Below are 54842 nucleotides of genomic sequence, written 5' to 3' on the forward strand. Positions count from 1 at the left end.
GCCGGGCTGCGGAGCCGTCTGCTCTCCGAGCACGGACCGGCCCGCCTGCGGGTGGACCCTACGGCGCGGAACGCGGCGGTCATGCGCGTACTGCGGGCAGAGCTCGGCATCGGCCTGGCCGAGGTCAGGTCCGTACTGAGTGAGGTCGTGGCCGGAAGCCACTCGGGCACGCTGCCCGAGATGGAGCTTCTGGCCCGCAGGCTGCGGGCGTCGGGCATCGATGCCGTCGCCGGGCGGGTGGAGAGGCCCTGACCGGCTGCTCGGGCCGCTCTCTCCCCCATTTCCGCCGAAGCGCGTCCGGCACGCCGATCAGGTGGGCGGGCCGGACTCCACCGGGTCGCGACCCTCCACCGTGAACCCGGCGCGTCCGAGCGCTTCGGCTCCGAGCTCGCTCGCCATGACGAACACCAGCCGCTCCGAGGCCACCTGCACGGGAACGGCCTCGGTCGTCTCCGCCGCGGCGGTCAGCTCGGACACGTCCCGCCCGTCCGGCAGCCCGGCCCGCGCGAAGAACACGGCGCGGTTCTCCAGCGCGGCGAGGGCGAACACCGGATGCGGAGCCGTACGCATGCCCGCCTGCCGCGCGAACGCCCTCTCCTGGGCGTCCTCCCCCACGAACACGCACGCGTCGGCCGGTGCGCCTCCCGTACTCGCGACGGCCAGGTCGAAGATCCCGCGGCTGTCCTTCGCGCCCCAGTGCACCAGACCCGCGTCCGTGAAACGGCCGGGGAACGCCTCCTCGAGGGCCGCCGCGGCGCGTTCGGCCGCGCCGTCGCCCGGACCGGGGTTCGAGATGATCCCCTTGCGCACGTCATCGAGGGCATCGAGGACGGCGTCCACCCGGGGCCTGACCCTGAGCGTCAGCGTGCCGCCGGGTTCCAGGCGGGCATCGGCCAGAGTGGCCCCGATGTCGAAGAAGAGCACGGACATGTGGCGTACCTCCGGAAGGTGGGGGTTCTCTCCTGCGCGCTCTGCCCGCGGCGCCCTGCGTCCACTCCGCGGTGCCTTCGCCTGTACCCGATCGGCGTCCGTCGCCCGTGTCGTTCCTCAGTTGAAGACGTCCAGGAGGTCCGACCAGGAGCCTTCGTCGGCGGCGGAACGGGAACGCAGGGGCACCGGATCCGGGTAGGTCTCCGCCGCGGCCCTCGCGCGGACGATGTCCGGCCCGCCGCACGCCGCGACCGCGAAGGCGCCGAAGACCTTGGCGAACGCGGCCGGGTCGCGGAACTCCACGCCGAACGCCCTGCCGTCGCACAGCGGCACCCACACCACCCGGACGGACCGCGTCCATTCCGCCACCGGCCGGTCGTCCGCGGTCGACCGCCCCTCCAGCCACAGCCGCGCCACGTGCAGCAGGTTCACCTTCTCCATCGGCATTCGCCTGCGGCGCACCCGTAGTTCACGGGTCGTCAGGGCGACCTTCTGGTCCTTCTTCGGGTACCAGACGACGCCGATGCCGAACGGCGCCCACAGCACGATCCCGATCATCGGCCAGACCACGGCGTAGCTCCACGACCGGATCACCGCGCCGTCCAGCAGGGACACGGCCCCGAAGAACAGAGCCCACTTCGCCGTCATCCGCCAGAACCCGCTGCTTCCCCGTCATCGCCATGCCAGCACGCTATCCGCCTGCCCGGAACCCACCGTGGGCGCCCCCTTCGGCAGCCGCGTCAGGCGATGCCGATGGTGTACGCGGCACGGAATCCGGGGCCGTCCGCAAGGGGAGCGAGCGTGAGCGCGGCACCGGACTCGCGGTAGCGGTCGTCACGCTCGTTGGGGTGCTGGGGCACCTCGCGCTGCGCGTAGGGCGGGCGCGTGTACAGCTCCTTCAGGAAGTCCTCCGGGAAGAACAGCTGTGAGGTGGCTTCCGAGCGGTTGTCCGTGCGTACCTTGAAGTGGACGTGGGGGGCGAGTCCGGCGTACCAGCCGGGCACGATGGTCCGGAAGGTGCACCGCCCGGCGCTGTCGGTGAACTGGGTGCCGCGCAGCCAGGTGGCGCCGTCCGCGGAGTAGTCACCGGCGGCGTCCGCCTGCCAGACGTCGACGGCGGCTCCCTCGAGCGGCCGGCAGCCGTCGGAGGTGCGGACGACGGTCAGGTCGATCCGGAACGGAACGCCTTCGCGTCCTCCCGTGATGTCGGAACGGACCAGGTCGAGGTCGAGGTAGTACGGGCCGGCTCCCCACTCGGTGGTCAGTACGCAGCGGGGTGCCGCGCCGCTTCGCCGGGAATCCGGCTGCGGGCGGGGCTCGCCGTCCGTGCTCGCGGCGGCCGATGCGGCCAGGGTGGAGGCGAGTGCGGCCACACCGGCCGTGCCGGCGGCCAGCAGGACCGCGCGACGGGGGGTGGGGTCGGCGTCGTTCCGGGTCATGGGGGCTCCCTCGGGGTAGGTCTGCCTTCGCGCTTCGGCGGCGGGCGGGCAACACTGTGCCCGTCGGGCCCGGGCGGTGGGGTGACCGACACGGGCCGGGGCCCCGAGTTCGCACCATTTCGCCAATGCCAATCTCAAAGTCCAGAGAAACGTTCTTCATACGAAGATTTCTCGTAACTCGTCGATAACTGCGGGGTGGGTTGTGAAAGACGATTCCGATATCGACCCTTCAAATAAGGTCACGGAGCGGGACCTCGCGCGCCTGATGCGGCGCGGCATGGACGAAATGGCCGAGGACCCGGCCGCGACGGAGGTGTGTGAACGCATACGGCGCAGGCAGGATCTGGCGGAGGACCGGGCCCACAGAGAGCGTTCTGAAAGGTCTGCGGCCATCGGATTCCTGGCCGGACTGACGCTTCTGGTGATTCTCGTCGTCTATTCCATCGCGACCTTCGAGCCGTAATGCGAGGAAAGCAGGGGCGAGGCCCAGGTTGTGGCACAGAGGTCACTGATCGTGTTCGAGTGCGCCGGGGCCGCCCCCCGTCACCAGCGCACGGCGGTGAGGTCGACCGGCCGGGGCCGCAGCAGCCGGGTCCGCTCCGCGAGGTCGCTCAACCGCAGGGACATCTCGTCGGCGGACAGCCGGCGGCGATCGCCGTGGCCCGGCAGGACCCACTCGAAGCGGATCCGTCCGGCCGTTCTGGCCAGTGAGGTGGCCAGCACCTCGATGGAGTACCAGGTGACGCTTTCCGCGACCTCCAGGTCACCGGTGGTGCGTGACCAGTAGAAGCTGTCCCCGCTGAAGCAGTACCGGTCGTCCGCGAGGTAGAGCACGCTGCCCCGGGTGTGGCCGGGGAGCGGATGGGCGGTGACTCCCTCACCGATCTCCCTGGGTTCGAAACCCCGGATCACCTGGTCCGCGTCCGGAGCCGCGTCGAGGTCTCCCTCGTGGATCCACAGCCGGGCGCCGAAATGGTCGGCGTAGCGGCGGCCGTGGGCAGCGTGGTCGCGGTGGGTGAGGAGTACGTCGGTGACCTGGCCGGATTCGGCGTAGCGCTCGGCGAGTCCGCGGCTCCAGCGCGGTGTGTCGATCATCATCACCGTGCCGGAGGGCCGCAGGAGCAAGTAGGAGTTGGCCCCAGCGGTGCGCTGTGAGTTGTGGCCGCACAGCAGCACGCCGTCGTCCAGTGCCATGGGAAAGGGATCGAGCCGCCGGTCCGGCTGCCCGGAGGCGGAGCGGATCGAGCGGGTGGGGCAGGCGAAGACGGCCGCGTGCAAGCGCCGCGTCTCCGCTTCGTCGCGTGGCGGGCGCAGGACATGGGACTTCCCGCCGGCCTCGCCGATCAGCCCGGGCGCGAGCTGTCGTGCGACATCGCAGTTGAAGCAACGGTCGTCCACGTACCAGTCGTCCACGACGGGTTCCTTCCTGGAGGGGCGACGGACCCGGTCAGGTCCTTCCTCCAGGGATACCCCGCCCGCGGCCGGAACCGGTAGGCCCGGGCGATCTTGTGCTTCCGGGCCCGACCCGATCCGACGCGGTCGGGGCGGGGTGTGCTGGGCGGCCGCCGGCCGGGGCGTGCGCGAGGGCCCCTTCGCCGTTCGGCGCAGGGGCCCTCGCTCGGTGACCGCCGCGATGCCCGGCCGGTCAGGAGCGCGGTGTCACCTTGACGATGGCCTCGATCTCCACGAGCTGCTCGGGGACCGACATGTCGCTGACACCCACGATGGTGTCGGTCGTGCGGTGGTTGCCGACGTACTCCTTGTGCAGCCGGGCCGCCGTGTCGAAGTTCTGGCGGAGGTCCTTCGTGAAGATCTTCATGCTGATGATCTGGCTGCGCGGGACCTTGTAGTGCGCGAGGACCTTGTCCAGGTTGTCGAACGACGTGCGCACCTGCTTCTCGAAGTCGCCGGCGCCCACGAAGTTCCCGGCCGCGTCGTGGGACACCTGCCCCGAGATGTAGATCGTGTCGCCGGCTCTGATGCCCTGCGAGTACCCGTAGGACTCCTCCCACGGCACCCCGAACCCGAAGTGGTCCCAGCCGCGGCGTCCCTGGTCCTGCGCGGTGGCGCCCTGCAGTCCCGTGAAGGTGATCATCGCGGCCACGATCGCGGCCACCACGGCGCCGATGCCGAACCTACGCCTTGACTTGGTCATTCCTCTTGTCCTTTCGTCCCCGGTGGAGTCCGGAGCCCCGACGCTGTCACGGCGAAAGGGAGAACTCCTCGCATGGGAATCGAGTGGACGTCACATGGCACCGCCCCGGGGGCGGTGCCCGTGGACCCGCGGTGCTACGACGGCACTGGGGCCGCGGGAAGCGCCTCGTCGGCCTCCGGCTCGTGCGGTGGTTCGCTGAGCTGCTCGCGCAGGTAGTTCCAGACGACGGCCAGGAGCGCGGCCGCCGGTACGGCCAGCAGGCTGCCGACGACGCCGGCGAGATTGCCCCCCAGCGTGACCGCCAGCAGGACCACCGCCGCGTGGAGACCGAGACCGCGGCTCTGGATCATGGGCTGGAACACGTTGCCCTCGAGCTGCTGCACCACGACGATGATCGCCAGCACGATCAGCGCGTCCGTCAGGCCGTTCGACACCAGTGCGATGAGCACCGCCACCAGACCGGCGAAGAGTGCTCCGACGATCGGCACGAACGCGGAGACGAACGTCAGCACCGCCAGCGGCAGGACCAGCGGTACGCCCACGATCCACAGGCCCAGCCCGATGAACACGGCGTCGAGGAGACCGACGAAGGCCTGGGAGCGGACGAACGAGCCCAGGGTCAGCCAGCCGCGCTCGGCCACCACCGGAATGCCGGTGGCCAGCCGGCCGGGGAGCTGACGGGTGAGCCACGGCAGGAAGCGGGGGCCGTCCTTGAGGAAGAAGAACATCAGGAAGACCGCGAGGACGGCCGTGACCAGGCCGTTGAAGACGGTGCTCACTCCCGTGACGACGGTGGAGACCGCACTGCCGACGCTGTTCTGGAGGCGGGCCATCGCGGCGTCGACGGCGCCGGTGATCTGGTCGTTGCCGATGTTCAGCGGCGGCCCGGCCGCCCACTCGCGCAACTGCCGGATGCCCTCGGAGACGCCTTCGACCAGCTCGCCGGACTGGGACGCCACGGGTACGGCGATCAGCGCCCCGATGCCGGCGGCCACCAGGAGGAACAGCACGGTCACCACGGAGGCGGCCAGAGCCGGAGGCCACCCGCGCCGGCGCAGGAACGCGGCCAGGGGCCAGGTCAGGGTGGTGAGGAGGAGAGCGACTATGAGCGGCCAGACCACCGACCACATGCGGCCCACGACCCACAGGGTCACCGCCACCATGACCAGGACCACCAGCGACTCGGCGGAGACCCGTGCCGTCGTGCGGAGGGCGGCGGCGGCTCTTGCGGAGCTGAGTGTGACAGACATGGGGTCACCCTATTCACACGCCGTTCGCGGCCGGGTACCACCGCCGCCGGTCAGGTGGGCGGTGCGGCTCCGGGCCGGGCCGGCCGGCGTCGCCCGGAGCGCACCGTCGCCGGCGGCGTCACCCGGCGGGCGATGCGGGACCCGGCGCGCCGTGGACCGGGACGGGTCCGGCCGAGGACCCGGTGGTGGAGAGAACGAAGCCGGTGTATCCGTTCCGGGCGGCGGCGTCGCATTCCGCCCGGTAGCGGTCCAGCCCGCCCGCGTACGCCAGGAACACCCGCGGCTTGCCCGGGATGTTCGCTCCCGTGTACCAGGAGGCCACGGCCGGGTAGAGCGTCCTGGCGGCGATCTCCGCCACTTGGGTGCCCCAGGCCGCTTCGGCCTCCGGAGTGGCGTCGATCTCCGTGAGGCCGTGCCGGCGCAGATGGGCGATGCAGTCGGTGATCCACTCCACCTGCTGTTCCAGGGACACCGCGATGTTGGAGAGCACGGACGGGCTGAGGGGGCCGAGGACGGTGAAGAGGTTGGGGAAGCCGGCCGACATCAGCCCCAGGTGGTTCCGCGGGCCGTCCGCCCACTTCTCCCGGAGCGTCGCCCCGGCCTTGCCCACGATGTCGATGGCGAGTTGAGAGCCGGTCAAGGCGTCGAAGCCGGTCGCGAAGACGATGACGTCGAAGGCGTGTTCCCCGTCCGAGGTCAGGATGCCCTGCGGTGTGATCCTTTCGATCGGGTTGGTGCGCAGGTCCACCAGCGTCACGTGCGGCTGGTTGTAGGTGGCGTAGTAGCCGGTGCCCAGGCAGGGGCGTTTGGTTGCGAACGGGAAGCGCGGGGAGAGCAGTTCGGCCGTCGCCGGGTCGGTGACGATCGACCGGATCTTGGACCGGACGAACTCGGCCACGGTCTCGTTGGCCTTCTCGTCGGTCAGGATGTCGGTGTACGTGCGGAGCAGCCCGCTGAGCAGGCCCGAGCTCCAGGCGGCCTCGTAGGCGGCGGTGCGCTCCGCCTCGTCCGCCTCCAGGGCCGACCCGGTCGGCGGCTCGAAGACGGTCCCGCCCCGGGACAGTCGCTGGGCCTGGCGGAACTCCGGGTAGCGGGCCTTCAGTTCGGCGACCTCCGCGCTGTGCAGCGGGCGGTTGTGGGCCGGCAGTACGTAGGCCGGGGTGCGCTGGAAGACGGTGAGGGCGGCCGCTTCCTCGGCGATGACCGGTATGGCCTGCACACCGGAGCATCCGGTTCCTATGACGGCGACCCTCTTGCCGGCGAAGGACACCTCCTCGCGCGGCCAGCGGGCGGTGTGGTGGAGGTCACCGGTGAAGGTCTCCGCTCCTGGGATCCCCGGGTCGTTGGGGACGGACATGCAGCCCGAGGCCAGTACGAGGAACCGGGCGGAGACGGTGCGTCCGGTGTCCGTGGAGACCTGCCAGGCGTGACAGCCCTCGTCGTACGCGGCGCGGGTGACGCGGGTGCGCAGGCTGATGTGTCCGCGCAGGTCGAAGCGGTCGGCGACGTGGTGGATGTAGCGCAGGATCTCCGGCTGGGACGCGTAGCGCTCGCTCCACTCCCACTCCTGGTCCAGTTCCGGGGAGAAGGAGTAGGAGTACGACATGCTTTCGACGTCACAGCGGGCGCCGGGGTACTGGTTCCAGTACCAGGTCCCGCCGATGTCGTCACCCGCCTCGAAGACCACCGCCGTCAGGCCGAGTTGACGCAGCCGGTACAGCTGGAAGAGGCCGGAGAGGCCCGCCCCGACGACGACCGCGTCGATGGGGTGGGCGGCGGAAGGGGCGGTGGTGGTGTCCATCGGGTTCTCCATCTCCCCGCGCGCGGCGCGGCCCTGCGCCGTGACGGGGCGGGTACGGTCGTCGAGCGTGGGGCCGGCGAAGACGTAGTGCACGGGAGCGCCATCCTGGTGCACTCCAGGCGTCACGGGAAGTGACCGTACCCCACGGTCCGATCGCCACGGTTTCCCTCCGGCCCCCGGTTATCGGCTCAACAACCCCTCGCGGTGGGGAAGGGAGCTCCATCCGCCCGTTCTCCTGCCGTTCGCCCCGTCTTCGGGGGCGCACTCTCCACTCGTCCTCCACCAGGAGTACGCCTTAGTGCGCCACCGTGGGGAATGCGCCATTTTCCGCACGGAGAACGCCACTTGGCCATATTTTGGCCATGACTTGACCCTCTACGGTGAGGTAATCTTCAGGCAAAGAGGTGTTCGTGCGGCAGTCAAGCCGACTAGCTGACGCTCCTGGTTGGTCATGGGCTGGTGTGCTCCGGCCCATGACTGTCTTACCGAGGGAGGAGAGGTACTGATGCATCAGCGACGGAGTTCATACGATTCCGGCCACGGGTCGACATGGCCGCTCCCCGAGCGCAGACGTTCCCGCTCCTGCCTCCAGGCGGCGGAAAGCTCTTCCGCACGGTAGGCGAGAGCTTCTTCCCGTTTCGAACACCTCATCGCGTCGACGATGACGCACAAGCCGGCGGCGCGCCCTTTCGGGCGCGTCCGCATACCCATCGACTGATGACCTGAACACACCGCGCCCGCACACCCTCGTGGTAATGGGCGCAGGAGAAAGGCCACCATGAAGTCCCTGGTTGACAACGCACGATCCTTCTCGACGCATGTGGCGGAGCGCGCCGAGGAGTTCAACGCCCTCGAGGCCGGGCAGAGCCCCGAGGTCCTGTTCATCACCTGCTCCGACTCCCGCGTGGTCCCCTCCCTGATCACCGGCGCACGCCCGGGTGAACTGTTCGAGCTCCGTACGGCGGGCAACATCGTGCCCGAGTACAGCAGTGACCACCCCGCCGCCGAGACGGCCACCATCGAGTACGCGGTACGGGTGCTGGGTGTCCGCGACATCATCGTGTGCGGGCACTCCCACTGCGGGGCGGTCAACGCCCTGGTGAGTGGGGGCGATCTCTCCGAACTGCCCGCTGTGCGAGGGTGGTTGGAGCACGCCGCCGTCCAGCCCGAGACGGCGATGCCCCTCTCCCCCGACCTCGCCGAGGCCGTCCAGCGTCACGCGGTCGCGCAGCTGGAACGGCTGTACACCCACCCGTGCATCGCGGAACGGGTCGAGGCCGGAACTTTGACGGTGCACGCCTGGTACTACGAGGTCCACACCGGATCCGTCAAGGAGTACGGGCCGGACGACGACTCCTTCCGGCCGCTGTGACCCCCATCCGCCCGCCCCACGGGCCACCCAGTAACCCTCCCCTTCCGCCACGGCCTCGCAAGGATTCCCGCTGATGACCCTCACCCTCAAAAAGCCCGCCCATCTGCGGCGTGACGCCTTGGCGTCCCTCGTCGTCTTCCTGGTGGCCCTCCCCTTGTGCGTGGGAGTCGCCGTCGCCTCCGGAGTACCCGCGGAACTCGGCCTGATCACCGGCATCGTCGGCGGACTGGTCGTCGGCTTCCTGCCCGGCAGTTCCCTCCAGGTCAGCGGCCCGGCCGCCGGCCTCACCGTACTGGTCTTCGAGGCCGTCCAGGAGTTCGGCCTCGGCACCCTGGGCGTCATCGTCCTGATCGCCGGTCTGGCCCAAATCGTCCTGGGTGCCTTGCGGTTCGGACGATTCTTCCGTGCCATCACGGTCTCGGTCGTCCAGGGGATGCTCGCCGGAATCGGGCTGGTCCTGATCTTCGGGCAGCTCTACACCATGGCCGATGTCAAGCAGCCCCGCTCCGGACTCGACAAGATCCTGGGTCTGCCGCGTCTGGCCGCCGAGATCGCCACCTCCGGCCACGCCCTGACCGCGTTCGGCATCGGTGCGGGCACCATCGCCGTCCTCGTCCTGTGGCCGAAGCTCCCGGCCAAGGCCCGGACGGTTCCCGCGCCGCTGGCCGCGGTCGCGCTGGCCACGGCCGTCACCGCGGCGGCCGGCTGGTCGGTTCCGCGCGTCGAGGTACAAGGACTGCTCTCCGCCATCCAGCCGCCGGGGATGTCCGACTTCGCCGCACTGGGCAGCCTCGCCGCCGTCGGCACGGTCATCGCCTTCGCCCTGATCGCGTCGGCCGAGAGCCTCTTCAGCGCCGCCGCCGTCGACCGCATGCACGACGGTCCGCGGACCGACTTCGACAAGGAACTGATGGCGCAGGGCGTCGGCAACGCCATCTGCGGCGTGCTCGGCGCCCTGCCCCTGACCGCCGTCATCGTCCGCAGCTCCGCCAACGTCCAGGCCGGAGCCAAGACGAAGCTCTCCCGCATCCTGCACGGGCTGTGGCTGGTGCTCTTCGCCGCCCTCCTTCCGGCCGCGATCGGCATCATCCCGCTGGCCGCGCTCGCCGGCGTCCTCGTGCACGCGGGCTGCAAGCTCATCCCCGTCAAGGACCTGCTGCCCCTGTGGCGCTCGCACCGGGGCGAAGTCCTCGTCCTGGCCGTCACCGCCATCGCCATCATCACCACCAGCATGTTCGAAGGCGTCCTCCTCGGCATCGCCCTGGCGGTGGTCAAGAGCGCCTGGGAGACCTCTCACGTCCGCCTCGACGTCCACGAGACGACCGACGGCCGGTTCCTGGTCACCCTGACCGGCTCCGCCACCTTCCTGCGCCTGCCGCACATGCTCGAAACGCTCGAAGCACTCCCGGCGGGCCACCCCGTGGAACTCGACCTCTCCGAGCTGCGTCACCTCGACCACGCCTGCCGCACCACTCTGGAGAACTGGGCCCAGCAGCGCGGGGCCACCATCGGGGAGCTCGCGAGAACCTGACCGACCGGTCACTCCGGGGCCGGTGCCGCTCCGTACGGCCCGGCCCTCGGCGTACCAGACCAGTCGCTCCCCGTTCCGGGCGACCAGGGTCACGTCGTGGGCCGCGGGCCTCATCCCCGCCGCCCGCTTCGAGCCCCAGGCACATCTTCCGTCACAGGAGTAGCCATCTGTTTCGGCCTCCTTCTGCCGGATACACGCCAACTCTTGGTTTCTCGTTGACCATTCCTTGCCGTCTTTTTTAATTTTGTACGGCGGCACAAAACACTGGATGCCGCTTTTTTCCACTATCTCTGGAGGTACTCCCATGGAGCAGCTCATCCGCAAGATGACCCAGGACGACGTGTGGCGCCGCTGGGTCGAGGCCAACTCCGTGCAGGGCGCGAAGGACGGGTGCATCAGCGCCTCTCCCAAGGCCGGCTGCATCAGCGTGACCGGCAAGAGCGGCTGCATCTCCTAACGCGTCCGATCAAGCCGGTCAGCCAGAGGTGACGGTCCGTCGGGCCGGGGTGGAGGGCGGTGGCACCGTCTCCGCCCGCCCCGGTCCGGCGGCCCGCACCCTGGGGGACCTGCCCCCGCACGCCCCACAACCGAAAGTGGCCATGGACGGCACAACCAACCCGACCGGCATCCCGCACTCGGAGGGACTCCCGGTTTCCGACGTCATCGACTGCGTCCGGGACATCCCGGTCTACCGCCCCGCTCTGGACCGGGGCGCCTTCCCCATCCTGGAGAAGCCGGAGATCGCCCGGGGCTTCCCGGACAACTGGATGACCCCGCGCCTGGCCGCCGCCCTCGAGGCCGGCGAGGCCGAGTACGTCTGGTCGACCGGCACCCATCACGCCCGGATGCAGCTCATCCGGCCCCCGTACTTCCTGCTGCGTTCCTACTACCGGCTGTGGAGCGAGCACCCGGACCTGGCGAAGACCTGGGAGAGCGGCTGCCAGCGGGTTTCGCTGACCACCGTGCTCGCCACCGAGCACGTGGCGCGCGTCAACGCCCGTCGCAACGGCACCGAGCCGGCCGCGCTGCCGACCCTGGAGGACCGCAGGCTCGACGAGCGCACCCTCTACCTCAACACCCGTCTGGACCCCGCGCAGTGGGACCGGGCCGATGTCGAGCGAATACTGGCCGAGATACGCGAGGTCTGTTCCGCGCATCCGGACGGCGCCTACCACCTCGACTGCTCCGGATACCACCTCGCGCACCTGGTGCACCGCGCCTCGGCGTTCGGCCTGTGGAACCCGGAGGCGTTCCCGCAGCCGGCAAGCATCGTCACCGCGTACGAGTACACCCCGGCCAATGTCCGCCGGTACCTCACGCAGCGGTTCGGCATACCGGTGATCGACCTCTTCGGCAGCACCGAGCTGGGCTACCTCTACTACAGCGACCGGCACGGCCGCTACCACCCCTATCTGGACCGGATGGGCATCGAGCTCGTCCCAGTGGCCCCCGGCAGCGGGATCCACAGCCTGATCGTCACCAGCATCCGCAACCCGTACATGCCGCTGGTGCGCTACCGCTCCGGTGACTGCGTCCGCACCTCGGACGGCAGTGCCGACCCCGAGAAGGTGGTCGCCTTCTGCGGACGCGAGAAGGAACTGCTGGAGACCCCCCACGGCCCCGTCGCCCAGGCCGACCTGGACGACCGCGTGGCCGCCACCGCACCGGAGATCTTCCTCTACCGCCTCGAAGCGGACGGCGCCAGCCCCGGCGCCCCGGCCCGGCTGCGCTACACCACCTTCGACGGGCAGCCGCTGGCCGCCGGACCGGCCGCCGCGCTCGCCGCCGAACTCACCGCCCTCACGGGACGCCCCTGCAGCACGGGGCACACCACCCACCTGCCGATCGGCGCGTCCGGCAAGTACGCCTGGCTGGCGCCCGCCACCGACCCGGACCTGCCGGACGCGGACCCCCGAGGAGAAACCGCATGAGCCCCCGTGTGACGCCCGAAACCCTGCGCGCGCTGCTCGGCGAGCCGCTGCACGAGGAGGCGGTGCGCTACGCCGAACGCCGCACCGGCGTCGCGCGGCCGTACGCCGAGCGGCAGGTGCTGGAATGCCTGCGCTACCTCTACCTCGTCTCCGCCCACCCGGACCGGCTCGGCGGACTGTTCCTCCCGGTCGAGCAGGACATCGACGAGATCTGGCACTACCTCATCCTCCAGACCCGCGAGTACCGCGCGCTGTGCGAGGAACGGCTTCCGGGGGGCTTCTTCATCCACCACCGCAGCATCGGGTACGAGGACTACCAGGCGGAGCCCGGGCGCGAGCAGGCCGTTGAGGAAGCGCTGCGCTGGATCCCGCTGTACTGCGCGGAGTTCGGCCCCATGGACGAGGGGATCCTGCCGCACTGGACGATCGTCCGCTTCCTGCACGAGGGGATGAACCTGTCCCTCGCCGAGATCTCGGCCCTCGAACCGGCACCGGAGCCGGCCGCGCCCTGACGCTCCTCGCGGCCGACCGCACGGCCCTGTTCGCGGCACAGCGCCTCGGCCGCCGCGGGTGGAGCCGCCCAACGGGCCCCCGTCGGCTGGACGGGGGCCCGCTTGTGTGCCGATCATGCGCGACGACATGGTGGTGCCGAGCGCCACGGCGAAGCTTCCGCGGTCACCGCGGCCGAGCAGCCGGAGGGTTTTCCCTACGCCCGCGATACCCGGGAGGGGGCAGCGGTGGGCGGGTCAGAAGCCGTCGACCTCGGCGACCGTGAAGGGCAGGGGTGTTCCGGCGCCGAAGGGGCCGCCCTTGTCGTACTGGGAGCGGGTGACGAGCAGGTGGTCGCCGGAGCGGATGACGGACGTCGGGATCTCCAGCGCGGGGCTGCTGAAGACGGCGTCCTGGGTGACGGACCGGGCGGCGGCCGACACGGTCAGGCGTACCAGGGTGTTCGTGCGGTTGAGGGCCGCCCAGAGCTTGCCGTCCCGGTAGTGGAGGCCGTCGGCGTTGGGCAGGGAGACTCCGGGGAACGCGGTGACGGCTCCGGTGTCGGTGGCGATCCGGTAGAGGGCGCCGGTGGTGGTGTTGGCGGTCAGCAGGGCTCCGCCGTCGACGTACGCGATGCCGTTGAGGTTGATGCCGGAGTGCTGGGTGTAGTCGGCGGGGGTGCCGGTGAGGTCGCGCCAGATACCGAGGGCGGTGTCGGTGCCCCGGGTGCGCGCGTCGGTCAGCTGCTGGGGGGTGACCCGGTAGACGGCGGGGTTGAACGAGTCCGTGAGGTACGCGGTGCCGTCGGGGCCGAAGGTGAGGTCGTTCACGCCTCCGGAGGCGAAGGGGATGTGGAACCGGGCGACGCGGACGCCGGTGGTGGCGTCGTAGACGGTGACGGAGCGGTCCGTGCCGCCGGAGACCCAGAGCCGGCCGGACCCGTCGGCCTTGACTCCGGCCGCGTGGGCTCTGCCGTCGGCGCCGGCCGGAAGGAACACGGACGCCTGCGTCCCGCCGGCCGGGAGGCGCAGGACGGAGCCGTCGCCGTAGGCGGAGACGAACAGGTCGCCGGTGGCCGGGTCCTGGGTGAGGCTCTCCGGGTAGAGCCCGTACCCGGGCAGGGAGGCGGCGGTCCCCACGGTGGGTGCGGCGAGGGCGGGTGCGGCGGCGAGGACCGTGGCGCACAGGGCTGCCGCCCCGCCGACGGCGAGGCGGTTCAGGCGTGTGCGCAGGCGGTTCGGGGTGCTGGGTGACATGGCGGGTCGGACCTTTCCTGGTGGGTGGCGGGGATCGGTGGTCATGCCGCGGAGGGCTGTGGGGCGGCTCGTACGGAGCACAGGGCGAGGAGGTCCGTGGCGCTGCCGCCTTCGGGCAGGGCGCGTACCGCTGCCAGGACGGCGTCCACGCGCCGTGGTGGCAGGGCGGTACCGGCCGACAGGCGGAACTTGCGTTCCTTCTCCGCGTCGGTCAGGGGCATGTCGGGGCCGCCCTTGCTGGTCGCGACGCTGATCTCGTGCCGCCGGCCGTCGCGGGTGGTGACCCGCAGCAGGGCCGGCAGCCGGGTGGGGAACAGGGGGTCGAGGCCGGGGTCGGGCACGCAGCGGATCACGCCGGCGAGGGCTCGCCGGGCCGGGTCGTGGGCGGCGGCGTCGGTGAAGTCGTCGAACCAGACACCGAGTCCTCCGCCGCCGAGGAGGGCGGTGGCCACGGTGAAGGGGCCGGAGAAGGCGGCGGCGTAGCCGGTGGCGGGGGTGGCCTTGGCGGCCGCCGGCTCGCCGATGGTGCGGTGCATGGCCGTGGGAACGCGCAGCTCGCCGTGGACGACGTCGGCGCCTCGGACGCCTCCGGCGCGCAGGTGCAGCGCGGCGTCGATGCCGGGGTGCGTGAAGTGGTTGCACGGGTACGGCTTGACGATGATCTCGCTGGTCTCCCAGCGTTCGCCCAGGCCGTCGAGGACCGTCTCGGGGCGGGCCCGGTCGCCGCACCACGCCTGGAAGAAGCCGAACCTGCCCTCCAGGACGGTCGGCGGCCCGGTGATGCCGGCCCGGGCCAGCTGGGCGGCGGCGACGCCGGCGTGGGCCGCCCAGCCGCAGTGCATCCGCTTGACGGTGCCGCCGGTGCGGTTGGCCTCCAGGAGGCCGGCGCCGGTGCTCGCGGCGATTCCGAGGGCGGCGGCGATGGTGTCCTCGTCCGCGCCGAGGAGCATGGCGGCGGCGACGGCCGCCCCGAGGGTGCCACAGATGGAGGTGGCGTGCTGGCCGCGCTCGAAGAACAGGGAGTTGCCGAGGTCCGGGTCGTAGCCGGCGATGCCGAGGCGGATGCACACCTCGGTGCCGACGGTGACGGCGTCGAGCAGCTGCGGCCCGGAGGCTCCGGTGGCTTCGGCGGCGGCGAGCGCGGCGGGGATCACGGAGGCGCTGGGGTGCAGGACGGAGAGCATGTGGGAGTCGTCGAAGTCCATGGCGTGCGCCAGGGTGCCGTTGACGAGGGCGGCCACGGGCGCGGCCAGTGACCGGTCCGTTCCGATGACGTGGGCGGGGCCGGTGCTGCCCCAGTCCCGGGCGACGGCCAAAACGGCCCGGGAGGCGGGTTCGTCGCGTGCCAGGAGGCTGTTGCCGAGGCAGTCGAGGACGCGCTCTGCGGCCTCGGCGCGCAGCTCCGGGGACAGGCCCCGGTCACGGGCCGCGACGGCGAAGGCGGCGAGGCGGCGGACCAGGGGGGTGGCGGCGGGGCCGGGGGGTGTCGTGGTCATCGCGACTCCTCCCGGGCGGGGGCGGGGGTGCTGAGGACGGCGAGCGGCCGGACCGGGGAGCCCGTACCGCCGGTGATCTTCAACGGGCTCAGGACGAAAAGGAATTCGGCCGCTCCGGCGGCGGACAGCGTCTCCAGGTTCATGTGCTCGATGAGGTGGACGCCCCGGTCGACGAGCAGGGTGCGGTGGACGGGCAGCACCGCGTGCCCCTGGCCGGCGGGGATCCTTTCGACGGCGGTGGTGTCGGCGCCGACGGCGCGCACGCCGCAGTCGGCGAGCCAGACGGCGGCCGACTCGGTGAGGCCGGGTACGCCGGTCTCCTGGCCGATGTACGCCTGGGCGTCGCTCCACCGCCGCGCCCAGCCGGTGCGTACGAGGCACACGTCCTGTGCGGCGGGCAGGACGCCCGCGACGGCGGCGGCGTGTGCCAGGTCGTCGGCGGTGATGCCGTAGCCGGCGTCGAGGACGTCGGTGCCGTGCGCGGCGGCCACGTCGAGGAGGACGCCGCGGCAGACCATGGGCGGCACGGTGTCGATGCCGTGGACGGAGAAGCGTCCGCCCCGCTGGGCCTCGGCGGCGTCGTGGCCGCCGAAGAGCCGTCCGTGGTGGGAGGCGTGGGACAGTGCGTCGATGTGCGTGCCGACGTGGCCGCCGGTGACGATGAGTTCGTTGGCCGCGGAGCTTCCGTCCGGCCGGGTCCCGTCGCCGTGGCGGCGCAGGAGTGCCATGCGGAAGCCCGGGTGGTTCGGGGAGCACGGCATGCCGTTCTCCAGGGGCTGGGCGAGGTCGTGGACGGTCGTCCCGGCGGCGATGGCCCTGAGGAGGGTGTCGGCGGCGGTGGCCGGGAGGGGCGGGGCGTCGGTCATCGGTTGCCTTTCACTGGCGGTCACGGGGTGGGGGCGGTGGCCGACAGCGCGTCGGCCATGGTCAGGACGGCGCGGGCGTGGGCGACCAGGGGCGGCGCGACGGTGCGGCCGTCCGCGGTGACGAACACGGACGATCCCGAGTCCGGCCGGGAGGCGGCGGCCGCCAGTACGGCGCGGGCGTCGGCGGCCTCCTCCGCGGAGGGGGTGAACACCTCGTTGATGACCGGCAGTTGGGAAGGGTGGACGGCGAATCGTCCGAGGTAGCCCATGGCGTGCCCGGCCAGGCAGGAGCGGCGCAGCCCGTCCGGGTCGTCCAGGCGCGGGTAGACGCTCATGGCCGGGCTGACGAGCCCGGCGGCGCGGGAGACGAAGACGCAGCGCACCCGGGCGGCGTCCATGGTGGGCCCGTCGAAGTCGGTCCGGAGGTCGGCGCGCAGGTCGTTCTCGCCGAGGCCGATGCGCTCCAGGCGGGGCGTGGCGCGGGCGAGCTCGCCCAGGACTTCGACGCCGAGGGCGGATTCGACGAGGATCTGCACGCCCGCGTCGCTGCCGGCCTCCTCGAGCCACCGGGCCGCTTCGCGGATCTGCTGCGGATGCTCGACCTTGGGGAGCCGGATCGCGGCGAGGCCGGGCAAGGCGACGGCCCGTACGTCGTCGCGGGCGAGGCCGCCGGCGACGGGGTTGACCCGTACGTACGTGGGTTTGGGCGGGGTGGTGGTCAGGATGGCGGCGGCGGCGCGCCGGGCGTCGTCCTTGCTGTCCGGCGGGACGGCGTCCTCCAGGTCGAGGACGACGGCGTCGGCCTGACTCGCGTACGCCTTCTCCACCACGCGCCCCTTGTGGGCGGGAACGTACAGGTAGCTGCGGTGCACCGCGGCGGTCATATGACTCCCCTGTCTGCGAGTGCGGACAGCTGCTCGTGTCCGATGCCGATCTCGGCGAGGACCTCGGCGGTGTGCTCGCCCAGGCGCGGACCGGCCGAGCGCACGGATCCGGGGGTGTCCGAGAGCCTGAAGGCGGCGCCCGGCATGCGGATCGTGCCGAGCTCCGGGTCGGGTACGGAGACGATGGAGCCGCGTGCGGCGATGTGCGGGTCCTGGAGGACGTCGGCGAAGTCGTAGACGGGGCCGATGGCGGCCTGGGCGTGCTCGAAGGCGTCCACGACCTCGTCGCGGGTGCGTTCGGCGATCCAGCCGCCGACGGCCGCGTCGAGTTCGTCGGCGTGCAGCGCACGGCCGGCTCCGGTGCCGAACCAGGGCTCTTCGGCCAGTTCGGGGCGGCCGACCAGGCGCACCACGCGCTCGGCGATGGAGACGGTCGTGGCGGCGACGGCGACCCAGTGGTCGTCCTTGGTGCGGTACACGTTGCGCGGTGCGTTGTTGGACGAGCGGTTGCCCTGCCGGGTGGGCATGATGCCGGTGAGGTCGTGGGTGGCGAGGGGGCCCGCGAGCACACCGAGCATCGATTCGACGATGGAGAGGTCGACGACCTGTCCGCGGCCGGTCAGCTCGCGGGCGCGCAGTGCGGTGAGCGCGGCGAAGGCCGCGGTGAGGCCGGCGACGGCGTCGGCAAGGGGGAAGGAGGGCAGGGTGGGCGGTCCGTCGGGGCTGCCGGTGAGGTGGGCGAGCCCGCTCATGGCCTCGCCGACCGTGCCGAAGCCGGGCCGGTGGGCGTACGGGCCGGTCTGGCCGAAGCCGGTCATGCGCAGGAGCACCAGGCGGGGGTTGCCGGCGCTGAGGGTGGCGTAGTCCAGACCCCAGCGTTCCAGGGTGCCGGGGCGGAAGTTCTCCACGACGAGGTCGGCGTCGGCCGCGAGGCGGCGGAAGAACAGCCGGCCCTCGTCGGTGTGCAGGTCCAGGGTGGCGGAGCGCTTGTTGCGCGCCACGACCTTCCACCAGACGGGGACGCCGTCGGCTTGTGCGCCGTAGCGGCGGGCCGGGTCGCCGTCGGGGTGTTCGATCTTCAGGACGTCCGCGCCGTAGTCCCCGAGCAGGGTGGCGGCGAAGGGACCGGCGAAGAGGGTGGCGGTGTCGATGACCTTCAGGCCGGCGAGTGGGAGCGGGGAGCCGGAGGGCCCTGGGTTCTGATGGGGATCGGGGCCGGATCGGTTGATCATGCTCTTCAGAAAACATGGTCAGTACAGCGAAGTAAATGCGAGCAGCGTCACACCTGCGATCCGAGGCCTCCTTTTCGGCCACGCTTTGCCTTTCCTTGCAGATTTCATGGTAATTACCGGGTTCATGACCCGTACGGAAGAGACAGAGCACCCGGCACGTGACACCCCCGGGTTGACGAAATACCAAGCCATGCTTATAAGCTAGGCTTCGTTCGTGGATGACAATCAAGACACCATCGACCTGGCCAGACAGACCCGCGACAGCGTGTCCGCGCTCAGCCGGCGCATGCGTCAGGAACGCCCCGCACACGGCCTCGGGCTCACCAGCGCCTCGGTGCTGAGCCGGCTGGACCGCGTCGGCGCCCTCAGCCCCAAGGAACTCGCCACCCATGAGGGCGTCCAGCCGCAGTCCCTCACCCGCCAGCTCTCCGCCCTGGAGGAGCGCGGCCTGATCACCCGTCGGCCGCACGCCCGTGACGGCCGTCAAGTCCTGATGGAGATCACCGACGCGGGCCGCAGCCTGGTGGCGGCGGACCGGCGGTCACGCGACGCGTGGCTCGCCCAGGCCATCGCCACCCGGCTGACGGAGGTCGAGCGGGAAGTCCTCAGCGCCGCGAACAAGCTCCTCGACCTCTTGTCCGAAACCTAGAGACCCCCAAGGGGGAACCGTGGCATTACCCACCACGCGGACCGCGGAAGAACCGGTTCCCTCCGCCCCCTCCCGCACACCGCTCGGCTTCCTCACCCCGATCGTCCTGGGCACCATGCTCAACGCCCTCAACTCCTCGATGCTCGCGGTGGCCCTGCTCTCCATACAGCGGGCCTTCGACGCCGGGGCCGCGGTCGTCTGGCTGGTCTCCGGCCTCTACCTGGCGACCGCGGTCGCCCAGCCCACGATGGGCCGGCTGGCCGACGCGTTCGGCCCCCGCCGGATCTTCGGCATCGGCCTGTCGCTGGTCCTGGGCTCGGCCGCCGCGGCCCCCTTCGCGCCCACCCTCGGCTGGCTGATCGCCGCACGCGTGGCGCTGGGCATCGGCACCTCGGCCGCGTACCCGGCCGGCATGTCGATGATCCGGCTCCGGGCGGACGCCCAGGCGGCGGGCCGGGGCGCCGCTCCCACCGGCGGGCTCGGCGCCATCTCCGCCGCCTCCCAGGCCGCCGTCGCCCTCGGCCCGCCGCTCGGCGGCGTCCTCGTCCAGCTCGTGGACTGGCGCGCCATCTTCTGGGTCAACGTCCCGCTCGCCCTGGCCGCCATGATCACGGCCCTGGTGTGGCTGCCCGCCGACGACCCCGCCAAGCGCGCCTCCGTCACCCTGGGCGAACTCGACCTGCCGGGCATGGCCCTGTTCACCGGCGAGCTGACCGGGCTGATGCTCTTCCTGCTCTCCCTCCCCGACCATCCGCGGTGGTGGGCGCTGGCCGTCTTCGTCGTCCTGACCGCCGCGCTCGTGTGGCGCGAACTGCGCGCGCACCGGCCCTTCGTGGACCTGCGCATGGTCGCCCGCAACCGTCCGCTCGCCGCGACCTACGTACGCTGCATGGCGACGTACGTCGTCTTCTACTCCATCACCTACGCGCTGCCCCAGTGGCTCCAGCAAGGGCGCGGCCTGTCCGAAGCCCAGTCGGGCCTGGTCATGCTGCCCGTGGCGGTGCTCGGCATCGTCACCACCATGTGGGCAACCCGGCTCGTGCGGCGCGGCCTGCGCACCGTCCTGGTCGCCGGCTCCGCCGCCCTGTGTCTGGGCAGCGCCGCACTGGCCCTGTTCGGATCGAACGTCCCGATTTGGCAGATCCTGGTCATCGCCGCGGTGCTCGGCCTGCCCAACGGCTTCAACAGCCTGGGCAACCAGACCCTGATGTACCGCAGCGCGCCGGCCGCGCAGATCGGCACCGCCTCCGGACTCCTGCGCACCTCCCAGTACATCGGCGCCAACCTCGCCTCGGCCCTGGTCGGCATCGCCGTCGGCCTCCGGGCCGACGACTCCGGGCTGCACCTGCTGGCCGCCGTCATCACGGGGATCAGCCTCGTCCTCCTGCTCAACGCCGCCACCACCCGGCACCTGCGCGTTCCGGGCGACGACCACCGCTGACGGACCTCGCCCACCGCACGTGCACGTACCGGTGCCGACCGCTCCCGGGTGTACTTCGTCGCGCCCGGCGCCCCGCGTCCCGCCTCTCGCATCCATCGGAAAGGAACCACCATGCCCGTCGTGGAACTCAGCCCCAAGGCAGCCCTCGTCGTGCTCGACGTGCAGCAGGGCGTCCTCGGACTCCCGCTGCAGCCCCACCCGGCCGCCCAGGTCGTCGGCAACAGTGCCCGCCTGGCCCACGCCTTCCGCGCGGCCCGCATGCCCGTCGTCCTGGTCAACGTCGCCCACGGGCCCGACGGCGGCGCCGCCCTCCAGCCGCGCGCCGACGTGCCGCACAACCCGCCGGCCCTGCACCCCGAGTTCTCGCGGCTCTCGCCCGAGCTCGCGGCGCACCCCGACGACCTGCTCATCACCAAGCGCCAGTGGGGCGCCTTCACCGGCACCGAACTGGACATCCAGATGCGCCGCCGCGGCATCGACGAGCTCGTCCTCACCGGTGTCGCCACCAACCTCGCCGTCGAGTCCACCGCCCGGTTCGCCTACGAGCACGGCTACCACGTGATCGTCGCCGAGGACGCGACCAGCACGTTCTCCGCCGAGCACCAGGAGTTCGCGACCAAGAAGATCCTGCCGATGATCGCCCGCGTCGACTCGACCGACGCCGTGCTCGCGGCGCTGAAGGCCGCACAGCGCTGAGGCGGTCCGCGCCCGCCGGCCGCCCCGTGCGGCACGCCGCGGGGCCGGCGCAGACCCCCGGCACTCCCGAACCCTCCCCACACCCGATGGAGATCCCCATGAGTACGCCCCTCGCAGACGCCGTCATCGCAGGACGCGGCGGTGAAGAGCTGCTGAACCTGCCGCTGCCCAGCCACATGAAGGCGGTGACGATCCACAAGGACCAGACCGGGATGTTCGACGGCGTCACGGACAAGGACGTGCGCAAGTCGATGCACGTCGAAGAGGTCCCCCTGCCCGAACTCGCGCCCGACGAGGTGCTGGTCGCGGTGATGGCCGGCGCCATCAACTTCAACACCGTGTGGTCGGCCACCTTCGAACCGGTCCCCACCTTCCGTTTCCTGGAGCAGATGGGCCGGCGCGGCGGCTGGGACGCGCGCCACGACCTGCCGTACCACGTCCTCGGTTCCGACGCCTCGGGCGTGGTGGTGCGCACCGGCTCGGCCGTGCGCCGCTGGAACGCGGGCGACCACGTCGTCATCGGCACGGCCTACGTCGACGAGCAGGACCCGGCCACCCACCGCGACGGCATGCTCGGCGAGGACCAGCGCGCCTGGGGGTTCGAGACCAACTTCGGGGGTCTGGCGGAGTACACCGTCGTACGGGCCAGCCAGCTGCTCCCCAAGCCCGCCCTGCTCACCTGGGAGGAGGCCGCCTCCAACCCGCTGTGCGCGGGCACGGCGTACCGGATGCTCGTCAGCGACCGCGGTGCCCGCATGAAGCAGGGCGACGTGGTCCTGATCTGGGGCGCGACCGGCGGACTGGGCGCGTACGCCGTGCAGTTGGTGCGCAACGGCGGCGGCATCCCCGTCGGTGTCGTCAGCTCGGCGGAGAAGGCGGAGGTCCTGCGCAAGCTCGGCTGCGAGGCGGTCATCGACCGCTCCGCGATCGAGCGGGGCGACCGCACGATGCTCCAGCGGCCCGAGGGGTGGAAGAAACTGGGCAAGGCGATCCGCGACGCGGTCGGCGAGGATCCGCACATCGTCTTCGAGCACGTCGGCAAGGCGACCTTCGCCGCCTCCGTCTTCCTGGCGCGCCGCGGCGGCACCGTGGTCACCTGCGGGTCCAGCACCGGCTACGACCACCAGTACGACAACCGCTACCTGTGGATGAAGCTGAAGAACATCATCGGCAGTCACGGCGCCAACCTGGACGAGCAGTGGGAGACCAACCGGCTCATCGGGATGGGCAAGGTCCTCCCGGCGCTGTCCGCCACCTACGCCCTGGACGACGCCGGGGAGGCGGCGCGCAGCGTGCAGGTGAACGAGCACCTCGGCAAGGTCGGTGTGCTCGGCATCGCGCCCCGGCCCGGACTCGGCGTGACCGACGCGCGGGCGCGCGCCCGCGTGGGCGAGGAGCGGTTCCAGCTGTTCCGGAGCTGATGCCGCGCGGCGCGTGCGGGGCTGTCGGGCCCCGGGGCGCCGCGCCGTCCTGGCCGCCTCCGGCGGCGAGGGCGCCGGCCCGCCCTGAGCCGCGCGCCCTCGTCGTCGGATCCGGGTGCCGCGGGGCACGCCGGTGGCCGGCCGGAGGCGGCTCAGGCATGATCATCGTCATGGTTTCGGTAGTGCAGAACGTGGCGATCGACTGTGCGGATGCCTATGAGCTGGCCCGGTTCTGGAGCGGGGTGACCGGCCACCCGTTGCATCCCGAGGACAAGCCGGGAGACGGGGAGACGCAGGTGATGCTGCCGGCAGGGCCGGTGCTGTACTTCAACCAGGTGCCCGAGCCGAAGAGGGCCAAGAACAGGCTCCACCTGTGCCTGCGTCCGGAGACCTCGCGGGAGGAGGAGGTCGAACGGCTGCTGGGTCTGGGCGCGACCCTGGTCGACGACCTCCGCAACCCCGACGGCTCGGGGTGGGCCGTCCTCGCGGACCCCGAAGGCAACGAGTTCTGCGTCCTGCGCGGTGAATCCGACCGGGGCGCGGAGCCGTCCTGATCCCCACGGGCCGCCGCTACGCGTGACCGGCGGCGACAGCCGGGACGCCCCCGCGCCGCGCGCCGCGGGAGCGTCATCGGCCGTCGCGGCGCCGCGCGTAGCGGCGGGCCTCGTCGAGGGAGTACTCCTCGTCGAGGGCGTCGGGGCCGGGCCGCGGCGGGCCCAGGCGGCGGGCCGCCGCCACGCACCGTTCGTCCTCGTGCCGGGCCAGGCCGTACACGGCGGCGACCTGGACCCGGCGGTCCGCGTCGTCCAGCCGAGCAGCCATGGCATCGGCCAGGACGGGATCGCGGCCCCCGTCCCGGCCGGCCGTGAGGCAGGCGCCCTGGCGTACCCGAGCGTCCGGGTCCGTCATCAGCACCAGCAGTGCCTCACGGACTTCGTCGGAGAAGCCGGGCGGCTCGGTCCAGGTTCCGAACCCGTTCGCCACCTCGCCCCGTACGCCGGCATCGCGATGGCCGGCGTGGGCGAGGAGGACGGCGTCGGCCCGCGGGTCGCTGTGCGCCCCGAGCGCCTTGAGCACCTCGGTGAGCACGGCCGTGTCCGTCTCCCGGGCCGGCCAATCGGTGAGGACGTCCAGAGAGGGGCCCGCGAACGCGTCCTCGTCGCTCTCGTCGAAGAGACGGGTCAGCCGGAGCACCTCGGCGCCGAACAGCCGGTGGGCGGGGTCCGGGCGCGTGCTCAGGGCCTCCGCCGCCGTCCAGGTCTCCCGGTCGCGCCGGTGGGCCAGCAGGATGGTGGCCGTGCCCCATGCGCTGTGGTCCCGGCCGTGGAGCAACGCGCGCCGCATCAGCTCCTCGAACGGCGTGCGGGCACCGAGCAGTTCCTCCAGCTTCGTGAGTATCGCCGCGTGTCCGTCCCGTACGGTCATCCCGCCGAGGGTGAGCTCGTCGACCCCGTGGTACTCGTCGTCCTGGACCCGGGTACGGACGACGGCGTCCCGGGAACCCGTACGGCGCCGCAGCTCGCTCTCGGCGCCCGCCTCGTACCAGTGGCGCGCGCGATCGCGCATCTCCAGGAGTTCCGAGCGGCCGTACCGACCGAGGACACCGGGGCCCAGGAGCTCCTCGACCAGCGCCGGTGAGCCCGAATCGACGGCCTCGCGCAGCGGCAGCGGCTCGTCGGCGCCCACGATCGTGCTCCCCCCTGCCGTCCCCGCGGCTCAGTGTAGGTCTGCCGTACGACCGCCGGTCGTGAGGGCGGCAGGCCGTCACGGGGCTGCCAGTGCCAGCACCACGATCGCCGTCGCGCCCGCCGCGTCGACGACACCGCACCACTCCGACCAGGCCCGTGGTACCACGGCCCCCGAGCGGTGGTGGGCGAGGTCCCAGGCCGCGTGCGCGAACCAGCCGCCGGCCAGGACCCACAGGGCGTACCGGTCGCCGACGGCCAGGACCGCGAGGGCCAGGGCGCCGAAGCCCGCCAGGCCGGCCAGCTGGATGCCCAGTGTCCGGCGGCCGCGGAACTCGTGACGGGCCGCGCCGAACGCCAGGTAGCACAGGGGCATGACCACCAGGAGCGCCGCCAGGAAGCCGGTCGGCGGGAGACCGTCCACGAAGGTGACCACCACCAGGGCGAGCGCCAGCACGGTGGGCCATCGGTGTGCGAGAGAACTGAGCGTCATGGCACCCACTCTCCCGGCCGGCACCGGATCAGGGGGCGCGCGGGAGCCGTCGGGTCCGTTCTGTTGGGGTGCGCGTCCGTCTGGCATAAGGTCGCGCCCATGGGGGAACGTGCGGTCGTCGTGGTCGCGTACGAGGCGGCCGAGCTGCTGGACATCGCGTGCGTGACGACCGGGCTGGCGATGGCCAACGAACTCGGTGCTCCGGAGACGCCCTACGCGGTACGGGTGGTCGCCCCGGGCGGTGGCCCCGTCCGGTGCGGTACCGGTCTCGCGCTCGGCAGCGACGCCGCGCTGGAGCGTACGAAGGGGCCGCTCGACACGCTGATCGTCTCCGGTGGCACGGGGGTCGAGCGAGCCGCCGCCGATCCCCGGCTCGTGGGCCACGTCAGGAGGCTGGCCCGGGAGTGCCGCCGGGTGGCGTCGGTGTGCACGGGTGCGGGCATCCTGGCGGCCGCCGGGATCCTGGCGGGCAGGCGGGCCACCACGCACTGGCGGTTCGCGCCCCACCTGGCCGCCCTGCACCCGGAGGTCTCGGTCGACCCGGCGCCGCTGTGGATCCGGGACGGGAACGTGTACACGGCGGCCGGCATCACCAGCGCGCTGGACCTGACCCTGGCCTTCATCGAGGAGGACCACGGCGCCGAGCTGGCCCGGCAGGTGGCCCGCCATCTGGTCGTCTACTTGCAACGGCCGGGCAACCAGGCGCAGATGAGCCTCTTCACCGCGACGCCGGCACCGCGCGACGACACGGTCCGGGCGCTGGTCGAGTACGTCGCCGCCCACCCCGCCGGCGACCTCGGTACGGAGGCCCTCGCCGCGCGGGCGGGCATGACGGCGCGGCACCTCGCGCGGCTGTTCACCCAGCACCTGGGCCGGTCCCCGGGCCGCTACGTACGCATGGTCCGGGTCGAGACCGCCGCGCAGCTCCTCGCCTCGACGACCCTGCCGGTCGCTTCCGTGGCAGCGCGCTGCGGCCTGGGGACGCCGGAAGCCCTGCGCAAGGCCTTCGCCGCGCACTACGGCATCACCCCTTCCGCCTACCGCGCCGTGATGCGCCCCGCCTCCCCCTGACCGGCGGGCTCCGCCCGGCCTCGTAGCGTCGCGCCGGGCGCGTCCGCAGCGGGCTGTCGCCGGGCCCGCTGCGGACCGCCCTCAGGCGTTGTCCCCGCCGGAGCGTGCCCGGGGGAGGAGGGCGCCGATGACGTCGACGGCGCTGCCGTCCTGGTCACTTCCGGCGCTGCCGCTTCCGCTCTGGATGTTGGCGGCCCGGTCGACCTCGACGACGGAATCGGCGTGGGAGTTGTCGATGACGGTGATCAGGCTGCCGCCGGCGACGGCGGGTGTGGTGCTGCCCCAGGCCATGGTCACGGCCAGGTAGGCGGCGGCCCGTACGCGTGCGCCGTTCACGCGTGGGCGCTCTCGCGTGCGGCCGGTACCGGCTGGTGCCGGCTGATGTTCTTGGCCAGGAGCCTCGTGGATTCGGGAACGCCGATCGCGGCGGATTCTCCCGCGTCGGGCAGCCGCCCGTCGGCGAGCCGCAGTTGCGTCAGCGCGGCGTCCATCGCCTGGTGCGCGGCGAAGAGGCAGGGGGTGCTGTAGATGGCCACGTCGATGCCGAGGTCGGTCAGCTCGCCGAGGGAGAGCCGCGGGGACTTGCCGCCGGCGATCTGGTTGAACAGCAGCGGCTTGGAGCCGACCACCTCGCGGATCCTGCGGATCCACTCGACGCTGCGTACCCCGTCGACCAGGACGACATCGGCGTCCGTGGCGGCCAGGGCCTCGGCGCGGTGGAGGATGTCGCTCTCCTCGGTGGCGTCCGTGCGGGCGACGACGACCATGTCCTTCCGGGTCTCGAGGACGGCCCGCAGTTTCTCCAGGTACTCGGTGAGCGGCAGGACCTGCTTGCCGTCCGCGTGCCCGCACCTGCGCGGACGCTTCTGGTCCTCCAGGATCACCCCGGAGGCGCCGATGCGTTCCAGCCCTTCCACCACGTGGCAGGCGACCTCGACGTCGGTGTAGCCGTCGTCGATGTCGACCAGCAGGTGGTGCTGGGGGAAGGCACCGCGCAGCCGCTGGACGAAGGCCATCATGTCGGGCCAGGCGATGAACCCGATGTCGGGCAGGCCGTAGTGGGAGGCGGCGAACCCGAAGCCGGAGACGAACATCCCGTCGTAGTGGTCGGCGGTGACCGAGGCGGAGTACATGTCGTAGACGCCGATCAGGGGGGTGGTGCCCGGTTCGGCGATCCGGGCGCGCAGCTTGTCCCCGTAACTCATCGTCAGCTCCTCGAGGTGGTAGGCAATGGGCTGGGGGGCGCCTCCGAGGTGGCACCGCTTTACCCAAAACTGATCATTTCCTGACCATCTCGCTGCTCTACACATACCAAGGCTTTACTCACCCCAATGGCCCATCGCGTTCACCACAGAAACGTCACTGGGGACCCGGCTGCTGACGGCGCAAACGGCTTGTGACCCGGTCGGTGGGCGGTGCGAGACTCGGTCCCATGAAGCCCAATGACCCCAAGGACGACCTGCACCGCTACCTCAGGTCGGCCCGCGAAGCCGTCGTCTGGAAGCTGGACGGTCTCTCCGAGTACGACGTCCGCCGTCCTCTGACACGGACCGGCACCAATCTCCTCGGTCTCGTCAAGCACCTCGCCAGCGTCGAGCTCGGGTACTTCGGTCCGACCTTCGCCCGCCCGCACGGCGAGCACCTCCCCTGGTACGAGGACGACGCCGAGCCCAACGCCGACATGTGGGCGACGGCCGACGAGTCGCGCGAGGACGTCCTCGGCCTCTACCACCGCGCCTGGGCGCACGCGGACGCGACGATTGAGGAGCTGCCGCTCGACGCGATGGGCCACGTCGCGTGGTGGGGGGAGACGGGCGGGGTGACGCTTCAGCGGATCATGCTGCACGTGACGGCCGAGACGCACCGGCACGCCGGCCACGCCGACATCGTCCGCGAGCTGATCGACGGCAACGTCGGCATGCGCGAGGCCAACAGCAACATGGCGGGCGGCGACGACGCCTGGTACGAGGGGTACTGGCACAGGCTGGAGGCTTCCGCCCGGCAGGCTCAGGCCGAGCTGGGCCGGCCCGGACCGGCCTGAACGAGCGGGCCGCGCGAGGGCGGCGCCCCGGAGGAGGGGGCGCCGCCCTCGCGGGCCGACGGGTCAGAACGTCCCGCCGTCGCCGGCGGTCAGTGGAGACAGAGGCAGAACGGGTGGCCGGCCGGGTCCGCGTAGACCCGCCAGTTGGCCTCCGCGCGGAGTTGGTCCGTCCGCTCCAGCACGGTCGCGCCGAGGGCCAGCGCCCGCTTCTCCTCCCCGTCGAGGTCGTCGACGTCGAAGTCCAGGTGCATCTGCTGCGGGTGCCGCTGGCCGGGCCATTCGGGCGGCCGGTAGCCGTCCACCCGCTGGCAGGCCAGCGGCGTTCCCTCGAAGCCGTGCACCTCGACCCAGTCGGGATCATCCGGTTCCTGGACCACGCGGCCGCCGAGCAGACCCGCGTAGAACTCCGCGAGCCGGACCGGATCGGCGCAGTCCAGCGCGATCGCCTGCAGCTTTCGAATCACTTCCGACACCCTCTCACCCGGCCGCCCTGCGCGGCCCGTCTGTCCGTGAGGGGTCGTACCCGTCCCCGCGGCGGGCATGCCTGACGGTTCGGGAGGCGGTCCCGGCGGGGTGACCGGGTGCGCGCCCGTCGGCCACCGCGTCGCCCGGCGTTCAGGGGAGGACCTTGACCTCCACGCCCGCGATCCGGCCGAGCGGGTCGAAGCGGACCCCGACCGCGCCGCCGCCCGGCAGGTCGGCGAGGATCCGGTCGCCCTCCGTACGGTGCGGCACGCCGTGGTGGTCGAAGTAGCCGCCGACCACGTGGGGGGCCGAGCGGCCGATGAGGCCGGCGCCGGTGAGCAGCGTCCGCGGCAGGCCGGCCGGTTCCAGGCCGGCGCGCGGGACCTGCGGGTCGTCGGGCAGGAAGTAGACCTGGGTACCCGGTCCCGCCGAAAGCCCCATGTAGCCGGGCGCACCGGTCACTCCCATTCCGGTGAAGGCGAGCATCTCGGCCGCGCGCCGGGGGTCTTCGAATCCGGACAGGTCCACGACCTCCGCGGTCAGTTCGGGTATGCCGTGCGCCCTGCCGTACCGCTCGATCGCCGCGGTGAGGGCGACCACCTCGCTCCCCCGCAGGCCGGGGTTGGCCCAACCCCACATCCAGGACCGCTCGTCCATGTCGTAGGTGCCCAGCACGGCCACGCGCAGCTCCCGTCCGCCCTGCCGGTAGAGGCAGGACGGCAGGTCGGCGGTCCACGGCCCATCGGGCAGGAACCCCGTCAGGGCTTCGAGCTGGGCCGCTCCCCAGGCGGCGTGCCGTTCGGCTTCGAGGAGGAAGGGGTCACTGAACTCGCTGATCATGTCCCGACCCTACGAGGCGGCCCCTCCCACCACCAGCCGGTGCCGTCGTCCCGCGCGGACGCGGTGGCCCACGTCACGTCACACGGAAGGCGACATCGTCACGGAGCGCGTCACGCGGCGTGACTCCCGTCACTTCCCGTTACGGAAGGGGCATGTGTGGCATGCGGCAGGGCAGGGGCGCCGAAGCAGCGTGCACCGCGGGCGAGCCGTGGTGCCGGAAGCGGAGGTACAGCGCGTCGTGTCGGAGCCGAGAACCATCCACATCGCCGGGACCTGGCGGTCCGCCCTCTCGGGAGCCACCCGTGAGGTCCTGGACCCGGCGGACGGGAGCGTCCTGGCGCTCGCCGCCGAGGGCGGTGCCGCGGACGCCGACGCCGCGGTCAGTGCCGCCCGGGCCGCTTTCGACGGCGGCGAGTGGTCCGGGACGCCGGTCGCGGAGCGTGCCGCCCTGCTGCGGCGCACCGCCGAGCTGCTCCAGCGCGACCGCGAGCGCATCGCGCTGGTGGAGAGCCGGGACGCGGGCAAGACCCTGGAGGAGGGGCGCGTGGACGTGGACTGCGTCAGCGACGCCTTCCGGTACTTCGCGGACCTGGTCGCCGCCGAGAGCGCCGGGCGCGTGGTCGACGCCGGCTCCCCCGACATCCACAGCGTCGTCGTCCACGAACCGGTCGGTGTCTGCGCGCTGATCACCCCGTGGAACTATCCGCTGCTCCAGGCCAGCTGGAAGATCGCCCCGGCCCTCGCCGCGGGCAACACCTTCGTCCTCAAGCCGAGCGAGATCACCCCCCTGTCCACGGTGGAGCTCATCCGCCTGCTCGCCGAGGCGGGCCTGCCTGCCGGTGTCGCCAATCTGGTGACGGGCGCCGGGGACCCCGTCGGCGCCCGTCTCTCCGCCCACCCCGATGTCGACCTCGTGTCCTTCACGGGCGGCCTCGCCAGCGGTACGAAGGTCATGCGCGCGGCGGCCGATTCCGTGAAGAAGGTCGCCCTCGAACTCGGCGGCAAGAACCCGAACGTGGTCTTCGCCGACGCCTGCGCCACCGAGGAGGGCTTCGACACCGCCGTCGACCAGGCCCTCAACGCCGCCTTCATGCACAGCGGCCAGGTCTGCTCCGCCGGCTCCCGGCTCATCGTCGAGGACCGGATCGCCCAGCGCTTCGTCTCCGAACTCGCCCGCCGCGCCGACCGGATCCGCCTCGGCCGCGGCACCGACCCGGGCGTCGAATGCGGGCCCCTGGTCTCCGCGGCGCAGCTCGCGCGGACCCAGGAGTACGTGGACTCCGCCCTCGCCGAGGGCGCGGTGGTGCGCTCCGGAGGCTCCCGCCCGGACGGGCCCGGCTACTTCTACCGGCCGACGGTCCTGGACGGCTGCCACCGCGGGATGCGGGTGGTGCGGGAGGAGGTCTTCGGGCCGGTGCTGACGGTGGAGACCTTCCACACGGAGGACGAGGCCGTCGCGCTCGCCAACGACACCGAGTACGGACTGGCCGGCGCGGTGTGGACCGCCGACCAGGGCCGGGCCCGCCGGGTCGCGGGCCGGATGCGGCACGGCACCGTCTGGATCAACGACTTCCACCCCTACCTGCCGCAGGCGGAGTGGGGCGGCTTCGGGAAGTCCGGCACGGGCCGCGAGCTGGGCCCGGCGGGCCTGGCCGAGTACCGCGAGACCAAGCACGTGTACCAGAACCTCGCTCCGCGCCCCGTGCGCTGGTTCGCGGGCTGAAGGAGGAGGAGACCCATCACCATCGACAGGAACACGCGCCCCGGTACCGCGGCCGCCGCGCCCGGCCGGGACCACGAGTACGAGTACGAGTACGACTACGTCGTCGTCGGCGGCGGCACCGCCGGCTCCGTCATCGCGTCCCGCCTGAGCGAGGACCCCGGCACCACCGTCGCCGTGATCGAGGGCGGTCCCAGCGACGTCGACCGGCCCGACGTGCTCACCCTGCGCCGCTGGATGGGCCTGCTGGGCGGCGAGCTCGACTACGACTACCCCACCACCGAGCAGCCGCGCGGCAACTCCCACATCCGGCACAGCCGCGCCCGCGTCCTCGGCGGCTGCTCGTCGCACAACACCCTCATCGCCTTCAAGCCGCTGCCGTCGGACTGGGACGAGTGGGCGCGGGAGGGTGCCGAGGGCTGGCACGCCGCCGCCATGGAGCCGTACTTCGACAAGCTCCTCAACAACATCGTCCCCGTGGCCGAGAAGGACCGCAACGCCATCGCCCGCGACTTCGTCGACTCCGCGAGAGCGGCCCTCGGCGTCCCGCTCGTCGAGGGGTTCAACCGCAAGCCGTTCCACGAGGGAGCCGGCTTCTTCGACCTCGCCTACCACCCGGAGGACAACAAGCGCTCCTCCGCCTCCGTGGCCTACCTCCACCCCGTGATGGACGACCGTCCCAACCTCCGCATCCTCCTGGAGACGTGGGCGTACCGCCTCGAACTCGACGGTACCCGGGTGCGCGGGGTGCACGTCCGGTCGCAGGACGGCACGCGGTCGCTGATCACCGCACGCCGGGAGGTGGTGGTCTGCGCGGGCGCCGTCGACACCCCGCGCCTGCTGCTGCACTCCGGCATAGGCCCCCGCGCCGATCTGGAGGCCCTCGGCATCCCCGCGGTGCACGACCTGCCCGGAGTGGGCGAGAACCTGCTCGACCACCCCGAGTCGGTGATCGTCTGGGAGACCGACGGCCCGATCCCGGAGAACTCGGCGATGGACAGCGACGCCGGACTGTTCGTGCGGCGCGACCCCCGGTCCGAGGGCCCCGACCTGATGTTCCACTTCTACCAGGTGCCCTTCACCGACAACCCGGAGCGCGTCGGCTACGAACGGCCCGCGCACGGGGTGTCGATGACCCCCAACATCCCCAAGCCCCGCAGCCGCGGCCGCCTCTACCTCACCAGCGCGGACCCCGAGGTCAAACCCGCCCTGGACTTCCGTTACTTCACGGACGAGGAGGACTACGACGGCCGTACCCTCGTGGACGGCATCAAGCTCGCCCGCGAGATAGCGGCGACCGAGCCGCTGGCCGGCTGGCTGAAGCGGGAGGTCTGCCCCGGGCCGGGGATCACCGACGACGAGGCGCTGAGCGCCTACGCCCGCTCCGTCGCCCACACCGTCTACCACCCGGCGGGTACGTGCAGGATGGGCGACCCCGAGGACCCCGCCGCCGTCGTGGGACCCGACCTCAGGGTGCGCGGCCTCGACGGCGTCCGGATCGCGGACGCGTCCGTCTTCCCGACGATGACCGCGGTGAACCCGATGATCGCGGTGCTGATGGTGGGCGAGAAGGCCGCCGAGCTGCTGGCCGTGGAAGGCGGTACCCGGTGAGCCCGCTGAACACCAGCCCCGACGCTTCCGCCGGCTCCGCCGGCGACGCCCCCGTCTTCTCGGTCGAGGGCCTCTGGAAGGTCTTCGGCCCCAAGGGCGCGGCCGCGAAGGTCCCCGGTTCCGGCGACGCCGGGCTGCCGGCGGCGGAACTGCGCGAGCGCACCGGCTGCACGGCGGCCGTCCGCGACGTCTCCTTCGACGTCCGCAAGGGCGAGGTCTTCGTGGTCATGGGCCTGTCCGGTTCGGGCAAGTCCACCCTCGTACGGTGCCTCACCCGGCTGATCGAGCCCACGGCCGGGGCCGTCGCCCTCGACGGTGAGGACGTCCTCGCGATGGACGCCGGCCGGCTGCGCGAACTGCGCCGCCACCGGGCCGCCATGGTCTTCCAGCACTTCGGTCTGCTGCCGCACCGCAGTGTCCTGGACAACGTCGCCTACGGCCTGGAGATCCAGGGCGTCGGCCGTGCCGAACGCCGCGGGAAGGCCGCCGAGGTGGTCGAGAAGGTCGGCCTCGCCGGACTCGAGGAACGACGCCCCGGACAGCTGTCGGGCGGCCAGCAGCAGCGCGTCGGGCTCGCCCGGGCCCTCGCCGCCGACCCCGAGGTGCTCCTGTTCGACGAGCCGTTCAGCGCGCTCGATCCCCTCATCCGGCGCGAGATGCAGGACGAGGTCGCCCGGCTCCACCACGAGGAGGGCCGCACCATGGTCTTCATCACCCACGACCTGGCCGAGGCCCTGCGCCTGGGTGACCGCATCGCGCTGATGCGGGACGGCCGCATCGTGCAGCTCGGCACGCCCGAGGAGATCGTCGGCTCGCCGGCCGACGACTACGTACGGGACTTCGTCCGCGACGTCCCCCGCGAGCAGGTGCTCACCGTACGCAGCGCCATGCGCCCCGCGATCGGGGACGCGGCCGGGCAGGGCCCCGCGCTGGCCCCCGCCACCACGGTGGCCGACGCCATCGAGGCCGTCGTCCGCAGCGGCGGCCCGGTCCGGGTCGTCGACCACGGCCGGTGCCTGGGCGTGGTCGACGAGGCGGCGCTGCTCGCGGTGGTGGCCGGGATCCCGGCCGGCACCGGACGGAAGGCGGCGGCATGACCGGCACCGCCCGACCCGCCGTCCCCGCCCCCGGCACCGGGGGGTGGTGCGGATGACCGCGACCACCGCCCCCGCGCGCGAACCGTCCCGGCCGGGCGCCCCGCAGTCGCCCGGCCGCTCCGGGGCCCCGGAGCGCGCCACCGCCGGCCGTCCCGCAGCGCCGGGGCGCGCCACGGCAACGGCCGGGGCCGGGGCGCCGGACCGCCCGCGCCGCCGGCTGTCCGTGTCGGGACGCCCCCTGGGCCGCGCCCTGCTCCTGCCCCTGGCCCTGGCCGCCGCCGTGCTGGTCCCGCTCGCCGTCGCCTTTCCGGCTTCCGGCAGCTGGCCCGCCGCGCTGACCGTGGACCTGTCGGGGCCGCTGGACCGGGCCGGCGACTGGATCATCGACCACCGGGACAGCCACCCCCTGTTCCTCTACTTCTTCGGGCACATCAGCAATGCCGTGACCGTCTGCGTCCGGGCCGTCTACGTCGTGCTGCTCGCCGGGGGCTGGACCGGCGTCACCGCGCTGGCCGCCCTGGTGGCCTGGCGCCTGGCGGGCCTGCGGCTCGCTCTGACCTGCGCCGGCGCCTTCGCAGCGTGCGGGCTGCTCGGCATGTGGGTGCCGACCATGCAGACCCTCGCGCTGATGGTGGTGGCCGTCGCCGCCGCCGTCGCCGTCGGCGGACTGCTGGGACTCGCCGCCGGGCTCTCCGCGCGCGCCGACCGCGCCCTGCGTCCCCTGCTCGACACCATGCAGATCCTCCCGGCGTTCGCGTATCTGCTGCCGATGGTGCTGGTGTTCGGCATCGGCGTACCGGCCGCCGTGCTGGCCACGGTGGCGTACGCCGCCCCGCCGATGGCGCGCCTCACCGCGCTCGGTCTGCGCGGCGCCGACGCCGGGGTGATGGAGGCCGCCGTCTCGCTCGGCGCCACCGGGCGCCAGCGGCTCCTCACCGCCCGGCTTCCGCTCGCGCGCCGGCAGCTCCTGCTGGGCGTCAACCAGGCCGTCATGACCGGCCTGTCGATGGCCGTGATCGCCTCCGTGATCGGCGCGGGCGGCCTCGGTGACCGGGTCTACCAGGCGCTCTCGTCCGTGGACGTCGGCGCCGCGCTGGCCGCCGGAATCCCCATCGTGCTGCTCGCCGTGATCCTCGACCGCACCGCCGAGGCGGCGGGCGGCCGGATCGGCGCCGACGGCCCGCCCCCCGGCCGCGCGCGGCAGCTCCTGCTCAGGGTGTTCGACGGCTGGTACGGATGGCTGCTCACCGTCCTCACGGCGGTGGCCGTCGGCGTGGCCGGCCGGATCGCGGGCACGTCGCTGTGGCCGGCGTCCTGGACGGTGTCCATCGCCGAGCCCGTGAACGCGGCGGTCGCCTGGATGACCGCCCACCTCTACTCCGGGGTGCCCGTCGTCGGGGGCACCGCCGACTGGGCCGCCCGGTTCACCGGCTGGGTCCTCGACCCGCTGCGCGCCGGCCTCCAGGCCGCGCCCTGGTGGCTGCTGCTGCTCGTCGCCGGAGCGCTCGCCCTCCTCGTCGGCGCCCGGCGCTCCGCGCTGACGGCCGTCCTCGCCCTGGCCGGCGTCGGCGTACTCGGTGTGTGGGAGGCCTCCCTGGACACGCTGTCCCAGGTCCTCGCCGCGGTCGCCGTCACCCTCGTGGTGGGTTTCGCGATCGCGGTGGGCGCCGCCGGCAGTGCCCGTGCGCGGCGGCTGCTGCGTCCCGTGCTCGACGTCTGCCAGACACTGCCGCAGTTCGTCTACCTCATCCCCGTGGTCGCCCTGTTCGGGGTGGGGCGGGCACCGGCCGCGGCCGCCGCCGTCGTGTACGCGCTGCCGGCGGTCGTCCGGATCACCACGCAGGGGCTTCGCGAGGTGAACCCGGCGGCGCTCGAATCCGCCCGCTCGCTGGGCGCGACCCGCGCTCAGCGGCTGTGGCAGGTCCAACTGCCGCTCGCACGGCCGGCTCTGCTGCTTGCCGTCAACCAGGCCGTGGTCCTGGTCCTGTCCGTCGTCATCATCGGCGGCCTGGTGGGCGGCGGCGCCCTCGGCTACGACGTCGTCCTCGGCCTGGCGCAGGGCGACCTGGCCACCGGTCTGGTGGCCGGCGCGGCGATCGTGTGCCTCGGCCTGCTGCTCGACCGCGTCACCCAGCCCGCGAAGGAGGCCCGAGATGCGTGAACGACCCTTCCGGCGCCGCCGCGGCCGCCGCGGCCGCGCCGTGCTCGCCGCCGCCACGGGACTCGCCGTGCTCACCGGCTGCGGAGCCGCCGACATGACCCGGCAAGTGTCTCCGTACGCCGCCGCGCAGGACGCGAAGACCGTCACCCTCTCCGTCCAGTCCTGGGTCGGCGCCCAGGCGAACACCGCCGTGGCCGCCTATCTCCTCGAACACGAGCTGGGCTACCGCGTGGACACCGTGCAGGTCGACGAGGTCCCCGCCTGGGACGCCCTCAGCCAGGGGCGGGTCGACGCGATCCTGGAGGACTGGGGCCACCCCGAGCAGGAGAAGCGGTACGTCGAGACCAAGAAGACGATCACCCGGGGCGGAGACCTGGGGGTGACCGGTCACATCGGCTGGTTCGTCCCCACGTACTTCGCACAGGCCCACCCGGACGTCACCGACTGGAAGAACCTCGACAAGTACGCCGACCAGCTGCGCACCCCCGAGAGCCGCGGCAAGGGGCAGTTGATGGACGGCTCGCCGTCCTACGTCACGAACGACAAGGCGCTGGTGAAGAACCTGGACCTCGACTTCGAGGTCGTCTTCGCCGGGTCGGAGGCCGCCCAGATCACCCAGATCAAACAGTTCGCCAAGGAGGGCAAGCCCTTCCTGACGTACTGGTACAAGCCGCAGTGGCTCTTCGAGCGGGTCCCGATGACCGAGGTGCGGCTCCCCGAGTACACCGAGGGGTGCGCCGACGTACCGGAGAAGGTGGCCTGCGCCTACCCGCACACCCCGCTGCAGAAGTACCTGAACACGCGCTTCGCCGGGTCGGGGGGCGAGGCGGCCGCCTTCCTGAAGCGGTTCCACTGGACCACGGCCGAGCAGAACGAGGTGGCCCTGATGATCGCCGAGGAGAAGCTCTCCCCGCGGCAGGCGGCGCGGAAGTGGGTCGAGCGCAACGAGTCCGTCTGGCGGCCGTGGCTGGGCTGACCTCCCGCAGGCCGTCGCGTACGGCCCCGCACACCCGGGTGTGCGGGGCCGTACGCGCGCGCCGGGGTCATACGGCGGACCGCCGTGCGCCCCCGGTCAGCGCACCGGGGGCGCCGGCGCCGCGGGAACCTGCGCCACCGCGCCGCCGATGTGCTCCTTGACCTGCTGGTAGACCCCGGCGTCGTCGGTGAGGACCTGGTGCCGCAGGCAGGGGGTCTGCGTGTTCACCGCGCCGGTGAGGGCGACGGAGGTCACGGGTGAGACGATCCCGTCGCAGGAGGACCACCAGGTGGCGTAGCGGGTGGCTCCGGGCGTTTCGTCGCCCGAGTTGAGCGCCTGGAGGAAGGCGGAGCCCGGACGCATCTCGACGCAGGCGGGACCGCCGCACCAACGGGCGGTCTCCGTCCCGTGGTTGGGGCCGGCGAGGGAGACCCAGGCGTCCACCTTCGCGTCGCCGCCGAGGCTCTTGAGGTAGTGCCGGGAGGAGAGGGAGCCCATGGAGTGGGTCACGACGTCCACCTTGTCGGCCCCGGTCGAGGCCAGGACACGGTCGATGGTGTCGGCGAGCTGCGAGGCGGTCGTGGTGTTGGACTGTGAGGACGGGTAGGTCCACTGGTGGAGGCGGTCGGCCGGCCAGCCGTCCGACCGGAACCGGTCGGCCATGATGTTCCAGGCCGAACCGTCGCTGTTCCAGCCGTGTACGAAGACCACCGGGTCGGGCGGCGAAGAGGGCGCGGGAGCGGCTGCGGCCGGGGGCGCGAAGGCGGCCATGGCCAGCAGGACGGCGGTGAGGGAGCGGGGCATCATCACGTTCACGTGCCGTTTGTAGCGTCCCTGCCCGCCCCGGCCGGGCCTTGCAGGGTGGACTCTCACCCGTCCGGAGGCCGCCGTTCACCCGAGGAACGTTCCGCCAGGGGCGGGCGCGGCCCGTCGGTCCGGCGCGGCTCACGGCCGCGCCTCGTAGGGTGGGCGGTCCGCTGTCACGGAGCCGCTTCCCGGCTGTCACGCGGCCGTGCGTCCCGGCGGCCGCGGCGGCGCGCTGCCGCTCCGGCGGAGCGGCAGCGGAAGGAGCCCCCTGCCCGGGGCAGCACGAGGAGAGAGCACCTGCCATGAGCGCCACGTCCATGCCCTTCGACGAGCTCGACCGGAAGATCGTCGCCACCCTGATGGAGAACGCACGGGCGAGTTTCTCCGAGATCGGGGCGTCGGTCGGGTTGTCGGCCACCGCCGTCAAGCGCCGCGTGGACCGGCTGCGCAAGGCCGACGTGATCACGGGGTTCAGGGCCACCGTCAGGCCGGCCGCGCTGGGCTGGCGCACCGAGGCGTACATCGAGGTGTACTGCGACAGCGCGGCACCGCCCAGACGCCTCGCGGAAGTCGCGCGGAAGTACCCGGAGATCGCGGCGGCCATGACGGTGACCGGGGCGGCCGACGCGCTGCTGCACGTCAGGGCGGCCGACGTGGAGCACTTCGAAGAGGTGCTGGAGCGGATCCGCAGCGAGCCGTTCATCCGCAAGACCATCAGTTACATGGTCCTCTCCCACCTGCTGCCGGAGAGCCCGGAAGCGGGGGCGAGCGCGTCCGCACCGGCCGCCGAGGCCGCGCGCGCCGCCGGGGACGCAGCAAACGTGCTCTGAGCTGGCCCCAGACGCAGGATTCCTGCGTGAGTGCGCAGCTGTTGCGCCTTGTCCCGGCGACCGGCCGCTTCCTACGGTGGGGGCACTCCCCCAGTCGTCACCGCAGGAAGCGGAGGAACCTCTGTGCCCGTACGACACAGGCCGCTCAGCCGTAGCCCGCGCCCCAGGCGCTATCTGATGTGCGAGCCCCGCCATTTCGACGTGCGCTACGCCATCAACCCGTTGATGGACGCCGGGGCGCCGGTGGACCGGGCGTTGGCCCGTGCCCAGTGGCAGGCTCTGGTCGAGGCGTACCGCGGTCATGGCCACACGGTGGAGACGGTCGCCCCGGTGGAGGGCCTGCCCGACATGGTGTTCGCGGCGAACGCGGCCCTCGTGTGGGGCGGACGGGTCTTCGGCTCGTCCTTCCACGCGGCCGAGCGCCGGCCGGAGTCCGCAGGGTACGAGGCCTGGTTCAAGGAGGCCGGGTACGACGTCCACCGCTCCGGGGCCGTCTGCGAGGGCGAGGGGGACCTCGTACCGGCGGGCCGGTTCCTGCTGGCCGGCACGGGCTTCCGTACCGAGCGGGCCGCGCACCGGGAGGTCCAGGAGTTCTTCGGCAGGCCGGTGATCAGCCTCGAACTGACCGACCCTCGCTTCTACCACCTGGACACCGCCCTGTTCCTCCTCGACGAGGAGAGCGGCGAGGGCGACGGCACCGGCGGGGGGAACATCGCGTACTACCCGGCGGCGTTCTCCCCGGGCAGCCGTGAGGTGCTCCGGTGGCTCTACCCGCGCGCGGTGATCGCCACCGAGGAGGACGCCCTGGTCTTCGGCCTCAACTCCGTCTCCGACGGCCGCAACGTCTTCGTCGCTCCACAGGCCCGGGGGCTCATCGACCAGCTCACCGACCGTGGCTACCTTCCCGTCCCCGTCGACCTGTCGGAGTTCCGCAAGGCCGGTGGGGGCATCAAGTGCTGCACCCAGGAGATCCGCTCATGACCGGCCTCGCCGACCCCACCGTCCCCGCCTTCCCCTCCCCCTCCCCCTCCGCGACGCGTTCATCGGCGCGGCTGATCCGCGCCGAGGCACCGGTGCTCGCGCACAACTACCACCCGCTGCCCGTGGTCGTGGCCCGCGCGGAAGGCAGCTGGGTGGAGGACGTCGAAGGCCGCCGCTACCTCGACATGCTGGCCGGCTACTCGGCGCTCAACTTCGGGCACCGCCACCCCGCCCTCGTCGACGCCGCGCACCGCCAGCTCGACCGGGTCACGCTCACCTCGCGCGCCTTCCACAGCGACCGGCTGGCCGGCTTCGCCGAGAGCCTGGCCGCCCTGACCGGCCTCGACATGGTGCTGCCGATGAACACCGGTGCCGAGGCCGTGGAGAGCGCCGTCAAAGTGGCCCGCAAGTGGGCGTACGAGGTGAAGGGCGTCGCACCGGACCGGGCGACGATCATCGTCGCCGACGGCAACTTCCACGGCCGTACGACGACGATCGTGAGCTTCTCGACGGACGCGACCGCCCGGACCGGCTTCGGCCCCTTCACCCCCGGCTTCCGGGTCGTCCCCTACAACGACCTCGCCGCGCTGGAGGCGGCCGTGGACGAGACGACGGCGGCCGTGCTGATCGAGCCCGTCCAGGGTGAGGCGGGCGTCCTCATCCCGGACGACGGCTACCTCACCGGGGTCCGCGAACTCACCCGGCGCACGGGGTGCCTGTTCATCGCCGACGAGATCCAGTCGGGCCTGGGGCGCACCGGCCGCACCCTCGCCGTCGACCACGAGTCGGTCGTGCCGGACGTCCTGCTCCTGGGCAAGGCCCTGGGCGGCGGCATCGTCCCGGTCTCCGCGGTCGTCGCCCGCCGCGAGGTGCTGTCCGTGCTGCGGCCCGGCGAGCACGGTTCGACGTTCGGCGGCAACCCGCTGTCGGCGGCCGTCGGTTCGGCCGTCCTGGAGCTGCTGGCCACGGGCGAGTACCAGCGGCGCGCCGCCGCGCTGGGAGCCGTACTCGACCGCGGACTCGCCGCGATCGCGGCCACGGGCGGCGCCATCGCGGCCTACCGCGCCAGGGGGCTGTGGGCGGGCGTGGACGTCGACCCCGCCCTCGGCACGGGACGGCAGATCAGCGAACGTCTCCTCGCCGAAGGCGTACTGGTCAAGGACACCCACGGATCCACGATCCGGCTGGCACCGCCGCTGACCATCACGGAGGAGGAACTGGACACCGCGCTCGCCGCCCTCCGGAAGGTCCTGGCGTAGCGTCCCCGCCGGCCCCGCCGGCCCCGCCGGCCCGCCCGTCGACGGCGGCCGGCGGGGCGGGGGGGGCCGGTGCGGGCGTTCAGGGGCGGAAGCGCAGGGGGTGGTCCGCCGGCACCTCCACGACCACGATGCGTACGCCGTCGGGGTCCGCGATCCACATCTCGATCAGTCCCCACGGCTCCCGCCGCGGCGGCCGCAGCACCTCGGCGCCCCGCTCGCGGAGCTCCCGGTGGGCGGCCTCCACGTCCGCCACCTGAAGCCACAGCCGCAGCCCGGGCGCGGGGGGCGCGTCGGCGCGGCCCGACACCTCGAGGAAGCCGCCGCCGAGGAAGTAGACGGTGCCGCGCTCGGGGCCGGTACCGAACTCGCGGTACACGGCGAGGCCCAGCGTGCCTCCGTAGAAGGCGCGGGAGAGCTCGGGATCGGTGGGGCGCAGCAGGATCCTGCTGCCGAGTACGTGAACCATGGCCCCACTCTGCCCACCGGCGGCGGCGTGCGCACGGAGTTCCGGTGGGGCGCGTCCGCGGCGGTCCGACGGTGGAACGAGCACGGTGGGGCGCTGGTCCTCACCCGCGTGGGCTACATGGGGTCCGTCGTGGCGCTCTCCGGGCCGTGCAGCTCTTCGAGCTTCTCCCGGATGTGCAGCGCCTTCTCGGACAGTCGTTGGCGTTCGGCGGAATCGGTGGACCGCTGGGCCGCGAGTTCGAGCTCCTCGGCCTTCTCGCGCATGCTCCGGGCCTGCTCGTCGGGCCCGCTCTCGTCGCTCATGGGATCTCCTCCGGTTCGGGACTGGCCGACTCCACTCAAGCACTCCCGACGGCCGGGCCGGCGGACCACCGGCCGTGGCGGCCGTGTACTTCACCACGGAGAACCCCTCCGCGGGGCCCGCGCGTCAACGGGCCGTCCCGGAACACGCCGAGGCGCCCCCGGCCCGCGGTGCTTCGGGGGCGCCCTCGTACGGCGGAGAGGGCAGGATTCGAACCTGCGTGGATCCCAGTGGAACCCGAACGGCCAGTGGCCGGTCCCCGATCAACCGCTCCGGGCACCTCTCCCTCGTGACCCGGCCCCTGCGGCCCGCCCGGTCACGACAACCAGACTGCACCACGGTCCCTGACTCCGCGCTGACACGCTCGCCGCGGGGCGGTCCGTCAGGGGTCAGGGGTCGCCGCGCGGGCGTCAGCCGTGGCGCCGTACGGTCCCGCGGATCCAGTCGGCGTAGACCGGCACGTCGGTGGAGAGGCCCGGCCCGGCCGAGCACGCGGCTCCGGGCGCGCCCGGTCCCGAGGTGGCTCCGATGAGCTCCCACCCGCCGTGCGGGCCCCGCTGGAGTTGCGGCCCGCCGGAGTCCCCGAAGCACGCCATGGCCCCGGGCACGCGGCTGACCGTGCACAACCGGGTCCGGTGCCCGTGGCCGGGGGCGCACTCGGCTTCGGTGCCCCTGCGCGTTTCGAGCTCCTGCAGCCGTTCCGCGAATTCCAGTCCGCGATCGGTACGGGCTTCTCGGTGACCGGGCGGCCGAGGCGTACCAGCGCGATGTCGTACCCGGGGGTAAACCCCCGGCAGCCCCGCGGGGTTGCCCCCGGAGCAAGTCGGCGGATCACCCCAGCGCGGCGCCCGGCCCAGCGGACGAAGATCATTTCATCGGCTCGGGGAGCCGCGGCACGCGAGGAGTGATCGGAATGCACGGGTACACGGGGACGACGGGCCGGCGGCAGTTGCTCGCACTCACGGCGGCGCTCGCCGGGACGGCACTGACCGCCCCGGCCGCTGCGGCGGCGACGGCCGTACGCGCCGGCTCCGCCCGGGAGAACGGGGGAGCCTCCGTGGTGCGCGCCCTGGAACGGGCCGCACACCCCCTGCGCTCCACCGAGCCCGGCGGCCCGAGCGCGGACCTGCGGGCGCTGAGCTCCATGGTCGGGGAGGCGACGGTGGTGGGGCTGGGTGAGGCCACTCACGGCTCGCACGAGTTCTTCGCCATGAAGGAACGCGTCTTCCGGCACCTCGTCGAGGAGCGCGGCTTCACCACCTTCGCCCTGGAGATGAGCTGGTCGGCCGGGCTCAGGATCGACGAGTACCTCCAGGGCGCTCCCGGCGACCCGAGGAGCATCGCGGAGCGGACGCTCGCCGGATCCCCCTGGGAGCGCGAGGAGTTCGTCAGTCTGATCGGCTGGATGCGCGAGCACAACCAGCGGCACCCCGGCCGCCGCGTCCACTTCATGGGGGACGACCTGGGAGCGCCGGGGCTCGGTGACCACATGTTCGAGCGCGTGCTGTCGTCCGTCCGCGAGACCCGGCCGGAGGCACTCCCCCGGCTCACCGCGCTGTACGCCGGGCTGCGCCCCTTCGACGACGTCTTCGCCTACCTGGGCAGGCCGGTCGCGGAGCGCGAGGAGAACGCCGCACGCGCCCGGGAGGCGTTCGAGCTGGTCGCCGGAGGGCGGGGTGCCGCGGGGCCCGCCTACGCGTGGACGGTGCGGCACGCCCTCAACATCGCGCAGACGTTCGCCTTCGCCACCGTCGACCTGGCCGATCCGGCCTCGGTCACCGCCGCCGAGCGGCTGCGCGACGAGGCCATGGCCGACAACGTGCTGTGGTGGCGGCGCCACACCGGCCACAAGGTGCTGCTGTCGGCCCACAACGGGCACATCGGATACCTGTCCACCCACCCGGACATGTACCCCCGGACACAGGGCGCCGTCCTGCGCGACCGCCTGGGGCGCGACTACGCCGCGATCGGCTTCGGCTTCGCCGGCGGCTCCTTCCTCACCAAGGACGCCTCCCTCAGCGGTGACTGGAAGACGATCACCGTCCCGGCGGCGCGGCCGGGCATGAACGAACACACCCTGGACCAGCTCGTGTACCGGGACTTCTACCTCGACCTGCGGACCGCCCCGGCCCCGGCCCGCGCCTGGCTCGACCGTGCCCGCCCGGTCTACGACGCCGGCTCGACCTTCACCCCCGACCCCCTGCCCACCCTGGCCCTCGGGCGGGCCTACGACATCCTCGTCCACCTCCACCGGGTCCGCGCCGCCGACAGGCTCCGCGCCGCGGGATCCGGCCGGTAGCGACCCCGCGCCGCCGCACCGGCCGTCGCCGCTCCCGGTCAGCGTCCGAGGGTGTTCATCAGGATGATGGCCGCCAGGTTCAGGAGCACGACGGCGATGACGGTGCCGATCATGACCCAGGCCCTGCGTGATTCGTCCATGTCCGTCACCTCCGGGCTGTGCCCCTCGACCATGATGGCCCGGTTCCCCCCGGAGCACACCTCGGCCGTGGCCAAGGGTGCTCCGGGAGCCGCTCACGCCCGTGGGTTCACGCCTTCGCGGGCGGGGCCGGGAGCGTGACGAGTTCGCCGAGGACGCGGGCCGCCGGCGCCGGATCGGCCAGCCACTTCAGGTGGCTGCCCTCCAGGGTGCGCACGTCGTACGGGTTGTCGGGCGTCAGCTCGTCGCCCTCCCGGATCAGGCGGTCCTGGAGGGCGAGGGGCAGGCTCGTGTCGTCGGCCAGGCGGATGTAGGTCTTGGGGACGCGGCCCCAGGTCGCGGCCTGGGCCCGGTCGGCGGGGCCGCCGACGTCCAGGTTCTCGTCGGGCTGGAAGGTGTTCAGGAAGGCGTGGAACTGCTCGTCGGTGCCGTCGGCGAAGAAGGCCGCCTTGAACGCCGCCAGCGAGCCCGGGTCCGCCGTGCGGAAGTTGACGCGGAGCAGGCCGAGGTCGGCCGGGTTTCCGGCCAGCGCCGAGGCGAAGGCGGCGGGGTCGACGGAGGCCATCTCCGGCTCGGCGTAATAGTCGTTGGTGTCGAGCCGGACCGGGCACCAGGCCGAGACGTAGACGAGGCGGTCGATCAGGTCCGGGCGCGCGTTGGCCGCGGCCGTGACCGTGACACCGCCCCGGCTGTGGGCGACGAGGATCACGGGGCCGTTCCGCTTGGCCCGTTCGAGGATCCCGATCAGGTGCGCGACGTTGTCGGCGAGCGTGACGCCCTTGATCGAGCCGGGCGCGGTGGCGAGCCCCTCGGGGTCCTGCGGTGCCTGGTAGGCGCGGGTGAAGGTCGCCTGGAATCCGTGACCGGGCAGGTCGACGGCGACCGAGCGGTGCCCGAGGAGGCCGAGTTCGGCCTGGAGGGGTGCGAAGGAGAAGGAGTTCGCGAAGGCTCCGTGCACCAGTACGAACGTCGGTTGCATCATTGCTCACTTTCGGGTGGGGGGTGGCGGACATCCGGTCGGTGTCCGGGGATTCGGGCGGTCCGTCAGCTTCCGTCAGTCCGACGTGGGACGCAGGACCAGGCAGAGGAAGCCGAAGCTGTCCCGGTAGCCGCGCAGCCACTGCGAACGCCGGGCGGTGGCCGTCTCCAGTACCTGTGCGGCAGCGGGATCGGCGGGGTGGTCCAGGGCCCATGAGGCCAGCGAGCCCCAGCAGGCCCACTCGTAGGCGTCCAGTTCGGCGCGGGTGCTGACATGGCCGTGGACGGGGGTCCATCCGTCGGCGACGACGCGGTCCACCGTGGTGGCCAGGTCGGCGAGGTCGCCGAACGTCTCGACGGCCGCCGGTGAGGGGGCGCGGTCCCAGAACGACTCGCCGATCAGGACGCGGCCCCCCGGAGCCAGGTGCTCGCGGGCCGCCGCGAGGGTGGGGAGCAGACCGCCGAAGGCGTGCGTGGCGCCGACGCTGATCACCAGGTCGAACGGGTGGGGAGGGCCGAAGTCCGCCGCCTCCTGGCGGTGCAGGAGCAGGCGCCCGTCGACTCCGAGCTCAGTCGCCGCCCGGTGCGCCTGCGTCAGGGCGGCCTCGGAGACGTCGACGCCCTCGGCGTGCAGGTGCGGGCGCGTGGCCAGGGCGCGCAGCAGCCACTCCGCCGTGCCGCATCCGAGGTCGAGCACCCGCTCGTCACCCCGCGGGAGGCCGTGTTCGAGGAGCCGGCTGACCGAGTCGTCGCCGAGCGGGGACTTTATGGGGTGGCCGGCGTGGGCAATCATGGAGATCTGTTCGTGGTTCACGGGGCGGCGTCCCCCGCGTCGAGGAGCAGCTTCGCCGCCACCGCCGCCCCGTCGGTGCGGACCGAGCCGGCGACGGCCTCCGCGCGTCCTCGCGTCTCGGGGGTCAGGGCCGTCCGGAGCGCGGCGGACAGGGAATCGAAGGTCGGGTTCGGACCGTCGTGTGCCGCGCCGATGCCCAGTTCGGCCACGCGGGCGGCCCAGTACGGCTGGTCCACGAACTGGGGAACCACCACCTGGGGCGCACCGGCCCGGGCGGCGGTGGTCGTGGTGCCCGCGCCGCCGTGGTGCACGACGGCCGCGACCCGGCGGAACAGGGCCTGGTGGCTGACGTCACCGACGGCGAAGCAGTCGTCCGAGTCGTCCACCAGTGCCAGGCCGGCCCAGCCGCGGGAGACGAGCACCCGGCGGCCCTGCGCGCGGGCCGCTTCGACGGTGGTCCGGGCGATGTCGGAGGCCGTGCTCATGGGCATGCTGCCGAAGCCGACGTACACCGGCGGGGTGCCTGCGTCCAGGAAGGCCTCCAGATCGGCGGGCAGGGGGCGTTCGTCGGGCAGGATCCACGCACCGGTCTGCACGAGGTCGAGGTTGGTCAGCCGCTCCCACGGGCCGAGGACCGGGTCCGCCGCCAGCCACGGCCGTTCGGTGAAGACGTGGTCGCGAACGTTGTTTACCGGCGTGAGGCCGAGCGCCGCCCGGTGGGCGTTGAGGGGCTCGAGGTAAAGGGCGTTGACCTTCCGGGCGTCCAGTTCCCACAGGGCCTCGTTGTCGGTCATGCCGGGCGGGGCCGGCGGGCCGGGGCGCGGCGACGGCGGGTAGTGCGCCGAGGGCATCTCGAACGGGTGGAAGCCCGCGTACACGTAGCGGATGCCCAGCTTCTCGGCCACCGAGCGGACCCCGGCCGGCATCAGGCCGCTGGCCACCAGCACGTCGCGGTCCTCGGCGGCCCCGGCGACCGTGCCGAAGTGCGCGGCGACCAGCTCCGCCGCGAACGCGGCCGCGTCCGACGGCGGCGCTCCCGTCCGCAGCGCGCGCACGTCCCGCCCGAAGGGCACCACTTCCGCGCCGACACCGGCCAGCAGCCGCGCGAACTCCTCGTCCGGCGGGGCGCAGACGCGTACGTCCGCGCCGAGTGTCCGCAGTTGCGCCGCCAGTGCGGCCAGCGGGGCGATGTCGCCGCGTGACCCGTAGGCCATCAACAGCACACGCATGTCGTGTTCCTCATTCCTGTGGATGCCGGCTCCGGCCGGCGATGGTGCGACGGGGAGCCGGGTGTCCCGGGTCCCCGCCCGGGGGCTCCTCGTGGCGCCCGTGGACGGATCAGGTCGCGGGCACGTCGAGCTGGTACTCGTGGGTGCGCCGGTAGGAGCGGAATCCGAGGCGGTGGTTGACGGCCAGCATGTGGATGTTGTCGTCGGCGTTGTCCGTCTCGATCTCCACGACATCGGGATGCTCGGCGCGCAGACGCCGCACCATGGCGGCCTTGACCCACAGGCCGAGACCGTGGCCGCGGTGCGCGGGCACGACGGCCGTGTCGTATTGCTGGGCGCGCGGCCCGGAGCCCTGGGGCAGCACGATCTCGGTGTAACCGGCCATCGTGCCGTCGTCGTGGACCGCCGCGACGGTCAGCAGTGTGTCGCCGCGGTCGGCGACCGCCTTGGCCATGGAGCGGACCCGGTCGGCGTCCCACGCCACGCTGCCGTAGTCGAGGTCGCCGACGGGCATGTCGTTCATCGCGTTCTTGGCCGCGGCGAAGGCATCGGCGAGTTCGTCGGGGACCGTCCCGGTCCAGTGGGCCGCCCGGTAGCCGGGGGGCGGGGTGTCGGCGATCGGCGGCAGGCCGGCGTCGGGCAGCTCGTCGAGGCGCAGTACGAGGTGGTCCAGGGTGAGCGCCCGGCGGAAGCCGCACCGTTCGGCGAAGGCCGCGCCCGGGCTGTCGGCCGGGGCCGCCGCGATGAGGCTGCGCCGGCCCTCGGTGACGCAGGCGGCCACGACCGCCGACATCAGGAGGGAGCCGGCTCCCCGGCGCCGGTGGGCGGGGTCGACGTGCAGTTCCAGTTCGGCCAGGTGCTCCTGGCCCGGGGAGGTGAACACCCGCAGGCCGGCGACTGCGACGGGGGCCCCGTCCGCCCCGGTGGCCAGCCAGGCCAGCCGGCGGCTGCCCAGGGCGGGCCGGGTGAGCTGGGCGTGGATCCGTTCCTGGTCGGGGGCGGGCACTCCGGGCAGGTCGTGGGCCGTGGCGTTCGCGACGATCCGGTGCCACGCGGCGGCTTCGGCGGCCGAGACGTCCGGGAGCGGAATGAGATGTACGGATATGGACAAGGTGATCGCTTTCGTGGTCGGGTCGGTCGTTCTCCGGGAGGACACGAGGGCGTGTCCGTGCCGGCCGGCGGGCCGCGGGGCCGCGGCCGGTGAGCCGGGGTCAGGGCGCGGTGCCCGGACTCCAGCGGTCGAGAGCGGCGTACGCCGGGATCCACCGGGTGGTGCAGGCGTCGTACGCGGCCGCGGGCAGCCGGGCCAGGAGCCGCTCCGCCGTCGGTTCGTCGGCGCCGTCCAGCAGCCAGGGCAGCAGCCGGGGCGCGTCCTGGTCGACGTACTGGTCGTGGATCCGGCTGAAGTGGCCCCACTGGTCGGCCGTCAGCATCCGCCGGACCAGCGGGAGCGCCGCTTCCTCCTCGTGCTCCAGGTGACCGGTCAGACCGCGGGTCAGGGCGTCGGCGAGCTGGCCCAGCCGCAGCGAGTCGGCACCCGCGTCGGTCAGGGTGTCGTCGATGGCCCGGATCACCGGGGTGATGGCGGCGTGTTCGGCCTCCATCACCTCCAGCAGCGCCAGGTCCTTCGGCCGGCCGGCCAGGTTCCGCCGCAGCGGCGGCCACAGTGCGTGGTCCTCGGCCGCGTGGTGGGCGTGGAGGGCCTTCTTGAACAGCGTCCATCCGGCACCGGTGGCCAGCACCTGCCGCGGGTCCCGGTCCGCGGCGGTGGTGACCCGGTCCAGATGGGCCAGTTCCCGGCGCAGGGCGTCGTGCACCGCGTACATCAGGGTCAGGTCGATGGCGTGGCTCCCGGGTGGTGGCGGGCCGTTGGGACGCGCTCAGCGGCCACGGAGCCGGCGTGGCCGAGGGCGCCGGCGGGACGACGGCTCACCCGTCCGGCCGTACGGGTGGGAGTCCGGGCGCGTGACTGCATGCCTCAAACGATCTTGCAGTTCGTACGTATGATCAAGAAACACTTGTGTGCGGTTCGATAACCGCTGGGTTATCGACGAAAGGCCGGGGCCGGTGGAGCTGCGGGACATCGAGATCTTCCTGGTGCTGGCCGAGGAACTGCATTTCGGCCGGACGGCACAGCGGCTGCACGTCTCCCAGGCCCGCGTCAGCCAGGCCGTCAAGAAGCAGGAGCGGCGCATCGGCGCCGAGCTGTTCACCCGCACCAGCCGCACCGTACGCCTGACCGAGGTCGGCCGGCAGTTCCGCGACGACCTGCAACCGGTCTACGCGGGCCTGCACGACTCCCTGGAGCGGGCCCGGCTGGCGGCCCGCGGCATCACCGCGCAGCTGCGCGTCAGCCTGATGCCGTTCAACATGCCCGACCTGCACCCGTACTGGAAGGCGTTCCGCGCGCGGTACCCGCACTGGGGGCTCCAGGTCCGCCAGGCGACCTTCACCGATGTGTTCGGCCGGCTCCGCAGCGGGGCCATGGACGTCGTGGTCGCCTGGCTGCCGGTGGAGGAGCCGGACTTCACCGTCGGGCCGACCCTGTGCACCGACTCCCGGATCCTTGCCGTGGCCGCCGGGCACCGGCTCGCGGGACGGGACTCCGTACCCCTGGAGCTGCTCGCCGAGTTCCCGCACGCCACCGCCCTCGGTCTGCCGGACTACTGGGAGGACAGCTACCTGCCCTTCCACACCCCACGGGGCCGTACGATCGAGCGCCTCGCCCACGCGGCCTCGGACACCGCCGACGAGCTGATCGGCCACGTCGGCATGGGCGAGATCATCCACACCTTCCCCGGCCACGTCACCAGGTACTGGGGCCTGTCGAACATCCGATGGCTCCCCCTTCCCGACATGCCCACCATGCACTTCGCCCTGGTCTGGCGGACCGAAGCCGAGAACGACCTCGTCCGCGCCCTGGCCGACACGGTGCGGGACCTCGGCGTGTTCCGGTTCTGACCGTCCGCCCGGGCCGCTGTGCACATGGGCACACGGCGCCGGGCACACCGGTGGCGCCGGCCCGTTCACCCGTCGGCTGTGGGCCGTGCCGGTCATCGTCCCCGGGCGTTCGGGGGAACCGCGGGCCTCCCCGGTCCTCCTCCACCGGGCGGGGGCACCGATGGGTGAAACGAGAGAGGGACACGATGCCGCTCTATCTGTCGAGGTTCAGCTACACGCCGGAGACCTGGGCGAGGCTGACCGGCCACCCGGAGGACCGCTCGCAGGCCGCCCGGTCGTACATCGAGTCCGTCGGCGGGAAGCTCCACGGCTTCTGGTACGCCTTCGGCACGCACGACGGCTACAACCTCTGGGAAGCTCCGGACAACGTGTCCATGGCCTCGGTCGCGCTGGCCATCAGCGGGGGCGGCGCGCTCAGCTCGTTCGAGACGACCGTGCTGCTGAGCGTCGACGAGACCCTGGACGCCCTGCGCCGGGCCGGGCAGATCCGGTACCGGCCTCCCGGCGCGTAGCGGTCGGCCCCGGACCCCGCGCGCCGCCGGGACCACGAGGAGACGTACCGCCGGCCAATGGGCGCGCGGGCGGATCCGTACCGCCAGCACCATCCCCGTGGCGGAAGGGCGGTCGGGCCGCATAGCGTCTGCCCCATGCCCGAGTTGCAGTTGCTCCGTCCGGACCACGCCCCCGCGCTGCTCGCCTTCGAGCGGGAGAACCGGGCCTACTTCGCGGAGTCCGTCCCCGACCGGGGCGACGAGTACTTCGCCCGGTTCGGGACCCGCCACCGTGAGCTGCTGGCCGAACAGGCGTCCGGCGTCTGTTATTTCCACGTGCTGACCGGTGCCACGGGCGAGGTCCTGGGGCGGGTCAACCTCGTGGACGTGGCGGACGGCGGCGCCGAGCTCGGGTACCGGATCGCGGAACGGGCCGCGGGCCGGGGCCTCGCCACCGCGGCCGTACGGGCCGTGTGCGCCCTGGCCGCCGGCGGCTACGGGCTGACGTCCCTGCGGGCCGCGACCACCCTCGACAACGCGGCGTCCCGGGCCGTGCTGGCCCGTACCGGGTTCACCGTCACGGGCGGTACTCGGCTCTGCGGCCGCCCCGGGCTGTCCTACTTCCGCGCCCTCGGCCCCGCGGCGGCGTCCCGGCCCGGAACCTGAGACCCGGACGAGGGAGACCTGAGCTCCGGTCGAACGGCCGCTCGGCACGGCGGTTCCTGGGTAAGGCCCCAGGATGAGCAACGTGAAGCCCGGCCAGGGATACTCCCGCGACAGCCGCTACATCACCACCCGCATCACAGCCGACGGACGCGACGGTTTCCCGGTCGAGCCCGGCCGTTACCGTCTCGTCGTCAGCCGCGCCTGCCCCTGGGCACACCGCGCGGTGATCGTCCGCCGGCTGCTCGGACTGGAGAAGGCCCTGCCCATGGCCGTCGCCGGCCCGACGCACGACAAGCGCAGCTGGACCTTCGACCTCGACCCGGACGGCCGTGACCCGGTCCTTGGGATAGAACGGCTCCAGGAGGCCTACTTCGCCCGCGACCCCGACTACGACCGGGGCATCACCGTGCCCGCGATCGTGGACGTGCCGAGCGGCGAGGTGGTCACCAACGACTACGCGCAGATGACCCTCGACATGTCGCTGGAGTGGGCGGCGTACCACCGCGACGGTGCTCCGGAGCTGTACCCGGAAGCGCTGCGGCCGGAGATCGACGCGGTCAACGAAGAGATCTACACGGACGTGAACAACGGCGTCTACCGCGTCGGGTTCGCCCCCACCCAGGAGGCGTACGCCGAGGCGTACGAGCGCCTCTTCGCCCGCCTCGACCGCTTCTCCGAGCGGCTGGAGGGGTCCCGCTACCTCGTCGGCGAGACGATCACCGAGGCGGACATACGGCTGTTCACCTCGCTCGTGCGCTTCGACGCCGTCTACCACGGCCACTTCAAGTGCAACCGGCAGAAGCTCTCGGAGATGCCGGTGCTGTGGGCGTACGCCCGGGACCTGTTCCAGACGCCGGGATTCGGGGACACGGTCGACTTCGACCACGTCAAGAAGCACTTCTACGTGGTCCACAGCCACATCAACCCGTCCGGGATCGTGCCCCTCGGCCCCGACCCGTCGGGCTGGCTCGAACCGCACGGCCGTGAGGCTCTGGGCGGGCGCCCGTTCGGGGACGGCACCCCGCCCGGGCCTCCCTCCCCCGATGAGACCGTCCCGCCCCACCAGGCTCCGCAGCACCCCTGATACGACCGCCGCCCGCGGGGGCCGGGGCCTTCCCCGGCCCCCGCGGGCCCCGCGTCCGGCCCGGGGCTACGGCGCGTCGGCAGCCGTACGGCGGACGGGGCGAGTCCGCAGCCAGTACGAGCGGGCCGCGATGACCAGGGCGACGCCGTACACGGCGAAGGCGACCATCCCGATCCAGCCGACCAGCAGCGCGTCACCCGACGAGTGGAAGTCTCCGCGCCGCAAGGTGACCGCGCCGGCCGAGGCGAGGGCCAGGTACGCCACCCCCACGACGCCGTACGGGGCGAGCGTGGCGGCGCCGAGCAGGGCCGGGGCGAGCGGGAGCCAGTGCGGCACCCGCCGGCCGTGGAGGAGCGGCGTCCAGCGCGGGAAGACCTGGCCCCACGGACGGACCAGGCCCCAGAGCAGGAAGACGCCGAGCAGGGCCAGCAGCGCGGTGGGGTCGAGGCCCCAGGACTCCAGGGTGAGGAACGTCCCCGAGGCCCCGTTCCGCTCCGAGACGGCGAGCATCTCCGCTCCGGTGATCCCCGCGAACGTGCCGCCGAACGCCCAGAGCAGCTTCATCGCGGTGTAGGGGACGAAGGCCAGCGTCCCCGCCCAGGCGGCGAGTTGGACGGCCCGCGGGGCCGCGGACGCCGCCGGTGCGGCGGTACCGGCGGGCCGGGGGCCGGACCGGGCCGTGGTCGCGAGCAGGACCGCTCCGACCGCCGCCAGGGCCTTGTTCGCAGTGGAGGCCGGATGGTCCACCCCCTGGCCGAACGTCAGCGTGATCACGTCCATCAGCAGGCTGAACGCGGTGAGTCCGGCCAGCCCGCACAGGACCCGGAGCAGCACCCGCAAGGCCGGCCGCGGGCCGGACCGCACCACCGCCGCGCCGGCCGTCGCCGCCAGTGCACCCACCGCCACCACCGCCCAGCCGAGCCCGGCGGTTCCCGAGTCACCGCCGTGGTAGAGCAAGGGCGTCCCGCTCAGCGCACACACCAGGCCGAAGCCGGTGTACACCACCGCCCACAGCACGGTGGCCCGGGCCACCCCGTACGGCCGCCCCTGCCACCGGGCGCCGCGCCGCGCCTTCACCGTCCGTTCACTACTGGTCATGTCCCGAACAGTGCATCGGCCGCGTCGGGGTGGGCATCAGCCGCCGGAACCATCCCCCTCCCCCTGCCGGGGGAGCAGCCCCGGGCGCGGCGCGGGCACGGCGCCGACTCCGCGCACCCGTCGGCGGACTCCACATAACGAGGTGACCGGGGCGCGTGCAGGCTACAGCTGACGCTCGGTCATGATGGTTCCCACCTGGGCGATTTCCGCCCCGAACGTACGACACGGAGTTCCCTCATGCGCATCCACCGGAGCCGTTCCGCGGCTATGGTCACCTTCATCGGGCTCACCCTGGCCCTGAGCGCCTGCGGCGGCGCCGGTTCCACGGACCGGCCGATCAAGGCGCCCACGCCGGACCCCGGTTCCAGCGGGGGCACGGCGGCCGCCGGCGCCGCCCCGACGGCGACACCGTCCGGTGCCGGGGCGCCGCCCGCCACCGCGAGCCCGGCCCCGACGGGCCCGGACGGCAAGGGCGCGGGCGGCACGGGCGGCGCGGCCACCGACGACAGCTACGCGTACACCCACCCGTGCTCCGCACGGAACATCACCGTCAAGGTGACGTCGCAGCAGGGCTTCCCCGCCACGGTCCGCATCATCACGGTGACGAACAACGGCCCCACCGTGTGCGGACTCGACTTCCACCCCGCCGTCGGCTTCAGCGCCAAGGACGCCGCCCTCGGCATCCAGGCGACGCCTCCGAGCGGCCTCGGCGGCGCGCCGGCCCATCCGGTGCGGCCGGGGGCGACGACGTACGCGGCCGTGGACCTCAACCCGTCGGGCGGGACCGGACCCGTCGCCGACGAGATCAACATCCTGGCCGACCCCGGGCACATGCCGAACGCGGACGGCGTCAGTCTTCCGCTGGCCACCCCGCAGTCCGTCGCCCGCCCGAAGGTCGGCCTCTACCACTTCACCGCCCGCGACTCGTTCAACACCCTGTAGGCGTCATCGGCGGACGTCCCGGGGCACTTCCACGCCTCGTCCCGGCGGGCACGGGACGGGTATGACCTGTTCGGAAGGCATCCCTTCCGCTGGCGGGGCTGCGCGTCAGAGCTGAGTGCGGCGGTTGCCTTCAGTTCGCGCTCGCCGGTCGGCCGTGTAGTTACGCCTCGAGAGTGACAAGGGATGGAACCGCAGGCCGATGTGTGCAACCGCACCGTCGACGAGCCTGGCTCACATGCCGAAAGTGAATGTATTGCCCGATGTGCCGCGCTGGGCCCGGCTCGCTGCGGTAGGCGCCGCATTGACCAACGTGCCCTCGGCGCTTTGGCGGGTGGCCATTGCCGTCGGTGTCCCCGTTGGGCTGGCGCAATCCGAATACGATCAGATGGGAGCTCCTGGCCCGGGCTCGTTGGTCCTCGTCGGCCTCAGTCTGATCTCCGAGGCCTTCGCGTTCCTCACCTTCGGGCTGGTGCAGAGCTGGGGTGAGGCGTGGCCGCGCTGGATCCCGTATCTACGTGGGC

57 protein-coding genes and 1 tRNA gene (2 of these 58 cut by a window edge) are annotated in these 54842 nt (G+C 72.7%); 29 read left to right on the forward strand and 29 right to left on the reverse strand.

Translation table 11 applies throughout. The features are described 5' to 3' along the window. Positions 1-252 carry the 3' portion of a hypothetical protein gene (locus ACZ51S_RS30150; protein ID WP_468475951.1) on the forward strand. The gene continues 174 nt to the left of window position 1, outside the view, so the window shows 252 of its 426 coding nt (coding positions 175-426); the start codon falls outside the window, past its left edge; it ends in the stop codon at positions 250-252. A gap of 57 nt (positions 253-309) precedes the next feature. On the opposite strand, the gene ACZ51S_RS30155 is transcribed toward ACZ51S_RS30150, so the two are convergent. The 3 genes from ACZ51S_RS30155 to ACZ51S_RS30165 all read right to left on the reverse strand — a co-directional run bounded on the left by ACZ51S_RS30155 (position 310) and on the right by ACZ51S_RS30165 (position 2369). Beyond that, positions 310-930: an HAD family hydrolase gene (locus tag ACZ51S_RS30155; protein WP_468475950.1), complete on the reverse strand. Its 621-nt coding sequence runs from the start codon at positions 928-930 to the stop codon at positions 310-312. 117 nt (positions 931-1047) lie between these two features. Continuing rightward, positions 1048-1578: a hypothetical protein gene (locus ACZ51S_RS30160; RefSeq protein WP_468962548.1), complete on the reverse strand. Its 531-nt coding sequence runs from the start codon at positions 1576-1578 to the stop codon at positions 1048-1050. 92 nt (positions 1579-1670) lie between these two features. Next, positions 1671-2369 carry a dioxygenase family protein gene (locus tag ACZ51S_RS30165; protein WP_468475948.1) on the reverse strand — a complete coding sequence of 233 codons (699 nt, stop codon included), beginning with the start codon at positions 2367-2369 and terminating at the stop codon, positions 1671-1673. A 202-nt stretch (positions 2370-2571) separates the two neighbouring features. Here ACZ51S_RS30165 and ACZ51S_RS30170 point away from each other — a divergent pair, with 202 nt between their 5' ends. After that, positions 2572-2832, forward strand: coding sequence for a hypothetical protein (locus ACZ51S_RS30170; RefSeq protein WP_468475947.1), 261 nt, complete (start codon positions 2572-2574; stop codon positions 2830-2832). Positions 2833-2912: 80 nt separating this feature from the next. Here ACZ51S_RS30170 and ACZ51S_RS30175 read toward each other — a convergent pair whose 3' ends face one another. The 4 genes from ACZ51S_RS30175 to ACZ51S_RS30190 form a co-directional block, all read right to left on the reverse strand. Continuing rightward, a complete protein-coding gene (locus tag ACZ51S_RS30175) occupies positions 2913-3782 on the reverse strand; it encodes an MBL fold metallo-hydrolase (protein ID WP_468475946.1) in 870 nt (289 codons plus the stop codon). 232 nt (positions 3783-4014) lie between these two features. Further along, on the reverse strand, positions 4015-4524 hold the full coding sequence (locus tag ACZ51S_RS30180; RefSeq protein ID WP_467896265.1) for a RidA family protein: 510 nt from the start codon (positions 4522-4524) through the stop codon (positions 4015-4017). Between the two features lie 134 nt (positions 4525-4658). After that, positions 4659-5774 (reverse strand): AI-2E family transporter, encoded by a 1116-nt coding sequence (locus ACZ51S_RS30185; RefSeq protein ID WP_468475945.1) that lies wholly within the window; start codon positions 5772-5774, stop codon positions 4659-4661. A gap of 118 nt (positions 5775-5892) precedes the next feature. Next, positions 5893-7668, reverse strand: coding sequence for a flavin-containing monooxygenase (locus ACZ51S_RS30190; RefSeq protein WP_468962550.1), 1776 nt, complete (start codon positions 7666-7668; stop codon positions 5893-5895). Between the two features lie 685 nt (positions 7669-8353). Between ACZ51S_RS30190 and ACZ51S_RS30195 the strand changes: the two genes are divergently transcribed. The 5 genes from ACZ51S_RS30195 to ACZ51S_RS30215 all read left to right on the forward strand — a co-directional run bounded on the left by ACZ51S_RS30195 (position 8354) and on the right by ACZ51S_RS30215 (position 12921). Beyond that, on the forward strand, positions 8354-8947 hold the full coding sequence (locus ACZ51S_RS30195; RefSeq protein ID WP_468802259.1) for a carbonic anhydrase: 594 nt from the start codon (positions 8354-8356) through the stop codon (positions 8945-8947). 73 nt (positions 8948-9020) lie between these two features. After that, positions 9021-10478 carry a SulP family inorganic anion transporter gene (locus ACZ51S_RS30200; RefSeq protein WP_468475942.1) on the forward strand — a complete coding sequence of 486 codons (1458 nt, stop codon included), beginning with the start codon at positions 9021-9023 and terminating at the stop codon, positions 10476-10478. A gap of 304 nt (positions 10479-10782) precedes the next feature. Beyond that, the gene (locus tag ACZ51S_RS30205) at positions 10783-10935 is read left to right on the forward strand and encodes a hypothetical protein (RefSeq protein WP_388941401.1); all 153 of its coding nucleotides are present in this window, start codon (positions 10783-10785) and stop codon (positions 10933-10935) included. A 142-nt stretch (positions 10936-11077) separates the two neighbouring features. Then, the gene (locus ACZ51S_RS30210) at positions 11078-12409 is read left to right on the forward strand and encodes a hypothetical protein (protein WP_468802258.1); all 1332 of its coding nucleotides are present in this window, start codon (positions 11078-11080) and stop codon (positions 12407-12409) included. Beyond that, complete coding sequence (locus ACZ51S_RS30215) at positions 12406-12921, forward strand: glycine-rich domain-containing protein (protein WP_468475940.1); 516 nt, start codon at positions 12406-12408, stop codon at positions 12919-12921. Before ACZ51S_RS30210 ends, ACZ51S_RS30215 begins: the two co-directional genes overlap by 4 nt. 234 nt (positions 12922-13155) lie before the next feature. Here the strand turns inward: ACZ51S_RS30215 and ACZ51S_RS30220 are convergent, their stop codons facing one another. From ACZ51S_RS30220 to ACZ51S_RS30240, 5 genes are read right to left on the reverse strand one after another with little or no spacing between them, the layout of a single operon-like run. Then, a complete protein-coding gene (locus ACZ51S_RS30220; protein WP_468475939.1) occupies positions 13156-14154 on the reverse strand; it encodes an NHL repeat-containing protein in 999 nt (332 codons plus the stop codon). Positions 14155-14195: 41 nt separating this feature from the next. Continuing rightward, on the reverse strand, positions 14196-15650 hold the full coding sequence (locus ACZ51S_RS30225) for an MmgE/PrpD family protein (RefSeq protein WP_468475938.1): 1455 nt from the start codon (positions 15648-15650) through the stop codon (positions 14196-14198). Beyond that, positions 15647-16516, reverse strand: coding sequence for a cyclase family protein (locus ACZ51S_RS30230; protein ID WP_468962553.1), 870 nt, complete (start codon positions 16514-16516; stop codon positions 15647-15649). The genes ACZ51S_RS30225 and ACZ51S_RS30230 overlap by 4 nt, the downstream gene beginning before the upstream one ends. A gap of 20 nt (positions 16517-16536) precedes the next feature. Next, positions 16537-17400 carry an HpcH/HpaI aldolase/citrate lyase family protein gene (locus ACZ51S_RS30235; protein ID WP_468962554.1) on the reverse strand — a complete coding sequence of 288 codons (864 nt, stop codon included), beginning with the start codon at positions 17398-17400 and terminating at the stop codon, positions 16537-16539. Continuing rightward, positions 17397-18632, reverse strand: a complete 1236-nt coding sequence (locus ACZ51S_RS30240) for a CaiB/BaiF CoA transferase family protein (protein ID WP_468886478.1) — start codon at positions 18630-18632, stop codon at positions 17397-17399. The genes ACZ51S_RS30235 and ACZ51S_RS30240 overlap by 4 nt, the downstream gene beginning before the upstream one ends. Positions 18633-18846: 214 nt before the next feature. Between ACZ51S_RS30240 and ACZ51S_RS30245 the strand changes: the two genes are divergently transcribed. The 5 genes from ACZ51S_RS30245 (at position 18847) to ACZ51S_RS30265 (ending at position 23393) form a co-directional block, all read left to right on the forward strand. Continuing rightward, positions 18847-19281, forward strand: coding sequence for a MarR family winged helix-turn-helix transcriptional regulator (locus tag ACZ51S_RS30245; RefSeq protein WP_468475934.1), 435 nt, complete (start codon positions 18847-18849; stop codon positions 19279-19281). Between the two features lie 19 nt (positions 19282-19300). After that, positions 19301-20722 (forward strand): MFS transporter, encoded by a 1422-nt coding sequence (locus ACZ51S_RS30250; protein ID WP_468962556.1) that lies wholly within the window; start codon positions 19301-19303, stop codon positions 20720-20722. Between the two features lie 111 nt (positions 20723-20833). Further along, positions 20834-21418, forward strand: coding sequence for an isochorismatase family protein (locus ACZ51S_RS30255; protein ID WP_468475932.1), 585 nt, complete (start codon positions 20834-20836; stop codon positions 21416-21418). Positions 21419-21516: 98 nt separating this feature from the next. Continuing rightward, a complete protein-coding gene (gene ccrA, locus ACZ51S_RS30260; protein WP_468475931.1) occupies positions 21517-22839 on the forward strand; it encodes a crotonyl-CoA carboxylase/reductase in 1323 nt (440 codons plus the stop codon). Positions 22840-23009: 170 nt separating this feature from the next. Next, positions 23010-23393: a VOC family protein gene (locus tag ACZ51S_RS30265; protein WP_388941365.1), complete on the forward strand. Its 384-nt coding sequence runs from the start codon at positions 23010-23012 to the stop codon at positions 23391-23393. A gap of 73 nt (positions 23394-23466) precedes the next feature. Here ACZ51S_RS30265 and ACZ51S_RS30270 read toward each other — a convergent pair whose 3' ends face one another. Together ACZ51S_RS30270 and ACZ51S_RS30275 are read right to left on the reverse strand one after the other, a co-directional pair. Further along, complete coding sequence (locus tag ACZ51S_RS30270) at positions 23467-24525, reverse strand: HEAT repeat domain-containing protein (RefSeq protein ID WP_468962558.1); 1059 nt, start codon at positions 24523-24525, stop codon at positions 23467-23469. A gap of 78 nt (positions 24526-24603) precedes the next feature. After that, positions 24604-25017: a hypothetical protein gene (locus ACZ51S_RS30275; RefSeq protein WP_468475929.1), complete on the reverse strand. Its 414-nt coding sequence runs from the start codon at positions 25015-25017 to the stop codon at positions 24604-24606. A gap of 99 nt (positions 25018-25116) precedes the next feature. On the opposite strand from ACZ51S_RS30275, the gene ACZ51S_RS30280 reads away from it, so the two are divergent. After that, positions 25117-26088, forward strand: a complete 972-nt coding sequence (locus ACZ51S_RS30280; RefSeq protein ID WP_468475928.1) for a GlxA family transcriptional regulator — start codon at positions 25117-25119, stop codon at positions 26086-26088. Between the two features lie 81 nt (positions 26089-26169). On the opposite strand, the gene ACZ51S_RS30285 is transcribed toward ACZ51S_RS30280, so the two are convergent. Together ACZ51S_RS30285 and ACZ51S_RS30290 are read right to left on the reverse strand one after the other, a co-directional pair. Continuing rightward, on the reverse strand, positions 26170-26424 hold the full coding sequence (locus ACZ51S_RS30285) for a hypothetical protein (protein WP_468475927.1): 255 nt from the start codon (positions 26422-26424) through the stop codon (positions 26170-26172). Then, a complete protein-coding gene (locus ACZ51S_RS30290) occupies positions 26421-27293 on the reverse strand; it encodes an isocitrate lyase/PEP mutase family protein (RefSeq protein WP_468475926.1) in 873 nt (290 codons plus the stop codon). The genes ACZ51S_RS30285 and ACZ51S_RS30290 overlap by 4 nt, the downstream gene beginning before the upstream one ends. A gap of 227 nt (positions 27294-27520) precedes the next feature. Here ACZ51S_RS30290 and ACZ51S_RS30295 point away from each other — a divergent pair, with 227 nt between their 5' ends. After that, positions 27521-28129: a DinB family protein gene (locus ACZ51S_RS30295; protein ID WP_468475925.1), complete on the forward strand. Its 609-nt coding sequence runs from the start codon at positions 27521-27523 to the stop codon at positions 28127-28129. An 89-nt stretch (positions 28130-28218) separates the two neighbouring features. Here the strand turns inward: ACZ51S_RS30295 and ACZ51S_RS30300 are convergent, their stop codons facing one another. Together ACZ51S_RS30300 and ACZ51S_RS30305 are read right to left on the reverse strand one after the other, a co-directional pair. Continuing rightward, positions 28219-28593, reverse strand: coding sequence for a VOC family protein (locus ACZ51S_RS30300; protein ID WP_468475924.1), 375 nt, complete (start codon positions 28591-28593; stop codon positions 28219-28221). 151 nt (positions 28594-28744) lie between these two features. Further along, complete coding sequence (locus ACZ51S_RS30305) at positions 28745-29434, reverse strand: DUF6882 domain-containing protein (protein WP_468962560.1); 690 nt, start codon at positions 29432-29434, stop codon at positions 28745-28747. Between the two features lie 238 nt (positions 29435-29672). Between ACZ51S_RS30305 and ACZ51S_RS30310 the strand changes: the two genes are divergently transcribed. Genes ACZ51S_RS30310 through ACZ51S_RS30330 form a run of 5 tightly spaced genes read left to right on the forward strand, consistent with a single transcriptional unit; the run spans position 29673 to position 36999 of the window. Then, positions 29673-31157 (forward strand): aldehyde dehydrogenase family protein, encoded by a 1485-nt coding sequence (locus tag ACZ51S_RS30310; RefSeq protein WP_468475922.1) that lies wholly within the window; start codon positions 29673-29675, stop codon positions 31155-31157. A 21-nt stretch (positions 31158-31178) separates the two neighbouring features. Beyond that, entirely contained in the window at positions 31179-32765 is a 1587-nt protein-coding gene (locus tag ACZ51S_RS30315) for a GMC family oxidoreductase (RefSeq protein WP_468802339.1), read from the forward strand. Further along, the gene (locus ACZ51S_RS30320) at positions 32762-33862 is read left to right on the forward strand and encodes a quaternary amine ABC transporter ATP-binding protein (RefSeq protein ID WP_468475921.1); all 1101 of its coding nucleotides are present in this window, start codon (positions 32762-32764) and stop codon (positions 33860-33862) included. The genes ACZ51S_RS30315 and ACZ51S_RS30320 overlap by 4 nt, the downstream gene beginning before the upstream one ends. Before the next feature lie 52 nt (positions 33863-33914). Beyond that, the gene (locus ACZ51S_RS30325) at positions 33915-36023 is read left to right on the forward strand and encodes an ABC transporter permease subunit (RefSeq protein ID WP_468962562.1); all 2109 of its coding nucleotides are present in this window, start codon (positions 33915-33917) and stop codon (positions 36021-36023) included. Then, a complete protein-coding gene (locus tag ACZ51S_RS30330) occupies positions 36016-36999 on the forward strand; it encodes an ABC transporter substrate-binding protein (protein WP_468475919.1) in 984 nt (327 codons plus the stop codon). Before ACZ51S_RS30325 ends, ACZ51S_RS30330 begins: the two co-directional genes overlap by 8 nt. Positions 37000-37095: 96 nt before the next feature. Here ACZ51S_RS30330 and ACZ51S_RS30335 read toward each other — a convergent pair whose 3' ends face one another. Next, positions 37096-37806, reverse strand: a complete 711-nt coding sequence (locus tag ACZ51S_RS30335; protein WP_468962580.1) for an esterase/lipase family protein — start codon at positions 37804-37806, stop codon at positions 37096-37098. Between the two features lie 302 nt (positions 37807-38108). Here ACZ51S_RS30335 and ACZ51S_RS30340 point away from each other — a divergent pair, with 302 nt between their 5' ends. The 3 genes from ACZ51S_RS30340 (at position 38109) to rocD (ending at position 40876) form a co-directional block, all read left to right on the forward strand. After that, on the forward strand, positions 38109-38636 hold the full coding sequence (locus ACZ51S_RS30340; protein WP_468802250.1) for an Lrp/AsnC family transcriptional regulator: 528 nt from the start codon (positions 38109-38111) through the stop codon (positions 38634-38636). A 177-nt stretch (positions 38637-38813) separates the two neighbouring features. After that, positions 38814-39617 carry a dimethylargininase gene (ddaH, locus tag ACZ51S_RS30345; protein ID WP_468962564.1) on the forward strand — a complete coding sequence of 268 codons (804 nt, stop codon included), beginning with the start codon at positions 38814-38816 and terminating at the stop codon, positions 39615-39617. Then, the gene (gene rocD, locus ACZ51S_RS30350) at positions 39614-40876 is read left to right on the forward strand and encodes an ornithine--oxo-acid transaminase (protein WP_388941316.1); all 1263 of its coding nucleotides are present in this window, start codon (positions 39614-39616) and stop codon (positions 40874-40876) included. The genes ddaH and rocD overlap by 4 nt, the downstream gene beginning before the upstream one ends. Positions 40877-40955: 79 nt before the next feature. Here rocD and ACZ51S_RS30355 read toward each other — a convergent pair whose 3' ends face one another. The 4 genes from ACZ51S_RS30355 to ACZ51S_RS30370 form a co-directional block, all read right to left on the reverse strand. Beyond that, on the reverse strand, positions 40956-41342 hold the full coding sequence (locus ACZ51S_RS30355; protein ID WP_468886464.1) for a VOC family protein: 387 nt from the start codon (positions 41340-41342) through the stop codon (positions 40956-40958). A gap of 113 nt (positions 41343-41455) precedes the next feature. Beyond that, positions 41456-41644 (reverse strand): DUF6381 family protein, encoded by a 189-nt coding sequence (locus tag ACZ51S_RS30360; RefSeq protein WP_468475914.1) that lies wholly within the window; start codon positions 41642-41644, stop codon positions 41456-41458. A gap of 193 nt (positions 41645-41837) precedes the next feature. Next, positions 41838-41928, reverse strand: a tRNA-Ser gene (locus ACZ51S_RS30365). A 124-nt stretch (positions 41929-42052) separates the two neighbouring features. Next, the gene (locus tag ACZ51S_RS30370; protein WP_468962582.1) at positions 42053-42499 is read right to left on the reverse strand and encodes a trypsin-like serine protease; all 447 of its coding nucleotides are present in this window, start codon (positions 42497-42499) and stop codon (positions 42053-42055) included. A gap of 56 nt (positions 42500-42555) precedes the next feature. On the opposite strand from ACZ51S_RS30370, the gene ACZ51S_RS30375 reads away from it, so the two are divergent. After that, positions 42556-43941 (forward strand): erythromycin esterase family protein, encoded by a 1386-nt coding sequence (locus tag ACZ51S_RS30375; RefSeq protein ID WP_468802246.1) that lies wholly within the window; start codon positions 42556-42558, stop codon positions 43939-43941. A 247-nt stretch (positions 43942-44188) separates the two neighbouring features. Here ACZ51S_RS30375 and ACZ51S_RS30380 read toward each other — a convergent pair whose 3' ends face one another. The 5 genes from ACZ51S_RS30380 to ACZ51S_RS30400 all read right to left on the reverse strand — a co-directional run bounded on the left by ACZ51S_RS30380 (position 44189) and on the right by ACZ51S_RS30400 (position 48905). Then, positions 44189-45058, reverse strand: coding sequence for an alpha/beta fold hydrolase (locus tag ACZ51S_RS30380; protein WP_468476067.1), 870 nt, complete (start codon positions 45056-45058; stop codon positions 44189-44191). Positions 45059-45133: 75 nt separating this feature from the next. After that, the gene (locus ACZ51S_RS30385) at positions 45134-45871 is read right to left on the reverse strand and encodes an SAM-dependent methyltransferase (protein WP_468475912.1); all 738 of its coding nucleotides are present in this window, start codon (positions 45869-45871) and stop codon (positions 45134-45136) included. Beyond that, entirely contained in the window at positions 45868-47079 is a 1212-nt protein-coding gene (locus ACZ51S_RS30390; RefSeq protein ID WP_468802245.1) for a glycosyltransferase, read from the reverse strand. The genes ACZ51S_RS30385 and ACZ51S_RS30390 overlap by 4 nt, the downstream gene beginning before the upstream one ends. 109 nt (positions 47080-47188) lie before the next feature. After that, the gene (locus tag ACZ51S_RS30395) at positions 47189-48190 is read right to left on the reverse strand and encodes a GNAT family N-acetyltransferase (RefSeq protein WP_468802244.1); all 1002 of its coding nucleotides are present in this window, start codon (positions 48188-48190) and stop codon (positions 47189-47191) included. 100 nt (positions 48191-48290) lie between these two features. Further along, positions 48291-48905 (reverse strand): hemerythrin domain-containing protein, encoded by a 615-nt coding sequence (locus tag ACZ51S_RS30400; protein WP_468802243.1) that lies wholly within the window; start codon positions 48903-48905, stop codon positions 48291-48293. Positions 48906-49146: 241 nt separating this feature from the next. Here ACZ51S_RS30400 and ACZ51S_RS30405 point away from each other — a divergent pair, with 241 nt between their 5' ends. The 4 genes from ACZ51S_RS30405 to ACZ51S_RS30420 all read left to right on the forward strand — a co-directional run bounded on the left by ACZ51S_RS30405 (position 49147) and on the right by ACZ51S_RS30420 (position 52281). Further along, positions 49147-50040, forward strand: a complete 894-nt coding sequence (locus ACZ51S_RS30405; RefSeq protein WP_468962568.1) for a LysR family transcriptional regulator — start codon at positions 49147-49149, stop codon at positions 50038-50040. A 185-nt stretch (positions 50041-50225) separates the two neighbouring features. After that, positions 50226-50552: a GYD domain-containing protein gene (locus ACZ51S_RS30410; protein WP_468475907.1), complete on the forward strand. Its 327-nt coding sequence runs from the start codon at positions 50226-50228 to the stop codon at positions 50550-50552. A gap of 135 nt (positions 50553-50687) precedes the next feature. Continuing rightward, on the forward strand, positions 50688-51197 hold the full coding sequence (locus tag ACZ51S_RS30415) for a GNAT family N-acetyltransferase (protein WP_468802242.1): 510 nt from the start codon (positions 50688-50690) through the stop codon (positions 51195-51197). Between the two features lie 73 nt (positions 51198-51270). Then, complete coding sequence (locus ACZ51S_RS30420; protein WP_468475905.1) at positions 51271-52281, forward strand: glutathione S-transferase family protein; 1011 nt, start codon at positions 51271-51273, stop codon at positions 52279-52281. A 66-nt stretch (positions 52282-52347) separates the two neighbouring features. Here ACZ51S_RS30420 and ACZ51S_RS30425 read toward each other — a convergent pair whose 3' ends face one another. Next, positions 52348-53379 (reverse strand): hypothetical protein, encoded by a 1032-nt coding sequence (locus ACZ51S_RS30425; RefSeq protein ID WP_468962571.1) that lies wholly within the window; start codon positions 53377-53379, stop codon positions 52348-52350. 237 nt (positions 53380-53616) lie between these two features. On the opposite strand from ACZ51S_RS30425, the gene ACZ51S_RS30430 reads away from it, so the two are divergent. Next, positions 53617-54321 carry a DUF4232 domain-containing protein gene (locus ACZ51S_RS30430; protein ID WP_468475903.1) on the forward strand — a complete coding sequence of 235 codons (705 nt, stop codon included), beginning with the start codon at positions 53617-53619 and terminating at the stop codon, positions 54319-54321. Between the two features lie 235 nt (positions 54322-54556). After that, a protein-coding gene (locus ACZ51S_RS30435) for a hypothetical protein (RefSeq protein ID WP_468475902.1) crosses the window boundary here: on the forward strand, positions 54557-54842 show its 5' portion. 236 nt of this gene lie beyond the right edge of the window; only the first 286 of its 522 coding nucleotides appear in the window; the start codon lies at positions 54557-54559; the stop codon falls past the right edge of the window.

The organism is Streptomyces sp. NPDC034043, from assembly GCF_055575675.1.

Coding starts and splice junctions, on each gene's coding strand:
- ACZ51S_RS30155 (WP_468475950.1), bottom strand. CDS start 930: ATGTCCGTGCTCTTCTTCGACATCGGGGCCACTCTGGCCGATGCCCGC.
- ACZ51S_RS30420 (WP_468475905.1), top strand. CDS start 51,271: ATGAGCAACGTGAAGCCCGGCCAGGGATACTCCCGCGACAGCCGCTAC.
- ACZ51S_RS30205 (WP_388941401.1), top strand. CDS start 10,783: ATGGAGCAGCTCATCCGCAAGATGACCCAGGACGACGTGTGGCGCCGC.
- ACZ51S_RS30255 (WP_468475932.1), top strand. CDS start 20,834: ATGCCCGTCGTGGAACTCAGCCCCAAGGCAGCCCTCGTCGTGCTCGAC.
- ACZ51S_RS30240 (WP_468886478.1), bottom strand. CDS start 18,632: ATGATCAACCGATCCGGCCCCGATCCCCATCAGAACCCAGGGCCCTCC.
- ACZ51S_RS30290 (WP_468475926.1), bottom strand. CDS start 27,293: ATGAGTTACGGGGACAAGCTGCGCGCCCGGATCGCCGAACCGGGCACC.
- ACZ51S_RS30235 (WP_468962554.1), bottom strand. CDS start 17,400: ATGACCGCCGCGGTGCACCGCAGCTACCTGTACGTTCCCGCCCACAAG.
- ACZ51S_RS30340 (WP_468802250.1), top strand. CDS start 38,109: ATGAGCGCCACGTCCATGCCCTTCGACGAGCTCGACCGGAAGATCGTC.
- ACZ51S_RS30410 (WP_468475907.1), top strand. CDS start 50,226: ATGCCGCTCTATCTGTCGAGGTTCAGCTACACGCCGGAGACCTGGGCG.
- ACZ51S_RS30360 (WP_468475914.1), bottom strand. CDS start 41,644: ATGAGCGACGAGAGCGGGCCCGACGAGCAGGCCCGGAGCATGCGCGAG.
- ACZ51S_RS30430 (WP_468475903.1), top strand. CDS start 53,617: ATGCGCATCCACCGGAGCCGTTCCGCGGCTATGGTCACCTTCATCGGG.
- rocD (WP_388941316.1), top strand. CDS start 39,614: ATGACCGGCCTCGCCGACCCCACCGTCCCCGCCTTCCCCTCCCCCTCC.
- ACZ51S_RS30200 (WP_468475942.1), top strand. CDS start 9,021: ATGACCCTCACCCTCAAAAAGCCCGCCCATCTGCGGCGTGACGCCTTG.
- ACZ51S_RS30195 (WP_468802259.1), top strand. CDS start 8,354: ATGAAGTCCCTGGTTGACAACGCACGATCCTTCTCGACGCATGTGGCG.
- ACZ51S_RS30325 (WP_468962562.1), top strand. CDS start 33,915: ATGACCGCGACCACCGCCCCCGCGCGCGAACCGTCCCGGCCGGGCGCC.
- ACZ51S_RS30215 (WP_468475940.1), top strand. CDS start 12,406: ATGAGCCCCCGTGTGACGCCCGAAACCCTGCGCGCGCTGCTCGGCGAG.
- ACZ51S_RS30390 (WP_468802245.1), bottom strand. CDS start 47,079: ATGCGTGTGCTGTTGATGGCCTACGGGTCACGCGGCGACATCGCCCCG.
- ACZ51S_RS30275 (WP_468475929.1), bottom strand. CDS start 25,017: ATGACGCTCAGTTCTCTCGCACACCGATGGCCCACCGTGCTGGCGCTC.
- ACZ51S_RS30225 (WP_468475938.1), bottom strand. CDS start 15,650: ATGACCACGACACCCCCCGGCCCCGCCGCCACCCCCCTGGTCCGCCGC.
- ACZ51S_RS30220 (WP_468475939.1), bottom strand. CDS start 14,154: ATGTCACCCAGCACCCCGAACCGCCTGCGCACACGCCTGAACCGCCTC.
- ACZ51S_RS30305 (WP_468962560.1), bottom strand. CDS start 29,434: ATGATCAGCGAGTTCAGTGACCCCTTCCTCCTCGAAGCCGAACGGCAC.
- ACZ51S_RS30295 (WP_468475925.1), top strand. CDS start 27,521: ATGAAGCCCAATGACCCCAAGGACGACCTGCACCGCTACCTCAGGTCG.
- ACZ51S_RS30330 (WP_468475919.1), top strand. CDS start 36,016: ATGCGTGAACGACCCTTCCGGCGCCGCCGCGGCCGCCGCGGCCGCGCC.
- ACZ51S_RS30185 (WP_468475945.1), bottom strand. CDS start 5,774: ATGTCTGTCACACTCAGCTCCGCAAGAGCCGCCGCCGCCCTCCGCACG.
- ccrA (WP_468475931.1), top strand. CDS start 21,517: ATGAGTACGCCCCTCGCAGACGCCGTCATCGCAGGACGCGGCGGTGAA.
- ACZ51S_RS30380 (WP_468476067.1), bottom strand. CDS start 45,058: ATGCAACCGACGTTCGTACTGGTGCACGGAGCCTTCGCGAACTCCTTC.
- ACZ51S_RS30210 (WP_468802258.1), top strand. CDS start 11,078: ATGGACGGCACAACCAACCCGACCGGCATCCCGCACTCGGAGGGACTC.
- ACZ51S_RS30355 (WP_468886464.1), bottom strand. CDS start 41,342: ATGGTTCACGTACTCGGCAGCAGGATCCTGCTGCGCCCCACCGATCCC.
- ddaH (WP_468962564.1), top strand. CDS start 38,814: ATGTGCGAGCCCCGCCATTTCGACGTGCGCTACGCCATCAACCCGTTG.
- ACZ51S_RS30180 (WP_467896265.1), bottom strand. CDS start 4,524: ATGACCAAGTCAAGGCGTAGGTTCGGCATCGGCGCCGTGGTGGCCGCG.
- ACZ51S_RS30160 (WP_468962548.1), bottom strand. CDS start 1,578: ATGACGGCGAAGTGGGCTCTGTTCTTCGGGGCCGTGTCCCTGCTGGAC.
- ACZ51S_RS30425 (WP_468962571.1), bottom strand. CDS start 53,379: ATGACCAGTAGTGAACGGACGGTGAAGGCGCGGCGCGGCGCCCGGTGG.
- ACZ51S_RS30375 (WP_468802246.1), top strand. CDS start 42,556: ATGCACGGGTACACGGGGACGACGGGCCGGCGGCAGTTGCTCGCACTC.
- ACZ51S_RS30335 (WP_468962580.1), bottom strand. CDS start 37,806: ATGATGCCCCGCTCCCTCACCGCCGTCCTGCTGGCCATGGCCGCCTTC.
- ACZ51S_RS30400 (WP_468802243.1), bottom strand. CDS start 48,905: ATGTACGCGGTGCACGACGCCCTGCGCCGGGAACTGGCCCATCTGGAC.
- ACZ51S_RS30280 (WP_468475928.1), top strand. CDS start 25,117: ATGGGGGAACGTGCGGTCGTCGTGGTCGCGTACGAGGCGGCCGAGCTG.
- ACZ51S_RS30230 (WP_468962553.1), bottom strand. CDS start 16,516: ATGACCGACGCCCCGCCCCTCCCGGCCACCGCCGCCGACACCCTCCTC.
- ACZ51S_RS30265 (WP_388941365.1), top strand. CDS start 23,010: ATGGTTTCGGTAGTGCAGAACGTGGCGATCGACTGTGCGGATGCCTAT.
- ACZ51S_RS30415 (WP_468802242.1), top strand. CDS start 50,688: ATGCCCGAGTTGCAGTTGCTCCGTCCGGACCACGCCCCCGCGCTGCTC.
- ACZ51S_RS30165 (WP_468475948.1), bottom strand. CDS start 2,369: ATGACCCGGAACGACGCCGACCCCACCCCCCGTCGCGCGGTCCTGCTG.